Source organism: Ruegeria sp. F12 (assembly GCF_056533885.1).
Map to the genome: position 1 here is coordinate 56,756 of NZ_JBQFOV010000013.1, position 55,214 is coordinate 111,969.

The 55,214-nt window shown below is 51.9% G+C and carries 63 protein-coding genes and 1 tRNA gene (2 of these 64 running past the window's edge); 33 read left to right on the forward strand and 31 right to left on the reverse strand.

Annotated elements, in window-relative coordinates; all coding sequences use genetic code 11:
• The 4 genes from ACR0CA_RS16320 to ACR0CA_RS16335 all read left to right on the forward strand — a co-directional run.
• On the forward strand, window positions 1-318 hold the end of the coding sequence (locus ACR0CA_RS16320; protein ID WP_480900271.1) for a Gfo/Idh/MocA family protein. It extends 714 nt beyond the left edge of the window; 318 of the gene's 1,032 nt are visible here — the last part of the coding sequence; its start codon lies off the left edge, out of view; it ends in the stop codon at window positions 316-318.
• Window positions 315-992 (forward strand): GntR family transcriptional regulator, encoded by a 678-nt coding sequence (locus tag ACR0CA_RS16325; RefSeq protein ID WP_480900273.1) that lies wholly within the window; start codon window positions 315-317, stop codon window positions 990-992. Before ACR0CA_RS16320 ends, ACR0CA_RS16325 begins: the two co-directional genes overlap by 4 nt.
• Window positions 993-1,206: 214 nt before the next feature.
• Window positions 1,207-2,307 (forward strand): Acg family FMN-binding oxidoreductase, encoded by a 1,101-nt coding sequence (locus ACR0CA_RS16330; RefSeq protein ID WP_480860783.1) that lies wholly within the window; start codon window positions 1,207-1,209, stop codon window positions 2,305-2,307.
• Window positions 2,297-2,746 carry a MarR family winged helix-turn-helix transcriptional regulator gene (locus ACR0CA_RS16335; RefSeq protein WP_480900275.1) on the forward strand — a complete coding sequence of 150 codons (450 nt, stop codon included), beginning with the start codon at window positions 2,297-2,299 and terminating at the stop codon, window positions 2,744-2,746. The genes ACR0CA_RS16330 and ACR0CA_RS16335 overlap by 11 nt, the downstream gene beginning before the upstream one ends.
• A gap of 37 nt (window positions 2,747-2,783) precedes the next feature.
• Here the strand turns inward: ACR0CA_RS16335 and ACR0CA_RS16340 are convergent, their stop codons facing one another.
• From ACR0CA_RS16340 to ACR0CA_RS16375, 8 genes are all read right to left on the reverse strand, one after another.
• The gene (locus tag ACR0CA_RS16340; protein WP_480900276.1) at window positions 2,784-3,551 is read right to left on the reverse strand and encodes a hypothetical protein; all 768 of its coding nucleotides are present in this window, start codon (window positions 3,549-3,551) and stop codon (window positions 2,784-2,786) included.
• A 46-nt stretch (window positions 3,552-3,597) separates the two neighbouring features.
• Window positions 3,598-4,770 (reverse strand): adenylate/guanylate cyclase domain-containing protein, encoded by a 1,173-nt coding sequence (locus ACR0CA_RS16345; RefSeq protein ID WP_480900278.1) that lies wholly within the window; start codon window positions 4,768-4,770, stop codon window positions 3,598-3,600.
• Window positions 4,771-4,897: 127 nt separating this feature from the next.
• Window positions 4,898-5,452, reverse strand: coding sequence for a CIA30 family protein (locus ACR0CA_RS16350; RefSeq protein ID WP_480900280.1), 555 nt, complete (start codon window positions 5,450-5,452; stop codon window positions 4,898-4,900).
• 11 nt (window positions 5,453-5,463) lie between these two features.
• On the reverse strand, window positions 5,464-5,916 hold the full coding sequence (locus ACR0CA_RS16355) for a TspO/MBR family protein (RefSeq protein WP_171123463.1): 453 nt from the start codon (window positions 5,914-5,916) through the stop codon (window positions 5,464-5,466).
• A gap of 13 nt (window positions 5,917-5,929) precedes the next feature.
• Window positions 5,930-6,433 (reverse strand): aggregation factor core, encoded by a 504-nt coding sequence (locus tag ACR0CA_RS16360; protein WP_171212948.1) that lies wholly within the window; start codon window positions 6,431-6,433, stop codon window positions 5,930-5,932.
• Window positions 6,434-6,569: 136 nt separating this feature from the next.
• Window positions 6,570-6,953, reverse strand: a complete 384-nt coding sequence (locus ACR0CA_RS16365) for a nuclear transport factor 2 family protein (RefSeq protein ID WP_480900282.1) — start codon at window positions 6,951-6,953, stop codon at window positions 6,570-6,572.
• Between the two features lie 229 nt (window positions 6,954-7,182).
• The gene (locus ACR0CA_RS16370; protein WP_480900284.1) at window positions 7,183-7,449 is read right to left on the reverse strand and encodes a VOC family protein; all 267 of its coding nucleotides are present in this window, start codon (window positions 7,447-7,449) and stop codon (window positions 7,183-7,185) included.
• Entirely contained in the window at window positions 7,450-7,782 is a 333-nt protein-coding gene (locus ACR0CA_RS16375; RefSeq protein ID WP_480900348.1) for a zinc-binding dehydrogenase, read from the reverse strand.
• Window positions 7,783-7,930: 148 nt separating this feature from the next.
• Here ACR0CA_RS16375 and ACR0CA_RS16380 point away from each other — a divergent pair, with 148 nt between their 5' ends.
• Window positions 7,931-8,137, forward strand: coding sequence for a hypothetical protein (locus tag ACR0CA_RS16380; RefSeq protein ID WP_171212946.1), 207 nt, complete (start codon window positions 7,931-7,933; stop codon window positions 8,135-8,137).
• Window positions 8,138-8,188: 51 nt separating this feature from the next.
• On the opposite strand, the gene ACR0CA_RS16385 is transcribed toward ACR0CA_RS16380, so the two are convergent.
• The 4 genes from ACR0CA_RS16385 to ACR0CA_RS16400 all read right to left on the reverse strand — a co-directional run bounded on the left by ACR0CA_RS16385 (window position 8,189) and on the right by ACR0CA_RS16400 (window position 11,845).
• On the reverse strand, window positions 8,189-8,860 hold the full coding sequence (locus tag ACR0CA_RS16385; RefSeq protein WP_480900286.1) for a nucleoside/nucleotide kinase family protein: 672 nt from the start codon (window positions 8,858-8,860) through the stop codon (window positions 8,189-8,191).
• Complete coding sequence (locus ACR0CA_RS16390) at window positions 8,857-9,639, reverse strand: ATP-binding cassette domain-containing protein (protein WP_480900288.1); 783 nt, start codon at window positions 9,637-9,639, stop codon at window positions 8,857-8,859. Before ACR0CA_RS16390 ends, ACR0CA_RS16385 begins: the two co-directional genes overlap by 4 nt.
• On the reverse strand, window positions 9,639-10,709 hold the full coding sequence (locus ACR0CA_RS16395; protein ID WP_170353974.1) for an ABC transporter permease: 1,071 nt from the start codon (window positions 10,707-10,709) through the stop codon (window positions 9,639-9,641). The genes ACR0CA_RS16390 and ACR0CA_RS16395 overlap by 1 nt, the downstream gene beginning before the upstream one ends.
• Before the next feature lie 116 nt (window positions 10,710-10,825).
• Window positions 10,826-11,845: a sugar ABC transporter substrate-binding protein gene (locus tag ACR0CA_RS16400; protein ID WP_170353723.1), complete on the reverse strand. Its 1,020-nt coding sequence runs from the start codon at window positions 11,843-11,845 to the stop codon at window positions 10,826-10,828.
• 186 nt (window positions 11,846-12,031) lie between these two features.
• Between ACR0CA_RS16400 and ACR0CA_RS16405 the strand changes: the two genes are divergently transcribed.
• Entirely contained in the window at window positions 12,032-13,231 is a 1,200-nt protein-coding gene (locus ACR0CA_RS16405; protein ID WP_171212945.1) for an ROK family transcriptional regulator, read from the forward strand.
• A 325-nt stretch (window positions 13,232-13,556) separates the two neighbouring features.
• On the opposite strand, the gene ACR0CA_RS16410 is transcribed toward ACR0CA_RS16405, so the two are convergent.
• The 3 genes from ACR0CA_RS16410 to ACR0CA_RS16420 are packed head-to-tail and all read right to left on the reverse strand — an operon-like array spanning window position 13,557 to window position 18,373.
• Entirely contained in the window at window positions 13,557-14,681 is a 1,125-nt protein-coding gene (locus tag ACR0CA_RS16410; RefSeq protein WP_480900291.1) for an ABC transporter permease, read from the reverse strand.
• Entirely contained in the window at window positions 14,682-17,381 is a 2,700-nt protein-coding gene (gene rbbA, locus ACR0CA_RS16415) for a ribosome-associated ATPase/putative transporter RbbA (RefSeq protein ID WP_480900293.1), read from the reverse strand. It lies immediately after the preceding gene.
• Complete coding sequence (locus ACR0CA_RS16420; RefSeq protein WP_480900295.1) at window positions 17,378-18,373, reverse strand: HlyD family secretion protein; 996 nt, start codon at window positions 18,371-18,373, stop codon at window positions 17,378-17,380. The genes rbbA and ACR0CA_RS16420 overlap by 4 nt, the downstream gene beginning before the upstream one ends.
• 365 nt (window positions 18,374-18,738) lie before the next feature.
• On the opposite strand from ACR0CA_RS16420, the gene ACR0CA_RS16425 reads away from it, so the two are divergent.
• The 3 genes from ACR0CA_RS16425 to ACR0CA_RS16435 all read left to right on the forward strand — a co-directional run bounded on the left by ACR0CA_RS16425 (window position 18,739) and on the right by ACR0CA_RS16435 (window position 22,045).
• The gene (locus ACR0CA_RS16425; protein WP_480900297.1) at window positions 18,739-19,719 is read left to right on the forward strand and encodes a nuclear transport factor 2 family protein; all 981 of its coding nucleotides are present in this window, start codon (window positions 18,739-18,741) and stop codon (window positions 19,717-19,719) included.
• 423 nt (window positions 19,720-20,142) lie between these two features.
• Entirely contained in the window at window positions 20,143-20,814 is a 672-nt protein-coding gene (locus ACR0CA_RS16430) for a hypothetical protein (RefSeq protein WP_480900298.1), read from the forward strand.
• A gap of 181 nt (window positions 20,815-20,995) precedes the next feature.
• Window positions 20,996-22,045: a GFA family protein gene (locus ACR0CA_RS16435; protein WP_480900301.1), complete on the forward strand. Its 1,050-nt coding sequence runs from the start codon at window positions 20,996-20,998 to the stop codon at window positions 22,043-22,045.
• 172 nt (window positions 22,046-22,217) lie between these two features.
• Here ACR0CA_RS16435 and ACR0CA_RS16440 read toward each other — a convergent pair whose 3' ends face one another.
• Window positions 22,218-23,081, reverse strand: a complete 864-nt coding sequence (locus ACR0CA_RS16440; RefSeq protein WP_170568092.1) for an alpha/beta fold hydrolase — start codon at window positions 23,079-23,081, stop codon at window positions 22,218-22,220.
• Window positions 23,082-23,215: 134 nt separating this feature from the next.
• On the opposite strand from ACR0CA_RS16440, the gene ACR0CA_RS16445 reads away from it, so the two are divergent.
• Window positions 23,216-24,250, forward strand: coding sequence for an alpha/beta fold hydrolase (locus ACR0CA_RS16445; RefSeq protein WP_170568093.1), 1,035 nt, complete (start codon window positions 23,216-23,218; stop codon window positions 24,248-24,250).
• Between the two features lie 228 nt (window positions 24,251-24,478).
• Here the strand turns inward: ACR0CA_RS16445 and ACR0CA_RS16450 are convergent, their stop codons facing one another.
• Complete coding sequence (locus ACR0CA_RS16450) at window positions 24,479-26,203, reverse strand: adenylate/guanylate cyclase domain-containing protein (RefSeq protein ID WP_480900303.1); 1,725 nt, start codon at window positions 26,201-26,203, stop codon at window positions 24,479-24,481.
• A gap of 458 nt (window positions 26,204-26,661) precedes the next feature.
• On the opposite strand from ACR0CA_RS16450, the gene ACR0CA_RS16455 reads away from it, so the two are divergent.
• The 3 genes from ACR0CA_RS16455 to ACR0CA_RS16465 all read left to right on the forward strand — a co-directional run bounded on the left by ACR0CA_RS16455 (window position 26,662) and on the right by ACR0CA_RS16465 (window position 28,970).
• Entirely contained in the window at window positions 26,662-27,489 is an 828-nt protein-coding gene (locus ACR0CA_RS16455) for a sulfotransferase domain-containing protein (RefSeq protein WP_214646784.1), read from the forward strand.
• A gap of 270 nt (window positions 27,490-27,759) precedes the next feature.
• On the forward strand, window positions 27,760-28,248 hold the full coding sequence (locus tag ACR0CA_RS16460) for a RidA family protein (RefSeq protein ID WP_480456286.1): 489 nt from the start codon (window positions 27,760-27,762) through the stop codon (window positions 28,246-28,248).
• Window positions 28,249-28,361: 113 nt separating this feature from the next.
• A complete protein-coding gene (locus tag ACR0CA_RS16465) occupies window positions 28,362-28,970 on the forward strand; it encodes a Spy/CpxP family protein refolding chaperone (protein ID WP_480900305.1) in 609 nt (202 codons plus the stop codon).
• Between the two features lie 72 nt (window positions 28,971-29,042).
• Here ACR0CA_RS16465 and ACR0CA_RS16470 read toward each other — a convergent pair whose 3' ends face one another.
• The 4 genes from ACR0CA_RS16470 to ACR0CA_RS16485 all read right to left on the reverse strand — a co-directional run bounded on the left by ACR0CA_RS16470 (window position 29,043) and on the right by ACR0CA_RS16485 (window position 31,593).
• Complete coding sequence (locus ACR0CA_RS16470; protein WP_480900307.1) at window positions 29,043-29,492, reverse strand: DUF411 domain-containing protein; 450 nt, start codon at window positions 29,490-29,492, stop codon at window positions 29,043-29,045.
• Window positions 29,493-29,714: 222 nt separating this feature from the next.
• The gene (locus tag ACR0CA_RS16475) at window positions 29,715-30,251 is read right to left on the reverse strand and encodes a hypothetical protein (RefSeq protein WP_170808397.1); all 537 of its coding nucleotides are present in this window, start codon (window positions 30,249-30,251) and stop codon (window positions 29,715-29,717) included.
• Window positions 30,235-31,005, reverse strand: coding sequence for a hypothetical protein (locus ACR0CA_RS16480; protein WP_480900308.1), 771 nt, complete (start codon window positions 31,003-31,005; stop codon window positions 30,235-30,237). The genes ACR0CA_RS16475 and ACR0CA_RS16480 overlap by 17 nt, the downstream gene beginning before the upstream one ends.
• Before the next feature lie 72 nt (window positions 31,006-31,077).
• Window positions 31,078-31,593 carry a DUF805 domain-containing protein gene (locus ACR0CA_RS16485; RefSeq protein WP_480900310.1) on the reverse strand — a complete coding sequence of 172 codons (516 nt, stop codon included), beginning with the start codon at window positions 31,591-31,593 and terminating at the stop codon, window positions 31,078-31,080.
• A gap of 561 nt (window positions 31,594-32,154) precedes the next feature.
• Here ACR0CA_RS16485 and ACR0CA_RS16490 point away from each other — a divergent pair.
• The 7 genes from ACR0CA_RS16490 (at window position 32,155) to ACR0CA_RS16520 (ending at window position 37,512) form a co-directional block, all read left to right on the forward strand.
• On the forward strand, window positions 32,155-32,454 hold the full coding sequence (locus ACR0CA_RS16490) for a hypothetical protein (protein WP_170756245.1): 300 nt from the start codon (window positions 32,155-32,157) through the stop codon (window positions 32,452-32,454).
• Window positions 32,455-32,697: 243 nt separating this feature from the next.
• Complete coding sequence (locus ACR0CA_RS16495) at window positions 32,698-33,117, forward strand: hypothetical protein (RefSeq protein WP_170408625.1); 420 nt, start codon at window positions 32,698-32,700, stop codon at window positions 33,115-33,117.
• Window positions 33,118-33,172: 55 nt separating this feature from the next.
• Window positions 33,173-33,787: a hypothetical protein gene (locus tag ACR0CA_RS16500; protein ID WP_480900312.1), complete on the forward strand. Its 615-nt coding sequence runs from the start codon at window positions 33,173-33,175 to the stop codon at window positions 33,785-33,787.
• Window positions 33,788-34,147 carry a hypothetical protein gene (locus ACR0CA_RS16505; protein ID WP_480900314.1) on the forward strand — a complete coding sequence of 120 codons (360 nt, stop codon included), beginning with the start codon at window positions 33,788-33,790 and terminating at the stop codon, window positions 34,145-34,147. It abuts the gene before it with no gap.
• A 42-nt stretch (window positions 34,148-34,189) separates the two neighbouring features.
• The gene (locus ACR0CA_RS16510) at window positions 34,190-34,363 is read left to right on the forward strand and encodes a hypothetical protein (RefSeq protein WP_171722483.1); all 174 of its coding nucleotides are present in this window, start codon (window positions 34,190-34,192) and stop codon (window positions 34,361-34,363) included.
• Between the two features lie 784 nt (window positions 34,364-35,147).
• On the forward strand, window positions 35,148-36,581 hold the full coding sequence (locus tag ACR0CA_RS16515) for a hypothetical protein (protein ID WP_480900316.1): 1,434 nt from the start codon (window positions 35,148-35,150) through the stop codon (window positions 36,579-36,581).
• Window positions 36,571-37,512, forward strand: coding sequence for a metallophosphoesterase family protein (locus ACR0CA_RS16520; protein ID WP_480900318.1), 942 nt, complete (start codon window positions 36,571-36,573; stop codon window positions 37,510-37,512). The genes ACR0CA_RS16515 and ACR0CA_RS16520 overlap by 11 nt, the downstream gene beginning before the upstream one ends.
• Here the strand turns inward: ACR0CA_RS16520 and ACR0CA_RS16525 are convergent, their stop codons facing one another.
• Window positions 37,513-38,271 (reverse strand): DUF4956 domain-containing protein, encoded by a 759-nt coding sequence (locus ACR0CA_RS16525; RefSeq protein WP_480900319.1) that lies wholly within the window; start codon window positions 38,269-38,271, stop codon window positions 37,513-37,515.
• Between the two features lie 182 nt (window positions 38,272-38,453).
• On the opposite strand from ACR0CA_RS16525, the gene ACR0CA_RS16530 reads away from it, so the two are divergent.
• Window positions 38,454-39,386, forward strand: coding sequence for an SdiA-regulated domain-containing protein (locus ACR0CA_RS16530; RefSeq protein ID WP_480900320.1), 933 nt, complete (start codon window positions 38,454-38,456; stop codon window positions 39,384-39,386).
• A gap of 88 nt (window positions 39,387-39,474) precedes the next feature.
• Here the strand turns inward: ACR0CA_RS16530 and ACR0CA_RS16535 are convergent, their stop codons facing one another.
• Window positions 39,475-41,553, reverse strand: coding sequence for an autotransporter family protein (locus tag ACR0CA_RS16535; protein WP_480900322.1), 2,079 nt, complete (start codon window positions 41,551-41,553; stop codon window positions 39,475-39,477).
• A gap of 1,007 nt (window positions 41,554-42,560) precedes the next feature.
• Window positions 42,561-42,758, reverse strand: a complete 198-nt coding sequence (locus ACR0CA_RS16540; RefSeq protein ID WP_170408632.1) for a DUF3955 domain-containing protein — start codon at window positions 42,756-42,758, stop codon at window positions 42,561-42,563.
• Window positions 42,759-42,881: 123 nt separating this feature from the next.
• Here ACR0CA_RS16540 and ACR0CA_RS16545 point away from each other — a divergent pair, with 123 nt between their 5' ends.
• Genes ACR0CA_RS16545 through ACR0CA_RS16555 form a run of 3 tightly spaced genes read left to right on the forward strand, consistent with a single transcriptional unit; the run spans window position 42,882 to window position 45,238 of the window.
• The gene (locus ACR0CA_RS16545; protein WP_480900324.1) at window positions 42,882-43,658 is read left to right on the forward strand and encodes a 2-keto-4-pentenoate hydratase; all 777 of its coding nucleotides are present in this window, start codon (window positions 42,882-42,884) and stop codon (window positions 43,656-43,658) included.
• Window positions 43,659-43,673: 15 nt separating this feature from the next.
• Window positions 43,674-44,822 (forward strand): hypothetical protein, encoded by a 1,149-nt coding sequence (locus ACR0CA_RS16550; RefSeq protein ID WP_480900326.1) that lies wholly within the window; start codon window positions 43,674-43,676, stop codon window positions 44,820-44,822.
• On the forward strand, window positions 44,717-45,238 hold the full coding sequence (locus tag ACR0CA_RS16555) for a DUF2779 domain-containing protein (protein WP_480900328.1): 522 nt from the start codon (window positions 44,717-44,719) through the stop codon (window positions 45,236-45,238). The genes ACR0CA_RS16550 and ACR0CA_RS16555 overlap by 106 nt, the downstream gene beginning before the upstream one ends.
• A gap of 85 nt (window positions 45,239-45,323) precedes the next feature.
• Here ACR0CA_RS16555 and ACR0CA_RS16560 read toward each other — a convergent pair whose 3' ends face one another.
• Window positions 45,324-46,298 (reverse strand): adenylate/guanylate cyclase domain-containing protein, encoded by a 975-nt coding sequence (locus ACR0CA_RS16560; protein WP_170619611.1) that lies wholly within the window; start codon window positions 46,296-46,298, stop codon window positions 45,324-45,326.
• Between the two features lie 464 nt (window positions 46,299-46,762).
• Here ACR0CA_RS16560 and ACR0CA_RS16565 point away from each other — a divergent pair.
• From ACR0CA_RS16565 to ACR0CA_RS16595, 7 genes are all read left to right on the forward strand, one after another.
• Window positions 46,763-46,856, forward strand: a tRNA-OTHER gene (locus ACR0CA_RS16565).
• A gap of 19 nt (window positions 46,857-46,875) precedes the next feature.
• Complete coding sequence (locus ACR0CA_RS16570; protein WP_170408636.1) at window positions 46,876-47,382, forward strand: eukaryotic translation initiation factor 4 gamma; 507 nt, start codon at window positions 46,876-46,878, stop codon at window positions 47,380-47,382.
• On the forward strand, window positions 47,382-47,561 hold the full coding sequence (locus ACR0CA_RS16575; protein WP_170408637.1) for a hypothetical protein: 180 nt from the start codon (window positions 47,382-47,384) through the stop codon (window positions 47,559-47,561). The genes ACR0CA_RS16570 and ACR0CA_RS16575 overlap by 1 nt, the downstream gene beginning before the upstream one ends.
• 3 nt (window positions 47,562-47,564) lie before the next feature.
• On the forward strand, window positions 47,565-48,623 hold the full coding sequence (locus tag ACR0CA_RS16580) for a hypothetical protein (RefSeq protein ID WP_480900331.1): 1,059 nt from the start codon (window positions 47,565-47,567) through the stop codon (window positions 48,621-48,623).
• Window positions 48,616-48,780, forward strand: coding sequence for a hypothetical protein (locus ACR0CA_RS16585; protein WP_170428341.1), 165 nt, complete (start codon window positions 48,616-48,618; stop codon window positions 48,778-48,780). Before ACR0CA_RS16580 ends, ACR0CA_RS16585 begins: the two co-directional genes overlap by 8 nt.
• A gap of 144 nt (window positions 48,781-48,924) precedes the next feature.
• Window positions 48,925-49,236 (forward strand): hypothetical protein, encoded by a 312-nt coding sequence (locus tag ACR0CA_RS16590; RefSeq protein WP_170428344.1) that lies wholly within the window; start codon window positions 48,925-48,927, stop codon window positions 49,234-49,236.
• A gap of 195 nt (window positions 49,237-49,431) precedes the next feature.
• Entirely contained in the window at window positions 49,432-50,028 is a 597-nt protein-coding gene (locus ACR0CA_RS16595; RefSeq protein WP_171188030.1) for a hypothetical protein, read from the forward strand.
• A gap of 368 nt (window positions 50,029-50,396) precedes the next feature.
• On the opposite strand, the gene ACR0CA_RS16600 is transcribed toward ACR0CA_RS16595, so the two are convergent.
• From ACR0CA_RS16600 to ACR0CA_RS16625, 6 genes are all read right to left on the reverse strand, one after another.
• Window positions 50,397-50,690, reverse strand: a complete 294-nt coding sequence (locus ACR0CA_RS16600; RefSeq protein WP_171188032.1) for a PepSY domain-containing protein — start codon at window positions 50,688-50,690, stop codon at window positions 50,397-50,399.
• A gap of 14 nt (window positions 50,691-50,704) precedes the next feature.
• A complete protein-coding gene (locus tag ACR0CA_RS16605; protein ID WP_254448235.1) occupies window positions 50,705-51,247 on the reverse strand; it encodes a protein-methionine-sulfoxide reductase heme-binding subunit MsrQ in 543 nt (180 codons plus the stop codon).
• Between the two features lie 182 nt (window positions 51,248-51,429).
• Window positions 51,430-51,972: a luciferase domain-containing protein gene (locus ACR0CA_RS16610; protein WP_171188035.1), complete on the reverse strand. Its 543-nt coding sequence runs from the start codon at window positions 51,970-51,972 to the stop codon at window positions 51,430-51,432.
• 24 nt (window positions 51,973-51,996) lie between these two features.
• Entirely contained in the window at window positions 51,997-52,488 is a 492-nt protein-coding gene (locus ACR0CA_RS16615; RefSeq protein ID WP_254448236.1) for a nuclear transport factor 2 family protein, read from the reverse strand.
• Between the two features lie 64 nt (window positions 52,489-52,552).
• Entirely contained in the window at window positions 52,553-53,023 is a 471-nt protein-coding gene (locus ACR0CA_RS16620; protein ID WP_171188037.1) for an ester cyclase, read from the reverse strand.
• Window positions 53,024-53,036: 13 nt separating this feature from the next.
• The gene (locus ACR0CA_RS16625) at window positions 53,037-53,363 is read right to left on the reverse strand and encodes a DUF2218 domain-containing protein (RefSeq protein ID WP_171188039.1); all 327 of its coding nucleotides are present in this window, start codon (window positions 53,361-53,363) and stop codon (window positions 53,037-53,039) included.
• 95 nt (window positions 53,364-53,458) lie between these two features.
• On the opposite strand from ACR0CA_RS16625, the gene ACR0CA_RS16630 reads away from it, so the two are divergent.
• Both ACR0CA_RS16630 and ACR0CA_RS16635 read left to right on the forward strand, forming a co-directional pair.
• Entirely contained in the window at window positions 53,459-54,343 is an 885-nt protein-coding gene (locus ACR0CA_RS16630) for a LysR family transcriptional regulator (RefSeq protein WP_480900335.1), read from the forward strand.
• Between the two features lie 244 nt (window positions 54,344-54,587).
• Window positions 54,588-55,214, forward strand: the 5' portion of a protein-coding gene (locus ACR0CA_RS16635; protein ID WP_170334764.1) for a linear amide C-N hydrolase. Its footprint extends 495 nt past the window's final position; only the first 627 of its 1,122 coding nucleotides appear in the window; the start codon lies at window positions 54,588-54,590; its stop codon lies off the right edge, out of view.

Here is a 55,214-nt window from a genome sequence, read left to right on the forward strand (position 1 = left end):
AGCGCCAAAAACCCGCGTCAGACCATGGGCGAAGCTCTTATCGAAGGAACGGAAGGATCACTAGTTCTTTACGGCGACGGTTCCGTTGACCTCCGTGCGTTTGGAAAACAGGAGCGACAGCAGATTCTACCTCCAAGCGATCATGATGGATTTGGAGGAGACTGCGTTCACGCCTTGCAAAGTCACGTCATTTCGGGCCTTCTACTGGGCACGCCGCTGGAAAACACGGCCCGAGACTATTTGGACGTGATCCGCATTGAAGAGAATATCTACCTCTCAGCTGCGGAAGGACGAAAAATCAACCTGGAGACACCGTGAAGGATCAGGACGCAAAAACTCTTTCCAATACACAACGCGCTGTTAGGGATTTGCGGCGGATGATCCTGTCTGGCGAACTTGCGGCCGGAACTGACCATCTGGAGTCGGAACTCGCCGAGACCCTTGGCATGTCCCGCACCCCGATACGGGAAGCTGCGCTGATGTTGGAAAGTAAGGGGTTGCTGGAAATGCGACCCCGAAAAGGCGTTCGGATACTGCCTGTTTCATCAGATGATATGCGTGAAATCTACGACATCCTTACGGAACTTGAGAGTCTCGCGGCACAGCGCGCTGCCGAAGCGGGTTATTCAGAAGATGAACTGGCGGTACTCGCTGGATCAATTGCGAAGATGGACCAAGCCATCGAAGCCGAAGACCTTGAAGCGTGGGCAGAGGCAGACGAGTTGTTTCATCAAGAGCTCGTTCGGTTGGGCGGCAACAAACGAGTCGAAGCGATTGTTGCTATGATGAGCGACCAAGTCCGCCGCGCGCGTGCAACGACGTTGTTCATCAGGCCCCTGCCCGTTAAATCCAACGAAGATCACCGGGTTGTTTTTCAAGCGATTAGTGAAGGTCGTCCAGATACCGCCCGTGAACGTCATCGAGAACACAGGCTGCAAGCACAGGCTATGCTTTGCGGGATACTCGAAAAGCATCGACTCAATAGCCTCTGATGTTCTCGTATTCGGTCGTTAATCAACTAAAATAACTGCTGTTTGTGGCATCTCAGGCGCTCCGAGTACTTGTCGATAACGGCAGTCCGCGGTTGCGTCCGGCTGTTCTGATTTACTTTTTACAAATCACTCAACCAATCTCGCCATCGATTGGGGTTGAATTAGTGCGATTTCGGATTATATTAGTTCGATATCGTACTACTGGAGACTCAAGATGCCAAATCGAAGACGTTTTCTCAAGATTCTAGGCGGAGGCACAATACTGGCGGCAACGGGCGCGGTTGCGTTTCTCGCTACACGCACGCCGCATGACGCGCTGGCTCCGTGGACGCCACAACCATATGACGACCACCGCAAAGCCGCTTTGTCCTACGCGATTCTCGCCCCTAACCCGCACAACTTGCAACCTTGGCTCGTCGAGTTAGTTGGGCAAAACAAGGTTCGTATCCACCGCGATACAGATCGCGAGCTTCCGGAAACCGATCCTTACCACCGCCAGCTCTATATTGGCCTCGGCGCATTTGTTGAGACGATGGTCCTGGCGGCAGGTGCTCTCGGGTTTGATACCGAGGTCAAGTTGCTGCCAGATGGGGATGACGGGCCTATTGCAGAAGCAGTGTTTGTACCTGGAGGGGCACCCGATCCACTTTCAAATCAAATCCTCAACCGACATTCAAACAAAGAACCGTATACTGAACAGCGGCTGTCCGAGACGGAAGTGTCGGTCCTTGAAAACTACGCCACCCTGATTACCGATGAAGATTTGGTGACCCGTATTCGAGACCTTACGAAACGCGCTTTCGAAATCGAAATGCGAACGCCGCAGACCCTGAAAGAATCCGTCGACCTCATGCGGATCGGGAAAGCAGAAATCAACGCCAACCCGGACGGGATTGAGTTACGCGATCCCATGCTGGAAACGCTACGACTTACTGGCCTATTGGACAATGAGACCCTTATGAATGTTGACCACCCAGGCACTCAGTCTCACATGCGAGGCTACTTCGCTATGCTAGACGCGACGCCGCAATACGCAGTCCTCACGACAGCTACAAACACGCGAAGCGATCAACTCGAAGCCGGACGTCAATTGATGCGTTTCTACCTGAAGACAACCGAAATGGGTCTGGGCGTGCATCCGGTCAGTCAGGCCCTTCAGGAATATCCCGAGATGGCCGATGAATACGATCTTGCGCATGAGCTTCTTGCGTCACCGGACCACACGGTGCAAATGTTGCTACGTTTGGGGTATGGACCCGAGCCAATTGCCACACCCCGCTGGCCTCTGGAGACACGAATTCTGAATGAAGCCTGAAGATGAGACCAACGAAGTCTACCGGTTCTTCACCGAGGTCGGGATCATCAACCAGCTGATCTCGACCAAGCTTGAAGCGTTCTTACCCGGCAGAATGACCGCTACCCAATTTGGCATATTGGGCCACCTGGTCCGGCGCCCCGAGGGGGAAACGCCACTACAGCTGTCGAACGCTTTTCAAGTGCCCAAGACGTCGATGACGCACATGCTCGCGAGCCTCGAAAACCATGCCCTGATTACCCTTGAAACCAACCCTAATGACAAGCGTTCGAAAATAGCCCGGTCCACGCCGCAAGGTGCGGAGTTTCTGAAAGCTTCTATGGAACGGATGTCTGAAGCCCTGGCTCCAGTTTTGTCCGAACTCGGGCCCGAACCGTTCCATAGGTCTTTGCCCAATTTGACGCTCATACGTGAAACGCTAGACAACGAGCGCGACTAGCCGTAACCTGCATCGCCCCAAGCAAGCAGCCAAATTCTCAAAAGATCATACAATCCGCGCCCGGAGGCAGAGGCGGCGATCCTTCAGGCAAGGTGGGTGTGTAGTCAAATGTCACAATCTTCGCGCCACCGTCGAACGCCACGAACAGTTGGTTAGATCCCGGCCTAATGGCGATGCCTTCCGGGTCAGTTCCGAATTCCAACAGGCTTTGCTGGGCGAGCAGTTGGCCATCTGCCGTGAACTCATACAGGCTGTTTGACCCTTCCCAGTCATCAACGATCAACATGTGACCGGTTCGTGGGTCAATTGCGATGCCCTGTGCCTCGCTTAAGGGGGGAGAGAGCTTCATGGTATCCAACCTTGCCGTAAGGACGCCTTCTGAAGTGAACCAAGACAATCGTTCCGGATCATCTTCTACGGTCACGATCTGCCCCTTTGCATTGATCGCGATCCCTTCGGTATCCGCAAATCCACCTTCAAGTTCAAAGGGTGCTCCTAAAGTGACTCCTTCCTTCGTGAGACGTTGGAGGCTGCCAAGACCGTCGCCTACCAACAAGTGATCTCCTTCGATAGCAATTGCCTTGATACGGAAGAGATCGCTGGATATGCGGCGCAACTCATCACCTTGCAATGTAACGAGAATAGCCTCGGGCCCCTCGTTGGCAATCCACAAGCCACAAAACGTTGGATCGTAGTCAAGGCTTGCGGGTTGGTTGAGCTCATAGCGCCCAGTTTCGCGAAGCTCCAATGCCGTGGCCGGAGAAGCCCCAGCGCAGATCAGTAAGGCTATGGTTCTTGCAAACACTCAGAATGCTCCCGGAAAGGTATGTTGTTTAAAAAAATATACCTGATTATTGCGCCCCTTCAGTGAGAAAGAACAGCTCAATGGGCTGAGCAAGGCCACGTATTTCGTGATCCCTACAGCTAACGAACATGTTCGGTGCAGCACTTGCAACGGCTAACGTCGCCAACACTCTCTGACCAATTGATTTTGTTAAGTTTTCAATTCGGCTTGCGACGTTCACCGCACCGCCCAAAACCGTAAAATCAAGCCTGCCGGGGCTACCGATGTTACCGTAGCTGACCTGCCCAACGTTGATCCCAATTCCAATGTCCAAGGGCGGTTTTTGGAACTCGTCTCGTCTAGTGTTGAGAGCGTTCAAACCACTCAGCACACTCTGCGCTGCAAGAGCCGCCATTCTGCAACGGTCGGCATGGTTTTTTTGAGCTTCAATAGTGAAGATCGACAGGATGCCATCACCCATGAACTTGAGGACGTCTCCACCGTTGTCTTCTACGGCTTTGACCACCAGATCAAAATAGTCGCTGAGCGTGTCGAAGACTTCTTCTTCCGTTGAGGTTTCGGAAAGTGCCGTAAAGCCTCGCAGATCAGAGAACATAACCACGGCATCCAGAGTTGTTCGCTCACCCCGCTTGATGTTGCCGCTCCAGACTGCCTCAGAAGGTCCATCTCCTAAATAAGTTCGAAGTAGACCTTTAGACGATTTTCGCATCGTCACAGGTTCCAAGGCGCAAGAAAGGGCCGGTAAGACCGCTTCAATCAGCCTTAGATGTTCCGTCGAGAATCCATCCGGCGCCTGTGTAATGAACGTGCAACCATGCAGCGATCCATCACCATAATAAAGCAAAGTAGCGTAGTAGTCGGTGCCGCCTTGCTCTGCAAACTCCAAATAGGATGAATGCTCTGTTTCTGAGTCCAGTTGCTGAAGACTTTTGTGAAGCGGCTTTCTATTCGCCAGAATATACTCAAATGAGCTCCCAACATAACCATCCGTCAACGTCGTCTCATGGGTGACATCGTAGCTGTCGGTGCCGTTGGGCGTCCAAACCACGCCCCAAGCAATAAGCAATGGATTGGCAAAGCGTTGGCCAATGTTTACTCGCCACAGCGGAACTCCGGCTTCGACCACGGAGGAACAAAAGTGTGACACTACTTTTACAGGATCGCCGGAGCGACGACCTTCTGTAATCATCCATTCGGTTAGTCGGGTGACTTCTTCCATGTACCCAAGTTAGTCGCTTGCATAAGATGAGCAAAGACTATTGGAATTGCATTGTCGCTTACACTTATTGAGCCGCCTGATCTGAATTGGTTCAACAGAAGATTACAGCCCCTCGCTTGGGCGAACTTCAATAGAAACCAATCTCGCTGACATCTACGCTGGCCTCATGATCGTGCCCGAAGGCTACAACCCCAACTGAGGTTATTGCGTCCGCATCGGGAATAGCGCGCAACATGGCACCTGAAGCCTTGAAGCCTGACAGAGGCAAATAGACTTCGGTCCAGTCTTCAGAAGTTGCGAACGCGGCCTGGTAGTATTGCCACGGAAGCACCGTGCCACGTGTTCTGAGGTGAACGAAGTATTGCTCGCCGTTCCCCCGTACCAATAGCCTGACGCCTGATACAGCCTCATCTAGTCGCTCAGACAACTTGCGTCGGAACTGAATGAAGCCCCCGTTGTTTTCTGTACTCACGGTTCCGGTCAGCCGCGCGAATGCAACATCACCTTCCGAACGAAACTGCACCTGTCCTGAGGAAACTCCTCCCATGACGGTGTCGGCAACGTAGTCCCAACGCGTCTCCGGAGACTTGGAAAAGTCTTCAGTCAGTTTTTCATCAGCCTGAGCCATTGTGCATCCGATGATAACAAAACCTGAAACAAGCCCGATGAAGTTTGCACGCATATTGTTCCTTGTCAGTTCAGTATCGCAATGGAGAGGTTCAGCGCCGTGGCAAATGCGACCCATGCAAAGTACGGCAGGAAAGCCAGTGCGGAAACCCGATCTGAATTCCTGACCCGAGCAATGAACATGACGATCACAGCCAACAACGCGACAATGATCACAAGGGCAAACCACGGCAGTTGCATTACGAAAAAGGCTGGCGACCACAAAAAGTTCAAACTCATCTGCGCCCACCACAGCTTCATGGCGGTCGAGCTTCGATCTGCTTCAAACTGACGCCAACCCGCCATGGCGATCAACACATAAAGCACCGTCCAAACCGGCCCAAAAATCCAATTTGGTGGATTGAAAGCCGGTTTAGAGAGCTGCGCATACCATTCGCCAGGTGCGGTCAGTGTTCCGATCAGAATGCCGCCTCCCAACATAAGCGCGAGGAATGCTATGCGGATCAACCAATTCGACATTGTAGGATGGCTTTCAGCAGTCCCTGGTCGTCACGTTTACAAGCGCGTCCGAAGAGAAGGTCGCAGTACTGGTCTCTTCCGCAACGGTATAAGACACCGTGGCGCCTTCGATCTCCGAGCCTGTAACAGTGATTTCGCGTTGCCCGATAGTATCATCGACATCGATGGTAAAGGCGAGTGTGTCCCCGGCTGCGAGGGAGGCGATTTCAAGTTCTATTGTATCTTGCCCGTCCACGACCGCTGGAATTTGCCGCAGAGCATCCGCACCCTCAACGAATTCGAGAGGCTGGAAGACCTCGACGCCCGCACCCTTTTCAGTAACGTCGAAAATCAGACGTCCCGCAGATTTCGACAAGTCAATTTTGAGGATCGAGGCTTCTACTTCGCAAGCTCCAACGTTTGTCAGAACAAAACGGTCCTTGGGTGCTCCTTCTATAAAGCGAATTTGTACACCGGCTTGAAGCGAAGTAGCTGCAAATAATCCAAGGGTCGCCGCGAGAATACTCTTCGGGAGCATATTTATCTCCTTGCTAAAGGGTTCTTGATAGATACGCTTCGGCGGGTTTCTTGGATCAGACTTATGCCCTCTGACTATCGTGGTTTAGCCGACAGGAGCTTTCAAAGCTCCATGCACCGCTGTCAGAACGGTTAAGTCAAAACATGCCATTGTCATTCTCGCTGTTTGCCGGAACCTCCTGAAGAACGTCCCAGTGTTCGACAACCTTACCTTCAGCATCCAGGCGAAAAATATCGATACCTGCGTACTCGAGACCATCAGGCCAGATTTGGTGGCAATGCAGAACAACGTGGTCGTCTTCAGCAAACGCACGTTTGATGTCCACACGCTTTCCCGGATATTCGGCGGCCATGCGCTCGAAATATTCGATAAACGCTTGCTTGCCGTCGCCAACATGCGGGTTGTGCTGCGTATAGGTATCACCAACAAAGATATCTAAGGCTTCCGCAGGCCGACACTCATTGAACATCATTTCGTAGAAAGCAATGACATTCTTCTTGTTGGTTTCGAGGTCCAGCATGCTGATCTCCAATTCGACGCTTGTACCGCCCAAAAATGTTGGTCCGGGTAATTCTTGGAAGCAACCCAGTAATGATCTCGATCACTAATCGGCAAGAATTTACGAGTTTAGTTTTGCGTTCCGACTATTTCGAGTGTTTGTCCCTTACTCGATTTCTTCAAAGTCTATGTGAATGTGATTTCCATCAGGATCGGCCACATGGATTTGGACCATTCGGGCGCCCGGGACGTCAGTTTTGCGGTACTTGATCTGACACGCGCTCAGTTTTTCTTCGAATGCGCTCGAGCTTGAGCTTCACTTCGGAGCCGACATTTGGCGTTCCCTCGTGACCCACAAGATGAACCACTGCGTGATCACCCGCATACAACCAAGCTCCGGGGAACGGAAAATCAGGGCGGGTCCCGAGTTTCAAACCCAGGACCTCTTCATACCAAGCAACCATGTCAGGCAACCTAGTCGTCACGATGTTCACATGATCCAGCCGTTCAATTCTCATCTAAAAACCCTCAAGCACGAGCTTTCCTTTGGCCCTGCCGCTTTCAAGGATAGCATGCGTTTTCTTTAAGTTTGTAGCATTGATCCTACCAAGTGTATCGGTCGCTGAGGATCTGATCTTTCCGTCATCTATCAACCCGGCGACCTGATTCAGGATTTCGCTTTGACGTTTCATATCTCTAGTCGCAAAAAGCGACCGAGTGTACATGAACTCCCAATGCAATGAGATCGATTTGGGTTTGAAAGGCGCGATGTCGAAGGTTTCAGGATCATCAATCAACCCAAAGCGACCTTGAGGTGTCATCACCTCTCCAGCTTGGGAAGCATAAAGCAGGGAATGGTTTACCGGACGAACACTTCTCTGCTCTCAAATTGACGGTGGCGGCAGAGGCAGAAAAAAGGCCTGCATCGTCTCATTGCCGCGCTAGAGGAAATCGCTTCAGTGCAAGAATCCGACCCCCCTAGAACCGGGGATCCGGCAGATGACTAACACCTTCGGTTATGATGACATCCGCGGCTCCGTTGAGAAGCACCTCGGAAAAGACAATCTGGGCTGGGTTCGGATTGTCACCGAGTGCTTTGAAGCGATCAAGAAGCACTGCGACCGGCGTGAGGAAAGCTATCCATCGGTCGGCCAGATCAAGCAGAAATTCGGCTCGATTCGGATCTACATTGATGGGACGCAGTAAAACCCGCCTAGAGGTGCTGCTTTAACGGACGGGTGAATCCAATGCGCAAACTCAGAATGCATAGCGCATCCCGAATTCGGTGTAATTCTGGTTCAGTGTAAGATCGGCTTTCCGACTATCACGGATGACACGTTCAGCGTTGGGCAGATCGTTCGTTTTCGCGCGTTGCAACGCGGTTTTCGGATCAAATCCATGCTTGATCCAGCGGTGATGCAACCGCTTTACGAGTTCTTCCAAAGTTGGGCTGACAAAAACCGTTGCGGCATAGACATCCGCCAATGTTCTCCACGGGTCGCTATCCATCAGAAGGTAGTTCCCTTCAACAACAACAGTCCGAGTGTCGGGGTGAACCGCAATCGCGTTGGCAATGGCGAGATCCATTTGACGGTCAAATCTGGGGTGAAATGATTCAAGCTGTGCGGATTGTAACTTTTTAATTGCATTGCAAAACCCAATTGCATCGAAGGTTTCTGGCGCGCCTTTTCTCGCCAGAAATCCTCGCGCTTCAAGTACACGATTGTCTAAATGGTAGCCATCCATAGGCACTAACGTGGCTAAAGGAACCGCCGAGTTCTGTTTTGCGTTCAGCGATTGCACAACGAATTCTGCCAGGGTCGACTTTCCGGATGCAGGAGGTCCTGCGATTGCGACAATCGTCCGAACCCCAACCTGCCTCCGAGAGGAGATCAGGTCGCACACGCGCGCTGCATCTTGCTCGATCACGCAGCGTCTTCTCTTGGTGGTTCTTTGGCGCCGGTCATAAAGGCCACGGCGTCGGACATCGTGTAGTCCTTGGGATCAATCGTGCAGAGCCTTTTACCGAGCCGGTGCACATGAATTCGGTCAGCGACTTCGAAGACATGCGGCATGTTGTGGCTGATCAGAATGATCGGAATACCACGCGCCCGTACGTCCTGAATCAGCTCAAGCACCTTGCGGCTTTCCTTCACGCCCAAAGCAGCCGTCGGTTCATCCATAATGATGAACTTGGTCGCAAAGGCGGCTGCGCGCGCAACGGCAACGCCTTGACGCTGGCCGCCAGACAGCGTCTCAATTGCCTGATTGATCGACTGCACTGTCATAAGGCCAAGCTCGGTCAGTTTTTCACGAGCGAACTTCTCCATAGCTGGCCGGTCGAGCTGACGCATGTATTTGCCCATGAACCCCTTTTTGCGGATCTCGCGCCCCATGAACATGTTGTCCGCAATCGAAAGGGCAGGAGACATGGCAAGCTGTTGATAGACAATTTCGATACCCATATTGCGGGCGTCGATTGGAGAGGTAAAGTTTACCTTCTTCCCTTCGATCAGAATCTCGCCCTCATCCGGGATGGTGGCCCCGCAAATCGCCTTGACGATGGAAGATTTACCCGCACCGTTGTCCCCAATAACTGCAAGGATTTCTCCTTTCCGCAGTTCAAAGTCGGAATGGTCGATGGCGGTGACGTGGCCATAGCGCTTCACGATCCCGCGCCCTTGGACGACTGGAGTTGTGTCTGACATTAGCCCGATACCTTTCTGATCCACTGGTCGACTGCGACCGCTGCGATGATGAGAAGACCGATCAACAGGAAGGTCCACTGCGCGTCTGCGCCGAGCAGCCTTAGCCCAAGAGTAAACACGCCGACGATCAGTGCGCCGAATAGTGACCCCAGAATGGACCCCCGTCCACCGAACAAAGAGATACCTCCGATCACAACAGCAGTGATGCTTTCAATGTTGGCCAATTGGCCGGACGTCGGCGAGACTGATCCGATGCGCCCAATCAGAGCCCAGCCCGCGAAGGCACAAATCAAGCCAGACAACATATAGACGGACATGAGTGTTCGATGGACGTTGACACCTGATAGTTCGGCCGCCTCAGGATCGTCACCCACGGCATAGACGTGCCTTCCCCAAGCCGTGTGTTTAAGTGCATAGGCCAACACAAAAATCAGGGCGAGCATGAAAATGACGCCGACAGTAAAGGTCGCGCCACCAATGCTGAACTTGGTTCCAAAGAATTGAAGGAAGGGAGCGTTGGCTTCGATATCCTGACTGCGAATAGTCTCGTTCGCGGAATACAGAAAGTTAGTCGCCAGTACGATCTGCCACATCCCTAGTGTGACAATGAAGGGGGGAAGTTTAACGCGGCTGACAAGCCAGCCGTTCAGTGCTCCGATCAAGGTTCCAACCGCAAGCCCGCACATTACAGCGATTGGCACTGGAATGCCGTATCGGAAAGAGAACTGCCCCATGATAACAGAAGAAAATACCATAATTGCGCCGACGCTCAGATCGATGCCGGCGGTCAGAATAACCAGGCTTTGAGCTGCGGCCACGATTCCGACGATCTGAACCTGCTGGAGGATCAAGGTCATGGCAAAAGGCGAGAAGAACTTCGATCCCAATAGCAGTCCGAAAATCAAAATCGCACCGACCAGAACGATAAGCGGCACAAAAGATGGGTTGACGTGGAGAAGATGCTGCAACCTCCCCAAAACGCCACGCCGATGGTCCTCAAAAGCTGCAACAGTTTCTGTCCTGCTGGCAGCGGATTCAAATTCCTTGGCGCTCTGGTTTGCTTCGGACATATCTCCCCCTTTTCGCGGGCGATGTAATGCCCACGAGATGAGTGTACAGGAAGTTTCGGTTTGCTGGTGAAAGGAGTGATGAGGCGCTCTCATGCGCCTCATACATTAGGTCTGATTTAGCCCCAGCAGAGCTCCAAGCCTTCGGCGACCGAAATCGATTCCACGCCATCAACAGGTTGGTCCGTGATGAGAGCGACTCCGGTATCGTAGAAGTCTTTTCCGGGCGTGTTTTCTGGCTTTACGCCTTCCTCAGCCCACTTTTTAACAGCCTCGACCCCAAGCGAAGCCATCAAAAGCGGATACTGCTGACTTGTAGCTCCAATAACTCCGGCCTGCACATTTTGTACACCGGGGCAGCCACCATCGACCGAAACGATCAGTACATCGTTTTCACGCCCAATGGATTTCAGAGCCTCATAAGCACCTGCCGCTGCCGGTTCATTGATCGTGTGAACAACGTTGATCGTCGAGTCCTTGGCCAAAAGGTTTTCCATGGCGCGGCGCCCACCTTCTTCGTTGCCGTCGGTCACGTCACTGCCGACCAATCGTGCATCAGATTCATCGCCGATGACATTGGGGTCTGCCAGGTCCACACCGAAGCCGTCGAGGAAGCCCTGATTGCGGAGAACGTCCACGGTTGGCTGACTGACGTTAAGATCAAGCGTCGCAATTTTTGCGTCAGCCGCTGCGTCGCCCATCTTTGCCTTCGCCCATTGCCCGATCAATAGGCCAGCTTTGTAGTTGTCTGTCGCAAAGGTTGCGTCAGCGGAATCAATCGGGCTTAGTGGCGTGTCCAGAGCGATAACCAGCAAGCCAGCATCACGCGCCTGCTGAACAGCGGGCACAATCGAACTTGTGTCCGAAGCCGTCAGGAGAATTCCCTTAGCGCCGTCGAGAATACAAGTTTCAATGGCCTGAACTTGAGTTTCATGGTCGCCGTCGATTTTACCGGCAAAGGCCTTCAAGGTCATGCCAAGCTCTTCAGCCTTGGCCGTTGCGCCTTCCTTCATCTTTACAAAGAATGGATTGGTATCTGTCTTCGTGATCAGACAAACGGTTTCTCCGGCCGCGTGGGCAGATGCGGCAGCCACCGTAAGCGCGGTAGCAGATGCGGCTATCTTGAATAGATTTTTCATGTAGTCCTCCCAGAAAATTGTTGATGCCCCGCATGGCAGGCCAACGAGACTCGCCCTCATCCTCCAATGAAGGTCTAATTCAAGAAACTGTGATTCTAGCCTTTCTGTCAATAAATAAATAAAGTTTATTTATTAATTTACCTAAGCACCTTTTCATAAGAAAATAAGGTGTTTATGTTCAGGCTTATGGAAAGAGAGGCGCTCAACACACTGACCGGTGGGGTAAGTCAAAGCGGGGTTCGCGATCACAACGAACGTCTGATTTTGACAGTTTTACAACGCCATGGGCCCGCCGCAGGCGCCGACGTTGCGCGATTAACAGGCCTGTCTCCTCAGACCGTATCAATCATTTTGCGCAAGCTTGAAAAAGACACAATTCTCAAGCGTGGAACCCCACTGCGCGGGAAGGTTGGAAAGCCCTCAATCCCTATGGAATTAAATCCGGAAGGCATCTTGTCGGTTGGGATGAAGATCGGGCGGCGTAGCGCCGATCTGCTCTTGATCGACTTTACTGGCACGCCGCGCCGCCAACTTTCCACGACTTATGACTATCCGTTACCAGAGGTCATTTTCGGTTTTTTGGAGTCTGGTTTGGAAACGCTTCTGTCCCACGAGCCCCAGAGGCTTCGTGATCGTGTTTGTGGGATCGGTATCGGGACCCCATTTGAACTTTGGAAATGGCACGATCTGTCTGGGCTTGCTGCAAAAAAATTTCGGTCTTGGAGAAACGTGAACTTCTTTTCCGAGGTCGCCAAGTTCAGCGATTTGCCGGTTTTTGTGGTCAACGACGCAACAGCCGCATGTCACGCAGAGCATCTCTATGGGCGTGGGGCAGAATACCGTGACTACTTCTACTTTTTTATTGGCTCAATGATCGGCGGCGGTGTTGCATTGAACGGCACCGTGTTCGAAGGCAACCAAGGCAATGCCGGTGCATTGGGCGCCATGCGCACGACCGGTCCTTTGGGTGAGAGCCAGCAACTGATCGACACGGCGTCGCTGTTTTTGCTTGAGGACCGATTGATAGAAGCGGGTGTCGACCCGGGGATTCTATGGAAGAAGCCGCAGAATTGGAGCAGCATTTCTCGCTATGTAGAACCATGGATTGGCACCACGGCGCAAGAATTAGCTAAGGCCGCTCTTTCAATCTGTGCTGTCATCGACTTCGAGGCCATTTTTATCGATGGCGCGTTCCCGCCTGAAATTCGGGAAGAACTGGTGTCAAGGGTTCGCCGTTACTTAATCAACCAAGACAAACGCGGTTTGATTCCTCCGGTCGTGGAGGCCGCAGCGGTTGGGGAAAACGCTCGTGGCATTGGGGCGGCTAGCAGCCCAATTTTCCGCCAGTTTCTATTGAATACCAACGCTGGGCTTTCTGGAATGTAGCCAGAACTCATCGAAGTCAAAGTTTCAAAGTAAGAAGAATCCGCTAGTCATGCTTTAAGAGACCGCTTTTGAACGCTGCTTTGGCACATGCGAGCTCAGCTTGAATTGGACCAAATACCGGCCGCGAACGACCGCTTTGAAAGACTGCGTCGCAAGCTTATCACTTAGCACCTGACATCAGTTATAGTACGAACATGACTAGAGATATCTAGGTTAACGCTTAGACAATCGCTTATGCCCTGACCTCTGCCGAGCAGATATCCAAAATGTCTTCAGAGGCAGATAAGCTAGCGCTCCAATCTGTCACAGCCAACAGATTGGAGCGCTAGCTGATCTGCGCAAGAGAACGCCGAAAAAGCCGTAAACTCATTAACAACAAAGCCGTTCCCAACAACGTCATCCAAACGAATTCCGGCCAGACAGTCTCAATACCAGCGCCTTTGAAAACAATAGCCTGACTTGCTGACATGTAGTGGCGTGACGGCAGAACCAAAGTACCTGCCTGCAACCATGCCGGCTGCCCTTCAATTGGGGTCTCTCCACCTGACAGCATTAGCATTGGCAGCACAATCAACATGACCAGAAGCGCGAACTGCGCCATAGAGCGCGCAATGGTTGCCAGAAACACCCCAAGCGCCGTCGCAGTAAAAAGAAACAACGCCGTGCCAACCAAAAACAACATCTTGGGTCCAGCGATACTAATGCCCAGAGAACCCTGCATCACAAAGGTTAGTGAAAGACCAGTCGCGACCAAAACCACTGCTGCATTCGCCCAAATCTTGGCAATGGCAATGTCAAATGGAGCAAGAGGCATGGCAAGGAGATGTTCAATGGTCCCGTGCTCTCGCTCTCTAATCATTGCCGCGCCGGTCAAAATAGTTGTGAGCCACATGATCTGGCCAATCAGAGCAACGATACCAGCAAAACGTACAGTATCTCTATTTGGGTTGAAGGCGCTTCTTAGAATGACACTGATTGAGGGAGCATCTACTAGATCGATACCAATTGCATAACGATGTATTTCAGCGCTCAAGATACTGGTGATGTAGTTTGCTCCAATTCCGGCCTGTTCCATAGCGGTTGCGTCAATAAGAACTTGAATCTCCGGACTGCGCCCTGCGCGCAGGTCCTTTTCGAATCCGGGGGGCACAGCCACAACGAAAATAAAGCGCCCAGCGTCCATGTAGGCAGGTCCTTTTCCGGGTTCGATTTGGACGACCGGTTGGAACTCTGGTGGAAAAAACGCTGTGGCAAGTGCTCGAGAAAGTGGCGAGTCGTCTTCATCCGCAAACGCTATCGAGGCGTTGTTTACAGAACTTGCCACTCCCGTTGCTTCCATGATCGGGGCCAGCGTGAAAGACCAAACCAACAATGCCATCATCACCCAATCACGGCGCAGGCTCATCACTTCCTTCAAGCCTAGCCAGAATATGCAGTAGAAGCGCTGCATTCACTTCTCCTGCGCCCGAAGACATACGGCTGCGATCAGTGTCAGAACTGGTCCGAAGCAGGCGAGGGCCAGAATGTCCGGCGCAAGGGCCTCCCAACCCAAACCTTTAGTGAAGGCACCAACGTTTAGGTGTAGGAAATATGAGGAAGGCCAAAGTGAGCCCACCACTTGTGCGCCTCCTTCAAGCGTTGAAACAGGTTGCAACAGACCTGAGAACTGGATTGTTGGGACAACTGAGGCGATGGCAGTTGCAAATGTCGCGGCCACCTGACTGGATGTCATTGTAGCGATCAACAGCCCGTAGGATGTCGTTGCCCAAACGTAAAGAAGGGCACCAACAGCCAAAGGGAAAGGATTTCCTTTTAGCGGCACCCCGAAAAGAAAAACGGTCATTCCGGCCAAAAGCAGAAAATTTGCGTAGGCGATCAAAATGTACGGAATTTGTTTGCCGACTAGGAATTCAAGCCGCGTGGTTGGTGTCACGTAGAAATTGACAACTGACCCCAGCTCTCGTTCCCTTGCTACGCTTACGGCAGTCAAAACAGCTGGCAACATAATCAGTAGGATAGCAGGCATTGCTGGAGCCATCGCGGCGATGCTCTCAAAGCTCTGATTGTAGCGAAACCGAGGTTCAATCCTGGCGATATCTATCTGGCTTTTGCCATTGTTAAGGGCATATTCCGCGAAAAATGATTGGTGCAATCCGGAAACATAGCCTTCAACCGTCTCACCCTTAAATGGGATAGCACCGTCTACAGTTGCAAGTATCTGGGTTGGTTCACCCGTTCTCATCTTTCGGTCAAAGTCAGGTGGTAACTCAACAACCAGAGAGACCTCACCTGACACTAAACGGTCGCGCCCTTCGCTGGCGCTTTGCAGCGGCGATGTGGCTTTAAAGTAGGACGATCCGGCGAATTCAGCCGCATAAGCACGACTCTCCGGCCCCTGAGAAAGGTCAAGTACCGCGAATTCAAGCTCATCGATATCCAGCGTAATTCCAAAGCAAAAAACCAACATTAGAATAGCAGAACCCAGAAACGCGAAAGCCAGACGCACCGGGTCACGAGCTACTTCAACGGTCTCGCGCCGCGCATAAGCCAATACACGAGAAAACGCTCCTCCCCCGGCGTGGGATCTGGCCCTGAAACCGACCTCTGGCGCGACAACAGAGACTGGTTTTTCTGCTGCTTCCAATATCGAAATGAAGGCGTCTTCAAGGTTTTCCGCCCCTTCAACGGCGATCAGTTCAGCCGGAGTACCTTCCGCTAGAACTCTACCAGCATGCATAAACGAAACGCGATCACAGCGTTCCGCCTCACCCATGAAATGAGTGGACACAAAGATCGTTACCGACTCATTTCGCGACAGCTCAATCAACAAGTCCCAGAAGGAATCGCGCGCCTCTGGATCCACACCGGATGTTGGTTCGTCGAGTATTAGCACCCGCGGACGGTGGATCACTGCTACGGCTAGCGACAGTCGCTGTTTGATCCCTAGAGGCAGTGCCGTCGCCAACGTATGCCGGTGCTCTTCGAGCCCAAAGCGCTCAGTGAGTTCCGAAACACGTTGTTCTCGGTCGGCAATTGCAAATATCCGCGCATGCAATTGTAGGTTCTGGTGGACCGACAACTCGCCATACAAGGAAAAGGCCTGACTCATGTAGCCTATTTCACGCCTCATTTTTCGGTCATATGCATCGACAGGGTTGCCAAACAGCAGTGCTTCACCTGAGCTGGATGGTAACAAGCCAGTCAACATCTTCATTGTCGTGGACTTGCCGCAACCGTTTGATCCTAGAAACCCGAATATCTCTCCGCGATTGATTGTGAAGTCGACGTTGTCTACGGCCGTGAAATCACCAAAGCGTCGTGTCAGTCCACGCGCAACTATCACTGGGCTTGCTTCGATCTTCCCATTCGTTTTGTTTTTCCCCGCCGGTTCGACAGGCAACTCCCGTGCTCTCAGACGCCGATATGCAATTTCGAGGTCGTCATCACTCCCTTTCAATTCGGCGGGCTTCCCATGAAAGATGACTTGACCCGCGTCCATCGCGACAATCCGGTCAAAACCGTCGGCTTCTTCCATGTACGCCGTTGAAACCAATACCGACAGTTCGGGGCTTTTTGCTCGGATTGCATCAATCAAAGCCCAGAACTGCCGACGCGACAACGGGTCGACCCCGGTCGTTGGCTCATCCAAAACCAAAAGTTTGGGGTCATGGATTAACGCACAGCAAAGACCTAGTTTTTGCTTCATCCCACCCGAGAGCTTGCCCATCAGACGGCCTTCAAACTGCGCAAGCCCTGTCGCAGCCAATAGCGCTGCGATACGGTCATCCCGCTCTGAATGCCCTTGAGCAAAGAGACCTGAGAAGAACTCAAGGTTCTCGCGTACAGACAGCTCCGGATACAGGTTTCGACCCAGCCCTTGCGGCATGAACGCGATGGCTGGGCAAATGCTGTGTCGATGACCAGAATCGCCAATCGGGCCGCCTAAAACGTCGATATTGCCGGATTGCAGTTTCTTTGCGCCGGTGATCAAACCAAGCAGTGTAGACTTTCCCACCCCATCCGGCCCGATAAAGCCAACAAGCTGGCCGCCTGGCAGTTCTAACGAAACAGAATCCAATGCGACATGCTTGCGATAACGGTGCGTAACACCTGAAATGTGAATATCGCAAGCGTCATCCTCTACTCTCATTCGAACAGCTCTTCTGGGATGCGTTGTTCAAGCGCCTCAGGCCAAGCAGCGGCTGGGTTCAGCCGGATCACCGCGATACCGCGCAGACCGGTTTTGACGTGCTCAATCCGACTTTCAACCAAGTCTATTGGGATACGGACGCGAACGCGAAAAACCAGTTGCTCTCGCTCATCCAGGGTCTCGACCTGTTTGGGGGTGAATTGTGCCTCGGGAGAAACAAAGCTCACGTATGCAGGTATCGCATATTCCGGCAATGCGTCGAGCACGATGCGAGCCTCAGCTCCAATGGGCAAAAGTCCGGCTTCACGCGCCGGAAGAAAAACTTCCATGTAAACATTCTCAAGGCCAAGAATAGTCAGGATTGGTTCGCCTGCGCCAACGACCTCTCCGGGTTCTGCAAGCCGGTAAAGCACGCGGCCGGGCAAAGGTGCCACTAAAGCGCTGTCTCCAATCTGTGCTTCGATCCTGCGTACTTCCGCCTCAGCGGCAGCAATACGGCTTTCTGCGGTTGCAACTCGGGCTTTGGCGGCGCCCAATACTGCTGTAGCAACCTTATGAGTGGTATCGCGATCTTCAAAAATTGTTTTAGAGATATTTTGACCTGCCAGCAACGCCGTGGCACGATCAAGCTCTTGCTCGGCCCTGCGCTGTTCGCTTTCGCGTTGCACAACGAGCGCTTCTGCTTCGGCCCTTGTCTGATTTGCCAAGGCTACTTCGGCTTTAGCCCGGTCCAGGGCCGCAGATAGCTCGTCTATGTCCATTTCAGCCAGGATTTGACCGGCTGCAACCATACTGCCCTCTGTTGCCGTTACCGTCGCAACCCGACCTGCATTAGTTGGTGCTATTTCGACTTGTTCCGCTTCAACCCGCCCGTTCCCTTTCACAAATCCGACCGGTAATTCATTGCCATCCTCGGCAACAACGACATACAGCAACGCACCAGCAATTACTAAACCAGCCAAAATAAGAAAAACCGATAGGTTTTTGGTCATAGCGTTTCACCTGAAACAGGGTTTCTGGCGCAGAGTTTAGTGTCTCAAAAGACTCAAAGCCTTGTTTTGGATCAAAACCGATCCGGGCACCTCAGTTCCAAGCAATTGTTTGTATGAACACTGGTTTGGGTGTTGCAGGCTCTTTCGCGGTGGGTTGGAAGAAGTAGACGTGAAGCGCTTTTGTTATCAGTTTGCTATTGAAACGGGTTGTCTTTATGGCCGCCCCGGCTTGGCCTACACTGACAGGACCTCAGAAATCGAGATTTCGAGAAAGGTTCTGCCATGATACGCTTCTATAGAAACTGGACGTGCGAAGGTCATGTTTTTCGAGGCAGCTTTCTGGCTATCGACGCGACGGTTTTGGCATGAGAGATACGATCAGCCCCTCACCAGAACTGGCCGCTATAGTGGCACGATGGATCAACGCCTACGGTCGGGGCGATGGGGAGACGGTGGCAAATCTTTTTTCTGATGACGCTGCCCTGTCATACTTTGGCTCAGCACACGGCGAAGCCTGGAAGGGCGATGCGCTGCGTCGCGGTATGGAGCAATACATCGGTGAGGTTCCACGGTTCAAGTGGCACCCAAAAGACCTGAGAGGATTTGAATGCGGATCACTCGGTTGGGTCGAATGGGAAGCAAGCATTGAGGGTATTGAAACAGGACAGATCGCGCACCTACGTTCTACGGTCATTCTGAAACTCGACAAAGGATCCTGGAAGATTGTGCACGTTCACAATTCCCTACCGGTCAACAACGTAGAGGGATTTGGGTATGAGGCCAGAGGCTTTGAGGAACTGCTTGATGCCGCCCTCTCTACACCCCACGAACTCGGCCAAAGTGGTATAGCGACCATCATGTTCACCGATATCGCGGACAGCACAAAAATCGCTGAGGCTATAGGCGATACGCTTTGGAGCGACGCCCTCGGAAGACATCTGCGACTTGTCGAAACGCAGATCGTCGGGAGTGGTGGACGTACGGTGAAATCACTGGGAGACGGGGTGATGTCGTCTTTTGCTTCCGCAAGGGCAGCATTGCTGGCAGCTCAAAATATTCAACAGGCGAACGCGGCGGAAACAAACGAGCCAAAGTTGCGGGTTCGCATCGGCTTGCATACCGGCGAAGTGATAACTTCTGATGCTGATCACTTCGGGACCGTTGTCAACAAAGCAGCACGTATAGCCGCCCTGGCAGCACCAAGTGACATCCGCGTCTCGGATGCCACACGGATCATGGTGGGCGGATCACAGGAGTTTCAGTTTGCCGAGCAAATGACTGTTCCGCTTAAAGGTCTCGAAGGAGAGCATACAATTTTCAAACTCAACTGGCTTGAGACAACTTGAGACCGTAAGCATGAAAACAGAAATCCCAATGCAACGAATAATGTACTCGAGTGAGGTCCCAATCTAGACACCCAAAGCTTATGTTAACATGCAATTTGATAGCCTAATCGGGAAGCCGGGTTGCAAAGCGGAGCGGCGCCAACATGACTTCTGAAAGCAAAATAACTTATCTTTCTGACGAAGACTTGGAAGGTTTAGGGATCCAACCTTCGGAAGTTGCCGACGCGATTGAATCTGCGCTGATAGCCAAGGCAAGTAAGCAGCTTCATACGTCCCCTAAGACAGCCATTTTGCCCGGGGATGGACGGTACGCAATGTCGACCTTGGCAGTAGGAGATGATGGGTTCATCGTGACCAAACAGGTAACGGTGTGTCCGAACAATCCGGCAAAAGGGCTCCCTGCGATTAACGGCGCTATCATTAATGGACGGGCAAACCGGGGTTCTCCGGGCAGTCTTAGGGGCAAATTGGGTAACGGCTGTTAGAACAGCGGCGCTGTCAGTCGTCGCCGCGCGTCGACTTGCTGATCCAAATGCTGAGACAGTGGCTTTTGTTGGGGCCGGCGTGCAAGCTCACTCCCATTTAGTTGCGTTTTCCGAGGTTTTCCCATTGAAAAGCATTCGTGTGTTCGGACGTGGCAAAGCGAATGTCGACAAGCTTTGTCGCCGGGCTCGGGATATGGGCCTTGAGGCCCAAACAGCCACCAGTGCCAAGGACGCCTTGCGGGATGCCGATCTGGTAGTGACATCAATAACTTTGGACTATTCCATCGAACCTTTTCTGGATGCCCGATGGCTAAAGCCGACTGCCTTCGCCGCCATTACAGATGCCTGCATTCCGTGGCTTCCAAAGGGTATGACCGCTTTCAAAACCGTTATTGTTGACGACCGAAAACAGGAATCTGAAAGCGACAAACCAATGCTGCCATATCAGCGGGTAACAGGGGACTTGACGGAAATTGTCTCGGGAGCAGTCGATACCACTTTAAGCGAGAAACCGGCTGCATTCGCTTTCAGAGGGATTTCTTTGGGAGATTACGCCACAGCGGTACTCGCAGTTCGTCGTGCCGCCAAGGTACGAGCTCGGCAAAAGTAGGAATCTTTCGGCTTTGGGCTCAGCGCTGCCATTTTCTGCGATGAGCATGATTGACCGCTCGCAGCCCTGAACGGTCTTTCAAAACTGGAAATAACACCTCAGCTACCGTGGCTCGCTGCGACCGATTTTATGTTAAAGTAAGCAGGCATCAATTGGAGATTGTTGGCTCGGAGCAACGGAGATGGAACGCAAATTAGCGGCCATTCTGGCCACCGATATAGTCGGTTTCGCGGGATTGGTATCACGCGATGAAAGCGGAACATTAGCTAAGTTGGTTCGACTAGAACGTGAAATCATCGGCATGCAGGTGGAAGCAAACCGGGGTCGTGTTTTTAAGTCTACTGGCGATGGGTTTTTGGCTGAGTTCTCGAGTGTCTTTGAGGCGGTCAATTGCGCAATTAACATTCAAAGAGCCTGCGCACGCGAAGCACGCCGGTCGAACAGTGACGACCCTCTCATCTTACGCGTCGGCGTTTCTCTCGGTGATGTCGTTGTACACGGCGACGATATTCTCGGAGACGGCGTAAATACTGCGGCACGGCTTGAAGCAATAGCGGAACCAGGTGGAATCGCGGTTTCAGGAGAAGTAATGGCGCAAATAGCGGGCAAGATAGATCTTCCGCTGGCGGATTGCGGTCACAAAAGACTCAAGAGAACTGATAGTCCAATACATGTCTACATGACCGTTTCAGAACCCGGAGAAGAGGGAGGTTTTCTGGATTTTGATGAAGATGAATTGGCCAAAACCTTAATAACTGGTGGCTGCATCTGTGGGTTGGTACGGTATGAAATAAACGCGCCTGCCATAAGCACCGGGTATTGCCATTGTAGTTGTTGCAGAAAATTTTCTGGTTCAGCAGTTAATGCATGGGCGGCTTTTCCCGCTTCTGCTGTTCGATTTCTCACCGAGGAACCTCGATACTTCGCAACTACGCCGATAGCAAATCGTGGCTTTTGTGCCAGATGCGGGGCAAGCCTAACTTATAAGCTCGTGAAGCCACGAGAAACGGCCTATCTGGTCCTGCATACTTCGAGCCTCGACCAACCGGAAAACTTTGCTCCTTCAGTCCACTCTGGAATAGAAAGCAAAATGCCTTGGTTTGATATTTTGGATGATTTGCCGCGGACAAGATCTTCAGACTCCAGAGTTTTGCAAGAAGCATGGTCAAGTGTCGGTCTACCAGACCCTGAAACTTGGGGACCTTTGGCTAAGCCGCCTGAGGTTTTTTAGTGATCGAGCGATTTCTGCTTTATCCGCAAAGAGAACATTCCTAGCGTTTGAGAAATTGACAACATCGAGCCCAATGCGGGCGCCCATAAGACGTTAGCGCTGCTGTACAGCGACCGACCGCTCGGAGCCCAGATCGGTCGGTCGTTTTTTCTAGATTTCCAGTGTCCCCGGCTCACGATCTACTGATCGGCTTGATTTCCATTGAGGCCATGTCGCGGCGGTCAACAGTTCTAATATGCGACAGCACCTCCATCTCGAAACTTTCCTTGAAGGTAAAGGGACCCAAATGGCCAGCACCTTTCAGAACCTTTAGTTCAACAAGCTTGCCTTGGGATGCCAGAAGTTCCGCGATGCGCTTTGTGTGCACATGCGTCTGCGATCCGCGAATGATCGTAGAGGGAACTCCCTCAGAAAGAATGTATTCTGGGTCAGGTTCTTTCAGAAGCGCATCGAAATCGCTTGGGGCTTTGTGAACCCAATCAATCATAGCGCACCTGCGTTCGCGACTCAGGGCTTGCCAAGAGCCAAGTCCTCCCCAAAAATCAGTGAAAACCTGTGCGCTAAACTCTTCGCATCCCTCTTCTATGCCAGTTCGTATTGCGTTTGTGAGGCTAACAATCTCGGAATACAATAAACCGTCAGTCACCTCTCCGGCTTTCAGTAGGCTGAACAAAGTTGGTTCATAGAGACAAAGTGATCGAACAAGGTCGGGTCGAGCTCTGGCGATATGCAAAGCCAGTGCTCCTCCATAGGAGTGTCCAATCAAGTGAGCGGGCCTGCCAAGCTTCTCTATCTCGGTGATAATCGAAGCAGCTTCGTTTTCCAATGTGAACGGCCCGTCCGGGATTTTATGACCCCTAGACAGGGTTCCTATTAGGTCGGGTGCTATTGTTTTGGTTTCTTCGCTCATCCGGGCAAACAGATTGCGCCACTGGCTTCCGTCAGCGCCAGAACAATGTAGCCCCACGCAGGGAGCAGGCGATATTTGGGACCAGCACGGCCAAGCGTGTAGTGATGCGTCAAATTGCTTATTCATGTGATGACCTCCATTCTGAGTTTCACAACGGTGTCACTCATCTGGCCTTCAACCTATCGGACACATGTCCCGGCTAGACTCAAACCGACGGGAAATTGATGGGACATTTGCCCCAAATTGACTAAAAAAAAGACATGCGAACCGTTAGATACACTTCTTCAAGCGATGGTACGTCGCTGGCGTGGAGCAAATCCGGAACCGGCCTACCAATGGTAAAGGCGGCTAACTGGCTCACGCATCTCAGTTATGATCTAGACAGTCCAATTTGGTCTCACTGGATCGAATTGCTAGAAAGTCAATTCACCCTTGTTCGATATGATGAGCGAGGCTGCGGATTATCTGACAAACGAGTTGAGAATCTGGGTATTGATTACTGGGTTGATGATCTCGAAGCTGTAATCGACGCCGCTGAAATAGACGAACCAATTTATCTTCTGGGTATTTCTCAGGGCGCTGCGACTTCTATCGCGTATTCGCTGAGGTATCCCGGCAGAGTCGCCGGGATGGTACTCGTTGGAGGCTATGCAAGGGGCAGCAACCACCGCGGATCGGTTGCCGCCAAAAACTACAAGACTGTTATCGATGTATTTCGCCTGGGTTGGGAGAATGACAACCCAGCGTTTCAAGATGTATTTACATCAAGATTTCTTCCTGGTGCGCCGTCCGAACAACGCTCTTGGTTTACAGAACTTTGCCAAAAGACCGTTTTGCCTGAGACAGGGGCCGACCTGCTTATGGCGCGCGCTGACGTTAATGTTGAAAGTCTATTGCCAAAGGTTTCAGTTCCAACACTGGTGATCCATTCAAGGAACGATCAGGTTATTCCGTTTGAAGAAGGACAACGTCTCGCTCAGAATATTCCCGGAGCGACAATGTCTGCTTTAGAGGGAAAAAATCACATTATCCAACGCGATGAACCTGCCTGGCGCGCTTTTTCCAAGAGCTTGCTTGAATTTACATTTTCCGGTCAAACGACGGACTTTAACGATTTGACAAAGCGCGAGCAGGACGTGCTGAGACTCATCTGCCAAGCAATGAGTGGTAAAGAAATTGCTAGAAGTCTTCAAATGAGTGAAAAAACCGTTCGAAACCACACAAGTAAAATCTACGCCAAACTTGAACTGCAAAACAGACAGCATGCAATTCGCACGTATGGGCATCTGTTCTGATTAGAGCATGAAACTGCAAACCTATTAATCTGATCTAACGTGGCAATGTTAGCTTTGTCCGCAGAGCAATCGTTCACGCCGAGCGCCGCGAAGGTTCGATTGCCGTTCGCCGCTATTCACTTCAACGACTGTTCGCAGACCAAATTGGGCATTCTTCCAGCGGCAAAAAATATGTTTCCACATGTTGCATGCTTGCTATGACTTGCCGCTGGTCTACAACTGGTGTCGTCAATCAGGAATGCCTGCGGCTGCCAGCATTTTATAGTAGGCGTCATAGATTTCTGGTTTTGCGATAGAGATACGAGCGCGCATATGCCGGAACATTGAAACGCTAAAATCGGGTTCCCGTGACATGTGAATACGTGCGAGTTCTCTAGCTCGGCTCCCATTGCCGAGAGCCATTTCCGCCACAAGTTCGTTCAGGCGAAAGACAGTCACAGTATTATGAAATGCACGCATTTTTTGGGCAGTTTCTCTTAGATCGCGCCAGTTCCCTTCCGCGATTTGCGACAGGCTGATACCCATGTGGACCCGGTAGTTTAGTGGGTCATTCGGGTTAAGTCGGAGCGCCTCCCTGGCATGTGCCTGTGCCGTTTGTGCTTGGCCCATCAGGCCATGCAGTACGCAACTGGATCCCCAGGCTGAAACGCAATTTGGGCTTCTCTCGACGACTTGATCCACAAGTGACAAACCGTACTCTGTATCCTCCGACAGAAACGCGAGTACGTAACCGGCATATGCTTGCGCCTCTAGGTCAAGATGTAATGTCGCCAGAGCCTCATGTGCCAGCTGAATTGCGTAATCAAATCGGGCCTCGTTTGGACGCGTATCCGGGTTCCATAGCAAAGTGCGGATCCAGCCTCGAAGAGCGCTTGCCAATGGGTACTCACTTGAGAGTGAAAGAGCTTTTGACAAATGGTCGTCTGCTTCAGTGAAATTGAACCTGTAGATCAAGGACTGCGCACGTAGGAAGTGATCATAGGCTCCAAGGGTGTCAGGGCGCTTGTGAGCGGCACGGTCTATTTCAGCTTGTCGGATACCTGGCGCAATCGAAGCAACGACAGCCTCGGTAATCTGGTCCTGAAGCTCAAAAACATCATCGAGCTTGCCATCGTATCGATCCGCCCAAACATGAGACCCGGTTTCCGCATCAATCAGCTGACCCGTGACACGCAACCGGTCACCAGCGCCGCGAACGGACCCTTCCAATATATAGCGGACACCAAGCTCTCGGCCGATACGACGCACATCAACCGAAAGCCCTTTGTAAGAAAAAGAGGAGTTTCGGGCGACCACGAATATCCAGGGCACTCTGGACAAGCTGGTGATTATATCTTCGGCTATACCTTCTGCAAAGTAATCCTGTTCAGCGTCAGGCGACAGATTGTCAAACGCCAATACGGCCACCGAAGGCTTGTCTGGGCGAGATTGAATTATCGGGGATTCAGTAGCAAATGCTGTTTGTACCGAGTAAGCAGTTACAGGGCGTGTGATATTCTTCAGATATTGCGGCCCCAATTCGGTGAACGATACATCCACCTTACCCACAAGGTCTTCGTAAACCCGACCTGAAACGATGATCCCTCCGGGAGGAGCAAGACCTTCCAGCCGGGCCGCGATGTTGACGCCGTCACCAAGAACATCACCGTCGTCATCAAAAACATCGCCCGCGTGAATTCCCATACGGAATTGCATTTCCGGACTTTGCCCGCGCGCCCCGTTCCGCTCAGCCATCTGACGTTGCATCGTTTCCGCACATGCCAGCGCATCTACAACCGAGGAAAACTCTGCAAGAAAACCGTCACCGGTTCTTTTGAATAGGCGTCCGCCATTCAGGCCGACATGCGGCTCCAGCGCCCTAAAGTGGCCCCTATATGTGTGCAATGCGGCTTCCTCGTTAGCACTGACAAGCGCGCTATAGCCAACAACATCAGCCACGAGTATGGCAGCCAAGTACCGCTCCAAACAAAATCCTCCCGCGTATCCATTGTGAAGGAGTGTCAAAGGGATATTAGGGGTTTCGCGCATAAATCGCGATCAATATTCAATGAACATCAGTGACCGAATAACGACACGCAAGCTTTTTGCTTTTGGGTAAATTAGGCAGAAGCGGACCTCGAAAAACCGAACTTTGTAATTTCGACTTTACACCGCAGCACAGGCACTGGAGCAAGGTGCCGCGTATGACTGCCTTGAGGGCAAAACGAGCTTCTAGCCGCGAATGCAAGGTTTTCGCTTGGCACTTTGAAAGGCCTTCCTACTCGGGTGCCATCAAAATTCTAGGTTCAGCGCCGCATGCTTGCTATCGTTTCATTAAGGGTCCATTGGCGGAAATCAGAATGACGATACGGGCGTCTTCAAGGAAGGCATTCGAGTACAGAACACGTCTCACCGACAATCGGATTTGGGACATGTTCGCGCTGCGCCAAGGAGATGTGATTGTTGCAACACCGCCAAAGTGCGGAACAACATGGACACAGGCCCTTGTGCTGTCGCTCTTGTTTGAAAAGCCTGGTATGGACAAGGTCATGGATGATCTGTCGGTTTGGCTCGACCCTGCGTTTCGAGATCAACTCCCTATAGTTCGAATGTTCGAAGCTCAAAACCACAGAAGATGCATCAAGACCCATACGCCTTTTGACGGCATTCCTTTCGATCCAGATTGCACCTACATCGCGGTGTACAGACACCCAATCGACGCACATTTTTCGATGCGCCGACATGTGGCAAACCTGAAGGAAGACCTGATCCAAGACAGGTTCCCGGATAAGCCGACAGCTTCATTCGCACTTTTTGTTGGTGAGACCGTTCGAGAGGAGATGGCCGATGGGATCACCCTTGAGGCCATCGTTCATCACTTCAAGTCCTTCAAGTCAAACATCCAACATCCCAACATACACATTTTCCACTACGCCGATATGCGGCGCGATTTACTCTCTCATACCAGAAAGCTAGCTTCCGTACTCGGCCTCAAAATTGACGATGAAATGTTGGCCGCAATTGCGGAAAGTATGCAATTCGAGAACATGCAAGCTAATGCGCGCGCGAGTGCCAAAGAAAAAACACAACGGTCCACAACCTTCAAAGACCCGTCAGCCTTCTTCGATAGCGCAAGCAGTCGCAAGTGGGAGGGCAAGCTTTCAGACGAAGACCTTCGTGCCTTTCACAAACGTCTTGCAGAGTTGCTTCCGGAAGACGATGCGCGATGGCTTCAGTCTGGCGGAGAGCTTACTGCTTAGGACGTTGCTCGCTGAATAAATTAAGATAGCCGCTCTGGGGTCGTCTCGGCCATCTGGGATTTTTTCCGGATGACCCGTAACCTCGATGAGCGGTCATTCATGGCCAGCGACCGCGGCCAGGGTTTGCGCTTACCAACAACGGCCGTTCGCCGCGGTTTCGCCAGATGACTCAAATGTGGACGAAGCGGACCTTGCAAAGTTTGGTGGTCGAGACCGACTTTGGGCATGGTTTATGGTAAGATCCATGCAAGTGCTGCGAGGGAGAGTACCATGATCGACGCTGAACAGCGATTGTTAGACCACAACATCATTTTACCTGCGCCGCTAAAATTGCCTGTTGGTATGGTGTTGCCATTTCCGTGGATTAACGTTCGGGGCGACCGGGCGTTCGTATCTGGTCATGGACCACAAGAAATAGACGGTACTCCGGCCGCGCCATTTGGAGCAGTCGGAGAAAATGTGTCTGTGGAAGAGGGCTACGCCTCAGCACGCAAAGTCGGGCTTTCTATTCTCGGCAGTCTAAAGCGCGAACTTGGCAGTCTAAACCGAATAACGGGGTGGTGCCGAGTTCATGGGATGATAAATTGCAAATCTGGCTTCAGCGATACGCCTGCGGTTCTCAACGGTTTCACGGATTTGATCATTGACGTCTTTGGAGAAGAGATTGGCCGCCATTCACGTACGGCGGTCGGGGTGGCAGGCCTACCAATCAACTTCCCAATTGAAATCGAAGCAGAGGTTATTGTCTCAACGGCCTAGAATACACGTAAATCCGGAACGACCTACTGGTCAAAAAGGAGCAGGAATGTCGCTGCGCCGGGCAGAAGTACTGTATGGAAGAAGGCATTTGGGTGAGCCAGAAAGGAGACTTCATGATTAAGTTTATGCCTAAGTTTCTGATTGTAACGGCGCTTTGTACGATCCAATATTCTCAATTAGCACTCGCGCAAAGTCACACTCACGACGCTGAAATCACGCCATACGCCGGTCTGCAATCCAGGACCATCAAAAGCTTATCTGAGACCGATCTAGAAGAGCTGCGGCGCGGCGGAGGTTGGGGTTTTGCTTTACCAGCGGAGCTGAATGGCAAACCAGGCCCAGCACACTTGCTCGAATTGCAAGATGAACTTGGACTTTCGAAGGATCAGGTGGAAAGAATTGGCACGATCCAATCTGAAATGCGCAAACAGGCAATCGTCGCAGGCGAGCGGTTTATTGAGGCCGAAGCGGCGTTAAGTGAAGCGTTTGCCGGTGACCAGCTTGACTTAGCCGAGTTAAACAAACTTGTTAAAGCGGCAGAAACGGCCAGGGCCGAATTACGACTGGTTCATCTGTCCCGGCACCTGCAAACAACACCGCTGTTGAGCGCAGATCAAATCCAGCAATACAGCATTCTAAGAGGGTATGCGAACGACCCGTGCTCCAATGTGCCCGAAGGCCACGACCCAACCATGTGGAAAAAACACAACGGTTGCAGCTGAATCCTTTTGAAATCAGCGGAAACTAATGTTGGACATGGAGCTGGGAAATCTGATTGCCCTTCATCCAATCTCTCAGCTATGTCGAGCAAACACACTCGTTGTTCCATCCAGACCAACGAGCAAGGTTTCATAAGGTTCTCGTTCGTCTGAAGAGTCCATGCCGGGTGAACCCATCGGCATGCCTGGAACTGTTAGGCCGAGGCCTTCAGGATGTTCGGACAAAAGTCGATTTATGTCTTCTGCCGGGACATGACCTTCGACAAAATAGCCCCCAACAAATGCAGTGTGGCAACTGGAAAGCTCATCTGAGATTTTCATTTGTTCTTTAAGCGACCACAGCTGCTCCTGCCCTACGTCTAGCGTATCGGCACGAAATCCTGCGGAAATCAGGTGATCTACCCACGCGGCACAACAGCCGCAGGTTGGAGTCTTGTAGACTTTGATGAGTGGGGCTTCTTGTCCGACGGAAGGAGTAGCCAACACTGCTGCTGTACCCGCAAGTAAAAATTCGCGTCGTTTCATTGGTCTCTTCTCCGCTTCCTCATGGGACTACACATCTGTAGGTGCGCTCATAACGCTGCATTCCCAACATTGATTTCATTGAAGAAAATCTTGGAAGCTTGCCCATAACTCTGCGCGGTATTTGCGCATAACTTTGCACGATTTGCCCATAAGTTTGCGTGCCACAGAGAACCCATCGAACAAACCAGCTCCTATGGCTTATCTGCAATTCTCAAATGCAGTTTACTCCCAATCGCCAGCAGACGAGCGCCACGTTTTAGCGTCCGCATCCCAAACACTGGCCGTGACGCAAGGCGTTGGGTTTATTCCGTCGCAATTGGATCCATGAATATCTGCCACAACAACGCGTTGACGCCCAAAATCAACGACTGTCCAGCCTTGGTTTAGCAAGGAGTGCACCTCTTCGCTTACCCAAAAGTGCGACATGCATCCGCCAGTTCCGCAGTAAAGAGATGCGGCGCTCGAACACGCAAAACCAGCCTCATTCAAAACCCAGTCGCGTTGTAGATCTCCGTCGAGATCGACCCTTTCAACCGCACCCCAATCTAAGTCAAATTGACCGTCGTTGAACTCCGCACAGGCTCGTGCCGCCAGACCAACCTTCGCCTGCAAACCGGGCGGAAGTTGCGATACATCAGCCGCGACAGCTGGTGAGGTCCAGACAAGGCCCGAAGCAAGCATAACCCCGGCGAGCAAACATTTCATCAGACGCGCTATTTGGGAAGCTGGTTGGAAGGAGGTATCAATTGCACTGATCATACCTGTAGTCCCCATATTCCAGCCAGTTTGCCGAGCCTTCGCTAAAAATCAGAAACTCGGACCTGTCTTCCCCAAGTAGGGCTACGACAAATCCGGCCGGCGGCTCAGAGTTTCCGAAGTAACTGTAGGCCGTCATTGCTCTGATTGAATCACCGTTGACTGTTACTCGCGCGTCCCAGTCTCCCTCAGGGTTGTCCAAAATCACGGGTTCGATCACGCGTTTTATCGCTCCGCCACCACAATAGACGATGCCTTCGGGGGGTTCGTAGGAGGCCCCCTGGCTAGGACCTGAATCGCAGGCGGAACGAAGGGACCGAATTGCCGCGCTGGAGCCTTTTAAGTCAAAGATTCCGTAGCTGACATCTTGATCAATCATCGACAGGTTAACCGATGCATTGGCCGCAAGCTGGTCCAGTACAAAACCATAGTCCTCTTGACTATTGAAACTGACCTCGACGGGAAAATTGTCGACGATCTGCAAAGCCGCGTTTTCTGCGCCAACTTGAAATGCCCCAACTTCGGTGGTGCCGTTCTTCAAAAATCGAATGGAAAGCCCCTGCTTCTCCACAATGTCCTGGCTGTCCTCATATCCAGCCGGTGCAAAGCGGATACGGTTACACTGAAGTTCCAGCGTCATGTTTCCAGATTGAATAAATGCATTGGGATTGGGCCCGGAACTAAACGACCACTCCGCTGATGCTGTAGTCGCCATAACCACCATCAGCGTCCCAGTGGAAATCGTTTTGAAACTCATTTTCTCTCTCCATGGTGTTGCGGTTCGGACTTTCATTCAGCAGGAATCCGGCCCGTTACCTGGGCAACCAGGTCAGGAAACAGGTGCGCCGTATTCGTTTGCGCCTTCTTGGGAAGGTCGCGTCAGCCACCAGATCATCAGGATGGACAGAACCAATTGAAGAATTGAGACAACAACAATACCGGTTACGCCCAGGACGGCCGCAGGTCCTCGCAAGGCATCGGGGTTTTCGGTCCCTTGCTCCAATACCGAGAAGAACGCCACCCCACCCAGCATAACAAAAAGCGTTGTAATGCTGAGCGCCATCGGCAGCAGCAAGTACCAGCCAGGTCGTCCTGTATCATGCAGCCGTCTCCAACCGGCAGCCAGCATAGGTATGAGAACAGCCAGTTGGAAAACAGAGGACAGAACCCGAGATCCTTGCCCAGTTTCTGGGTTGGTCCCGAATATGATCGTATCCAGCACAGCTAAACCAGCACTCACGAGCACCACAAACAAGAAGAACCACCAGTATTCTGAGCGTATAGCCCGACCGGAGAACTGGAAGTATTTCGAGAAACACGTCTTAACGGCTTCACCAAATCCCATCTTTCAATCCCTTCATTGTTTTTGTGCGGCCTCAAATCGCTTCGCCGCTCAGGGGAACACACTCTTAGCTCCCACTTACTTTTTTGTTTGAACGCAGAGGCCTATCGTACGAGAGCGTAGAGAAATTTACGCGCGGAAAAAATATTGATTTATTAGAAATTAGATTCAAACATGCGAATTCGACGCAACTTTCATTTTACCTCCGTTGTTGTCGTTGCTGCTCGCTTTGCCGAGCCCTTCCGACTGCTGGAGTGAGTGCTGGCGGTCGGAAGGCACTTTACAATGATTGAGCGCTGGGAGGACGCGATGCTCAGACTAAACGTACTCGCCCTCTGTCCAGAGTTTGCTCTAGCATTTGCTAGTGACGTCATTCGGCCTTCACACGTTATTGTCGGCCCCGATAGTCAACGAAATATCTTCCCGCCGACCAAGCCCCCCGCGGCAAGTTTTGGGAATGGTAGTCACAGGATCAAGGTATGTTCAATTGGCTGCACAGACGCGGGAGCTTCAAACAAGCGCATCCAATTTCACTAATTTCAAGGGAACCAGAGGGAGAAGAAAATGTCTAACAAGATGGTGATGATTGCAGGCGCGACATGTTTCGCACTGCTTGCGGCCTGCGACGATACGAGTACATCAAGCGCGTCCGCCGAGCTCACGCCGGCTCAGCAGGCGTGTTTGCGAGATGTAGCAAGCACAACAAACAATTCACAAGTCGTGGTGCTCTCATCCGCATTTAGCGAAGCTGGAACACAAGTCACTGTCGGTGTTGGTGAGGATCGTGCTCCTTGGAATTGCATTGCTTACAGTGATGGCGCGACAGCTGGTATCGAGTTCCTGGGCGACGAAGGCGCATTGTGACCTGTCTGCTGCGTAGCTGAAAACGGCTGCGCAGCACTGGCTTGATCAGCTGAGGCTCGACTTGGTTTGTAGAACCACCATCATCGTATTCGCGGTCATGTACCTATTGGCGTTGGTTGCATTCTTGACGGGCACATTTGGCTGGTTGGGACAGGAACGAGACCCTTTGTCCGGAGTGTTCCTGCTGCCGTTGGGACTACCTTGGATACTTGTGGCGGACTTATTTTCGGATTCCGCCAAGCCGTGGTTCGCGGCGATTGCTCCGGCGCTCAACCTGTTAGCGCTGGTTTTGATTTGCAGATGGGCACGCAGATTGCGCCAGTAGTGGTGGCTGAACTCTTTCTCACCAAAAGGGAGGAAAACATGGGAAAAGTAATCTTGGGAATTGTGATCGGGCTCGTCCTCGGCGTGGTTGGGGCGATGACCTTGGGTGGCGGGGCCGCGGTGGGTGTCGGCGTTGCGACAGGCTTGTCCGCCGGTGTCTGCACCACATTGAAAGGAGCACAAGCTGAGAACCTTATCACCGCCGAGCAAGCGGATCAGATCCTCAACCGCGTAAATTCCGAAATGGCGTCACTGCAAGGAATTGAAACGACGGACGAGATCGTCGGCAGCGCGCAGGCATGCGATGAATTTCTGTCAAAGTTACGAGACGCGAAGTGAGGTTCCGCTTTGTACGGAACAAAACTCTAAGGATCAGCCAGCAAGGGACCATCTGATGAAATTCGCTGTACTCAAATTCCTCGCACCGATGTTCGCAATCGCAGGCACGGCTTCTTTTGCAATGTCTGAAGCAGACGACGCGTGTATCGATCATTTGCGACAGGTTGGAGGACCAGACGGTCAATCAGGTACGATTGAAAGCTCAGAGTTCTCAGAAGCGGGCACGCTCGTCATGCTACGAGACGCAGGCGGAACACTTTGGCGCTGCATCGCGTACAAGGATGGTAGCATCGGCGAGATGTCGGTTGTCGAAGCGATGGATGATGGCGGTGGAGCCATGGCAGGCGCCGCCGGGTCTACTGGTAGCCAACGTGTCAAATTCGATGCTGGTTCCACCGGCGCCGAACTCGTTGGCCAACTCGCCCCCGGAGCTTCCCAGCAATATGTTCTCGGCGCAAAAAACGAACAGTTCCTCTACGTCCGCGTCGCTCCGCGAAATGGCTCCTTGGACTACGTCATTCGTAACCCCGATGGTTCTGAACTGTTGGGACTAATGTCGGCGGACAAGGAGTATCGAGGGCAGCTTTGGCAATCTGGTGATCATTTTGTGGAGGTTATCAATCGCAGCAACTCTTCCGTCGGCTACAACGTAATTTTCGGAATTGAATAGGTGATCGACCAGAAGACCTTGAACACGTTCTTAAAACAGCCAGGAAAAAAACACATGAGAACCAATGTCCTAATGGTGATCGGCGCGGTATGTATTTGTGCACTGGCAGCATGCGACGAGAGTGACGGATCGGTGGATGCAAGTGCACCAACTGTAGGCAGCGCTAGCGATCTTTCGTCATTTGAAGGGGCAAGAGCGGGCCAAGCTGAAATGGGCATCCAAAGTCTCGGATTTGAACTCATCCGAAGCGAAGGTCTGACCTCGTACTGGTTTAACAAGGATACTGGTGCATGTGCTCGGATCACGACGTCTGAGGGAAGGTACTCAGATGTAGCTATGCTGCCATCAAGTGACTGCTAACAAAATTCCATCAATCCCAAATCTGAAAGAAGGAGCTCTAACTTGCAATTCGACCTGGCACATGCAGTGGTCATCATTGCCGCTCTAGTAATCACAAACCTGGCATTAAAATCGGCTGGCGTGATAAACGAAGACAACAAGCACCAATGGAACTGGAAAGTTGTTCTAGCCTACTTCGTAGTCGTCGTTATCATCAATCTGGTGTGGCCCATCTAAAGTTTCACAGCGGAAAGCTAACTGCCCACTTGATATGGTTGTCGTGAACTAGCCTTTCCGAGAGATTATCAGGTCGCAAGAGTTTGAGCATCAAAGGTTCAAGTATAGAAAGGAGTTCGCATGCGGTTTTTGGCGTCCCTCATATTCATTGGTGTTCTCGCAACCGCTGCGAATTCTGACGTGACCAGTCGAAATGGCGGTCCAAGCAACAGTCAAATGCTTTCAAAGGGTGGTGACGGAGGCGTTGACGGTGTCGCTTTCTTTCGACCAGTCTTAAGCGGAGTCTTGTATCGATCCGGTTTCAAAGGCGGTGACAAGGACCGAACGGGCCTAAGTAACGGTCAACGCAAAACTCTGTGCGGTGAAGGGTTTTCAACCGGGTTTTATGCCGACTTCGGCAAAAACACTGAATACGGTCGCACCAGTTGCGGAAACGGATCCTTTGACTATCAGAGCGCCAGATCCTCCCGACCCGATGCTGTCATGGCGTCCATACACGAGGTGATTAAAAACCCAGGAAAGGGCCCTGTCCTGGTTCACTGCATGTGGGGCGTTCATTCCTCGGGTGCATTGTCGGCAATGGCGCTCGTTCAGTTTTGCGGTTGGACGGAGGAAAGGGCCAAGGAATATTGGAATGATGCCCGAAACGGGGCCCCATGTTCAGGCGGGTGCGACCAGTGGATAGACTCAAAATTCTCCAACTTCAGTGTCGACCCCAAGTTAAAAATCTCCACCGAACAACAGGCAGCGATTTGCCCTAAATGATACCGGGAGGACTATCCAAATGAAGTTCAATCTTCTGGGGTCATTTGCTTTAATTGCACCCACTGTCTTGTGGGCGAACGACGATGTTCTCGGTGAAGCCACGACATTTGATAGTCCCAACGGCCTTACTGAACGCTGTATTCGGATCGAAAAAGTTCCAACCGGCGAGTACAAGAACAGCGATCTTGAGGAAGAAACTGCCTATTGCGAGATCGATTTCTATGCCTCAAAAATTGCAATTTGCCCGAAAACCTGGAGCACCAGCCCAGGAATGGCCGTGTACGATATTTCGGAAGGACCCTACACAGGGAACCGTACTGAGTTCGAGAGAAACGCTTGCAAAGAGGGGAAGGCGGCGAAAGATCTGGCCAAGGACAGGGTGGCCAAATTCAAATCCACCATGAACCAAAAGGGCACCAGTGGAACCTTTTCCACCTCGTCGCTGCTTTACTATCATTTCTCCAGATATTTCGACACGACTGTAAAAGTTCCAGTCGCCGTTTGGCGTAGCATGGACGCCCAGGCGCACTTTTCCGAGGTCGCAGAGCCCGGCCTTGCGATTTCTGGCGGCTCTCATGGTGGGCGCATGAACCACGAAGGCTGGCGGGTCTTCGCGGCTGCGGATGCCGACCCGAACTCGTACCAGCCAACCGACGATCTGTTCACCGCAGATCGAACGCAAATATACGGTGCGCTGCTTGATAGCCCTGGGCATCGATACGGCTCGGAAATCAACGGCACCCGTAAATCTGGTTGGGGGAAAGGTCAGAACCGCGATTTTCAGGAAACGCCTGCTTTCTTGGCTTTGCGTTCTTCAAAACCCTTGCCAGAGGCCATTGTAGAGGGCGTTGGAGAAGGTCGAAGAGACCGGATGATCAACAAGGATCTCGGTCCCGATGTCAGCGACCAACAGATGGCATTTTGGATGCAAGAACTTACCGAGATTGTACTCCTCGATTTCATCTTTAGCCAGCAGGACCGCGTAGGAAACATAGACTTCACACCCTATTGGTATTGGGTCGAAGACGGAAAGCTGAAGCATAAGAAAGCCAAGCACCATGAGCCAAACGATGGAGACGTTCCCGACGACGCATTATTGATCCGTCGCAGCAATCTAAACGACAACGATGCTGGTGGGCGTGTCGAATACGCCAACTTCGCGAAATCTACTCAAATGCTGGAGAAAATTCGCCACTTCTCTCCAAGCACGTATCGGCGCTTGGTTGCATTGAATAGTGACCTTCAATCCCAAGGCCCAGTCTATGACTGGCTATCGCAAAGCTTTGGTTTGTCAGACAGTCAGATTGCACAAGTTGTCAAAAATACTGCGCTGGCAACGTCCATTCTCCAGAGCAATTGTTCTAGTGGTGATTTGATGTTCGACTTGGATCCTGTCGCATTCTTTTTGAGAAACGACACCGAAGTGGAGGCCGTGAACTGTAGTGACCCGTAAGCTTTCTACGCTCTTTTCGGCTATCATTTGGACCGCTATGGTCGCCTGCAAAGCGGCGGCATTGGATGTCATCGTCATATCGGATCTGAATGGAAGCTATGGTTCGGTAAGATACGATGCCCGCGTCGACAAGGCGATTGAGCGCATAATCGAGTTTGATCCAGATCTGGTTATTTCGACCGGAGATATGGTTGCGGGACAGCGCATTCCCAACTTGTCCGACAAACAGGTCAGGGATATGTGGAATGCGTTTCACGAGGTCGTATCAGATCCATTAGAGGCTGCCGGCATTCCATTTGCGGTCACACCTGGAAACCATGATGCCTCCGCCTACCGAGGGTTCGAGCGTGAAAGGAAAATATACGCAGAGGAATGGACGCCGAGAAAACCAGGCGTCGACTTCCTGGTTTCAGATGACTACCCGTTCTTCTACGCATTTGAGATGCAGGGCATTACGTTTGCGTCTTTGGATGCAACGACCCTAGGACCCCTATCCGGTGACCAGCAGGACCGGTTACAGGAATTGGGTGCAGACGGAGACCCGATTGTCACTTTCAGTCACCTCCCACTTTGGCCGTTCGCGATCCAGCGCGAACGCGAAATCATCGGTGACCCAACACTTGAAAAAATCTATCTGGAAAGCGGTGTTGTTCTGCATCTTTCAGGCCACCATCATGCCTTCTACCCCGGTTGGAAAGACGGTGTAGCTTACGTCTCTCAAGCTTGTTTGGGAGGTGGTCCGCGGCGGCTTATTGGCGATAGCGCCAGATCACCTCACAGCTTCACTCATGTTACGTTCCAGCCGAACGGAGAGTTTGAGATAGCCGTATATCGAGGCCCTGACTTCGAAAGGTCGGTAAACTTCAAGTCGCTCCCGAAAGAGATCAGATCCCCGAATGCGGTGTTGAAACGCTTAGACCTTGTGAAATGACTAGAGGTTGAGTTTCAGTTCGACTTTTTCAGGGACCAGATCATTTATCATCTCTTCGATCCGGGCTTCCGTCAGTCCACCCGAGGTGATGAAAAGCAATGAGACGCGAGACTTTCCGGGGACGTGGTGTTTTCTGACCAGCTTCCAGCCAGCGTCTGTGGCCATGGCTTCAATGGCTCCGGTGACTTTCAATGAGTGCTCTTCGTCCGAAGCTTTGAGCGAAATTTCCACACCCTTGTTTCGCCCTCCGAGCCAAATGAAACACCAACAAACAACCGCCACTAGTGTGGCCATCAGCGGCAAGCCCAAACCGACCGCAAGACCAAGAACAGTCACGATTATCATTTCGACAGTGTCCACCGGATCATCGAGATTGGAGCGGAACCTGAGCAACGCTCCGATACCAAAGATAACGAAACCGATCATTGACCCGTGCTGAACCACCAGGAAACCAACCGCCATGCCGATAAGCGCATACAGGAAGAAAAGCCTTGGCATAACTATATCGCGGACGCTTCTACGGGCTTTACGTCTCACCGGATGATATACGATCAAGCCAGCCAGAATGATCGTGACGATCACATCGAGAGTAAAGAAATACAGTTCCTGTTTGCCACGAAACTGCGTCCACCGGCGTTCGATAACGATTTCCGACCCCGAAGCCCCGGCCAGCATCGTCGCAGGGTCGACTTGTGACACCGCAGCACCTGGCAACAGCAGCATCAACAACACGGTCACAAATGTGAGGGTCGTATTCAACTTGTCTTCCTCCCTGCTCACGCCAAAGGCTTACGCTTAACCAAAGGCACATCGTGCCCTATTCAATTCAATCGCAACAGGCGGGATCAGGTAAAGAGATTACAGTGCATTCTTCGGACATCGTATCCGGACTGTGATACGAACGCTGATACAGGGATGTGGTCCAAGCGCGAGAGAATCCAATGACAGAAAACAGAGTGTTTTCGTCAAAAGCTGAAATTTCACGGTGTTTCTGCAAACTTAGACGACTCGCTTTTACGGCCAGCTCGGTTGCGGCAGCCTTCTTGCCTTGGACCAATTTTGCCTACGCCGAAAGTGCTGGTTTGGTTCTGGTCGATAAATTCAAGGTGGCAGACAAATCAGAGGGATTTTCAGAGCCTTCCGGTTTGGCAATGTCTAACGCTGAAGGCTTCTTGTGGTCTGTAAGTGATGCCGAACCTAAACTGCACCTACTCAGAGTCGACGGGGTATTAGGAAACTCTTTCAAGTTGCCAGCATTGGCAGGATCAGATTTGGAGGGTGTTGCACCTCGAAAGGATGGGTCTGTTTTGGTGCTTCAGGAAACTGACCGATCAATTCTAGTCGTTCACCCAACCGAACCCATTCAATTGACAACAATACCTCTCACATCTCTTAAAGGTTACTCGGCCGCCGCTGAATTACTCGTTGGCAACCCATTAAACAAGGGACCCGAAGGTATCGCTGTTGACCCGGAATCGGGGCGGGTCTTCATTGGCATTGAAGGACAACCAAGGTTGTTAATGGTCGTATCACCAGCGCTAGACGAAATTGTTGAGATCATTCCTTTAGTCCGCGATGCAGGTTTTATCTCCGAGCGTGTAGATGATGATGAACTGGATTTGAGCGGCCTAGCATGGTCCCCGTCCTCACGTTCTCTTTGGATTGTAAGTGACAAAGGCCGTCAAATCTTCGTCTACAATCCAGAGTCCAAGTCCGTAAAGTCTATCAGTTTGACGTTCACAGAAGATGGCGAACAAAAGGAAGTTAAACATCCCGAAGGAATCGCTCTCGATGAGACCAAAGGGCTTCTCTACATCCTGACAGACGACGCCAAGAAATCACGGCTTTATGTTTTTAATATCCCCAAATTTTGATCGCTAGAGAATGAAGCTCACATCGCCACAATAGCTGACGCAAGTTGTTGCAGCTAGCTTACCACTCCTCTTCGTTGGTCCACCCTAATCAGAACCGAACACTTAAGTTGGCACCCAGGCCATGTTCTTGGCCATTGGAGCGAACTGAATAGCCATATCCTGCCGTTAGTCTCGCCAGATCAGAAATCTGATAGCCCAGTCCAAGCCCAAGAACGAAACCATTGGCGCCTCGGTTTTGTCCGACTTGCGTGAATGTCCCAAATATCGGGCTCGTGACAGTGATTTCGTGTTCACTGTCCTTGTTGGCAAAAAAATCATACTCGTAACGAGCAAAGGCGATTGGGGTTAGCACACCATTCTCTGTCAAGAAATCCCGCTGGTAGTCAATTCCAATAGAAGCGACCAGCGATTCTGCGTTCGCTTTTTCAATCGAGTAATTAAAATCACCACCGCCCGTCTCTGTGCCTGAACCTTGTTGGATACGCCCGTAGTTCAATCCGAAAACCGTAGAAACCCTTGCATCGCTGTCCAGGTTAAACAGCTTTCGTGCCTGGATACCGGCATGGATGCCCTCTTGGTCCAAATCAGACTTTGCCTCGCCTCCCGTAAAGCCATCAACAGAAGGGTTATTTCGCTTGGCGTCGGTTTCACCGAACATGTAACCGACCAGCCCGGAGAACTCCCAAGTTCCGGTTGTTGTGCGCCCATAGACGCCCACATGATAGCTGTCGGTCGAAAAGTCCTGATCGACTTGATCGTGTTCATCCATGGAGGATGTCCCAAAACCTGCGTACACGCCGACCACACCTCTATCGGTGCTTGCGACATCCGCTCCGACCAAAATCGTGCCCAGCGAATAGTCGAATGTCCCAAGGCCATTGCTTCCATCAACGTCCCCGCTCACATAGGCCGTGTCGATCCACCAGCGCCGATCAGAGCAGTCTATTGCGCCGCTCGGGCTCTGGGCCGAGTCGATGTCGCCTTCTGCAACGGGTTGATCCGCATTGCTGAAGCCAACCGCTTGATACTTGCGGCAGTCAGCATGGCTCAGCACAGTGTTGGTTATCAGGTCAAGTTGCTCAAGCCCAACGGTCAAATTGGAGGAATAGGGTTCTGCGTGCACACGATTAAACCCAGCCAAACCTGAATTGGTAAGCGTGTTAACGGTATTACCCAAGGTTGAGCCATTGGTCAGATTAGTTCCAGGTGACGTGTTTGTGGTGTTGGCCACCGCACCAGCAAGGTTGCTTGCATTGGGAGATCCAACAACTGATGGGTGTTGTGGTAAACTCGAGACGGGGAGGGTCGAAAACGCTATGTCGATTCTACCGTCCGCGGTTGGCGTGTTTGAGATACTCAGACTGGATAGGGCGGGCAGAGATCCTCCGGCAACAAGAGTTGGGGAGTTTCCATCGAAACGCGAGGCTTGAAAAACCGTGTAGTCGTTGCCAGCAGCATAGTCCTGCGCAGTCAGGCCGAAACGAGCGGCTTCGACTTGTATAGTGGCGCGGTTAATCCCTGTAACGCGCCCGCTGGATGACACCAAATCGGCTTTCTGACCGGCCGTCGGATCGACTTCACTTAAGATCCTTGACCCAGTTTCAAATGCGATACCGCCACTATTGTTAAGCGTACCAATTGAAAAGCCCGGCGAAAGCACCCCTCCGTTCTTAACTGTGAAGTTGAATGCGTTCACGTTTCCCGTTCCGGCCAGCGTGCCAAAATTCTCAAAGTTTACGGTGTTCAAACTGCTTGCCGCATCAAGCCGAACAGTCGTGCCTGCCGCAATCGCCATGTCACTGGTTGAAGAAATCGAACTATTCGTCAGTGTGAAATCAGAAGCCTCGGCAACCCGGGTCTGGATATAGTACGCCCCGAAAACCACTTCGGTAGCCCCCATAACGGTCAGGTTGTCGTAGGTTAACGGTCGGTCTGACTGGAAGTAAACTTCAGTGGGGTCGATATTCGCGCCGTTGAACGGAACGAACGTCATTGATCTGCCGGAACCAATCGAAGTTCCAATGAGGTTCACTCTGAGCTTCCCGTTGATGTTTGTTGCCAATGCTTCCCGGGATACAAAGTCTCCGCTGCCTGCGGCGACATCAACATTCAGAAGAGTTAAAACTGAAGCATTGCTTGGAACGGTATTTTGGCCAGGAACATACAACTCAATTTCACCTGAGGACGTGATAGAGGAGTTACCAATTGTAAGTCCTGTTATGGGTCCGTTTGGGATCGGCAGACACGTGCGTTCCGTCGTTGAGATTGTTTGATTAACGCGAGTGCTTTCAGATCCAGAAGCATACTCTATTCGAGGAGACCCCAATTCTACGCAGGCCTGTGAGCTTTGGGCTTGTGCTTTGGTTGGCGACATCAAATAAGCCAAAATTACGAATGCGATATTCGCCAGAGTGATGAGCTGAGCAATTCGACTTAGTGGGAACGGCCTATTGTTTGTCACCAACTTTCTCCTCTCGCAGTACAAGCGAATCTACCTTAACTTAGGACTTGAAAAACAAAGTTTATCTTTTTGGATTTTTTGTTGTGGCATATGAGCAAACTCACAACACGGGAAGGTCTGCCCAATGCAGACCTGCTCGTGCAATTACTGCGAGGCAAGACAAGCCGGGTTTTGCATTCCGACCATACGCACCTTTGCGTAGAAGCCGTCGCAAAAGGTCAAGCCTTGAAACGATTTTCCCGAGCTTGACGGGCGCTGAACAGCGCCATTGAGTATAGGCATGGATCATTGGATTTCGGAGTCGATAGCTAAGATCAATGCAGATGCTCACCGCTCCGCCGATACGCACCTTTTCAAGCTAGTAGGCCAAAACTTCTGGACCGAGATTGATCTTATCGAGGGCGCGTCCCTTATTCAGAAACTCGACGAAACCAATTTGAATTTTGAGTTTCAGAGTTTGCCAATTTTCGACAAGATCTGAAAGCTGGTTGACTGAAACCAAGAGAATGAAACAATAAACTGAGCAATGACACGGAGTACGAAGATACTGTTGGCGCTCACCGTATTGACGGTCGGGTTATGCATGTTCCTAGCGGGACGTGCGGTCGAACGTTACCAATATGAGGAGGCCTGCCTAGACTTGGGCGGAGGTCGCCATCCTGGAGATTACCCGATTTGCGTTTTGGAACAGCGTTCTAACTGACGGACGCGTCTCAGTCACGCGGTGATTGGAACAACGAAACTACGAGCACAACGACGCCAATTGCTGCGAGAATGAAAGTCAGCGGCAAAAAGAAGCTTTCTTGCAGAACGCCGTTTGGGTCGACACCGCCATAAAACAGGTGCTCTGAAAGCCCACTTAGTGCTGCAAGGAAAAGGATGACGATACCAAAAAGGCGAAGTTTGGTCATGTCAGGTCTCCAACGGAATGGGCCAATAGTTAGCATCGTTTTTCATACCTGTGAATTGAGGAGCCTAGTTCTTCAATACCTTGATTGCATCGCAATCCAGCCGTAGGCGCGTATAATGCGAATATGACAAGAGATATTGAAGCTAACGCTAAGACAATCGCTGATGCCCTGACCTCTGCCCGGCAGATACCTAAACTGTCTTCAGAGGCAGGACAGCTATCGCTGGATGACGCATATTCGATTGCTAGTCGTGTCCGCGAGATTTTGGGCAAAGAAAGAGTTGGCAGAAAAGTCGGCTTCACGAACCGCACGATTTGGCCTGTTTATGGTGTGGATCAACCCATTTGGGGAGAGGTTCACTCAGATGGGCTGTTTTCGACTGATCAGCCGGTAAACTTGGCAAGGTATTCAGAACCGAGAATCGAGCCAGAAATCGTACTTGGCCTCGGCGATGCGCCGACGGCTGAAATGAACAATGAACAGTTGGCAGGTTGCGTGGAGTGGGTCGCTCCAGGGTTTGAAATCGTGCAATCGATTTATCCCAACTGGAAATTCTCAGTCGAAGATTCAATCGCAGCACAAGGATTGCACGGCTGCCTTGTTCTTGGCGACAAAATCGCGGCGACGCATGATGTTTTGATCGGCTTGGCCGAAGTGCCACTAGCATTGTTCAAGGGCACCGAGGCCATCGAGTCCGGCAAAGGTGAAAACGCGCTTGGAGGCCCAATTGAAGTCCTGGCTCATCTTGTATCTCTGCTCTCCGAAGCCGACCAGCTTCAGGGAGGCGAGCTGGTTACAACCGGTACTTTGACAGACGCATGGCCAGTGTCTCCGGGTGAAGAATGGTCAGCTGGTTTTAGTGGCGTGATGGACACCGAGCTATCGGTACGATTTACATGAGGCTTTGATAGATTGGTGACGCCGACTGCACCAAAGAAAAGTTGCTCTCAACGGCTGACCATGATGGTCTTCCACTGGTTCCATCAATTCTGGGAAGCAAATTACACGATGCTATCCAAATCAGATTACATGATGTTTCTCAGGCACCCTGCCTGGCTATGGATCAAAAAACACGCCAGGCATCTGTTGCCGCCAATTGACCCCTCATTGCAAGCACGCTTTGACGAGGGGCACGCGTTTGAGCCTTATGCAGAGGAGCTTTTTGGTGATCTCGTTCGCCTCGGTTTTTCAGATTTTTCTGAATACCAAGCTCTGCCTGCACGCACTCTGGATGCTTGGAGAGATGGTGCGAACGCCGTGGCTCAGGGACGCTATGAAGATGGAACCATAACTTGCATCTCCGACATCGTGAGCCGCAGCGGCGATGGGTACGTTCTGACAGAGATCAAGAGCGGGACTTCTGCAAAGCCCGAACACACTTTTGATCTCGCATTCCAGCGTGTCGTGCTTGAGGCAGCGGGGTTCCCCATTGCGCGCTGCGAAGTGGCACATGTGAACCGTGATTACGTCAGAAACGGCGAAATCAATCCGCAAGAGCTTGTCAGCATCACTGACATCACGGATGCGGTGACTGAGCAGCTCGAAAAAACACGCACGCGTATCGATCAGGCATTGAGCGTCGTTGCCAGCGGTACGATGCCTGACCCGTCCCCCGAACGTGCGCGCCTTAAATCCTACGGTGAATGGCTGGAAATTCGCGAAAAACTCGACCCACCTCTCGCGCAGGACAGTATCCACCGCCTTCCGTTCATGAATTCGGAAAAAGCCTCCGAACTCATCGCAAATGGGATCACAAAGATTGACGAGATCAGCGATCCATTTGTGTTGGGCAAGTCGACGCAACGCTACTTGAGAGCCACGGCGAATGGTGGGCGCACAATCGATCATCAGGAGTTGAGCAGGTTTCTGAGCGAGATTGTCTATCCGGTTTATTATTTTGACTACGAGACGTCTCAGGTTTTCTGCCACCCTGGGACGGAACGCGTCCCTATCAGCAAGTGGCTTTTCAGTATTCCTTGCATGTCCAGCATGAGCCTGGCGGAGAAATTGAGCACAGGGAGTATCTCCACCGAGACGCCAGTAACCCGATGCCAGCCTTGCTGAAAAGGCTTCGTGAGGACATAGGAGACGTTGGCTCTTTAGTGGTTTGGTATGCGCCGTTCGAGAAATCGCGCAATACGGAAATGGCGGAAACTTATCCAGAGCATGCAGAGTTCCTGGAAGGCCTAAATGCACGCGTTGTAGATCTGATGAAGCCGTTTGCGGATGAAGTGATCAACGATCCTGCGTTCAAAGGAAGCGCCTCTATCAAGGCCGTTCTTCCAGCGTTTTTGCCAGAACTTTCATACGATGATCTGGACATCAAAGAGGGGGCGAGCGCGTCTCGCCTTTGGAAGGACGTAACACTGACCGAACCGGATGATCCAGCGCGCGAGAAGGTCTATTCTGATCTTGTGGCGTATTGCACGCGCGACACTTGGGCAATGGTCGCAATTCATAAGGAATTGCTGGCGATGTGAGCTGTGGCGCGAACCTCAAAACAACTGGCGGTGCTGCTCCCCTACGAGACTAGGCGATTTGCCGGAGTTACGGCGCCCCCAAGACTTAGTCTTGCCAATCCAGCCGATACAAAACGTGGTGACCGCGTAGACCTTTCAGGAGTCTGGGTTCTATTTCAGAAAAAGAGAAATCGGTTCGTCCTCCGACCATAGCGCGAGTCGCATCTGAAACGAGTATCTCGCCTGCCGCACCAACGGTCGTTATGCGTGATGCTTTGTTGACCACCGTACCGAAAAAATCTCCACGAGATTGCACGACATCACCAGTGTGAATTCCAATCCGAACATCGAAAGATGGCTCCGCGGATACCGATGCAATGGCCTTCTGAATCTTGATAGCGGCCGTCAGTGCTTCTTTCGCGGACGGAAAGACGGACAACGTTCCGTCTCCGAGGGATTTCACGAACTGGCCATGATGCTTTTCAATGATCGCCGCCAAGACTTGGAAGTGGTTTTCGATCAGCACCGACCAACGCTGATCGCCCAACGCCTCCGCCAACGTTGTACTGCCTTCTACATCAGTGAAAAGTACCGAAGCCAAACCTTCGGTTTGGACCAGCTCGGGTCCATCTTCACGCGCAGCATCAACCAATTTTTGGATGGCTAGCTGTTCCTTACCCACGAGTTCAATATTTGGAGTGGGCACTGAAGCGTGGCGATTGATGATCTTCCAGGCCGCTCCCTCCAGGACAAAAATCAGGACGGTGCGGTAAAATACGGCTTCATCAAAGCCGACAAACTGAATCTTATGGACGAAGGATGACCATCCCGTGTCTCCGTTTTCGAAGGCCTCAGCTTCAACTTCTTCGAAAACGACGGGAGCAGGGATCTCCGCGAAAAAGCCGCTAACCCCATCGCGAACTGCTTGCCCACTCCAAAACTCTCCTTCGCCTGTCCCAACAAACCGTAGTTCATCTACCTTCGACAGAAAATCCTGCAACTCGTCAGTATTCTTTTTGGTTCTGAGTATTTCATACCAACGCCTCGAAACTGCCAGCAGTTCAGGTGAGGAACGTATCATCACAAATGACTCGAGACGCTAAATGGAATGAGACTTACAAGGTCTTGCAACCGGGATCTCCATTTTCGAAAGATGCAGGTCAATGCCGCCGCTGAGGTTTGGTCAGATCAAGACTTTTGTATTTCTCCAGAACGGAGCGCATTAGACGCAGATAAAAAGACGCGCGTCGGTTCAGAGCGAACTATCGACGGAGTTTCTGAGTTCGATTCCGGATCACAGGGTATCGAATCGCTTCGCTGTCTGAGAGCTACTCGATGCTGTACTGACCCGCAAAATAACATGCATCAGTGTATCGGGCACACGCTAAGCTAGAAGGTTCCCAGAACTACGCGGTGAATTTCTAAGTACAGCACGCTCCGTCTTGACATGGTTATACGAACTGGTTCAGCTTGCGGACATGACGTTCACACGCATCCACTGCCATCGAATATCGGCCTGAGGTCGATAACCCACGCAAAATCCGTGGGAGGCAGCATTGGTATGCGGGCGAGGCTTATATCCTTGTAATTGCTCCAGATTAGAGTGCACGAGTCGGTTCGATTCCGACGCCTCCTACCATTCTCAGGAGGTGTCCAACATGGCGGACGACGTCACGAACGCAATTGATTTCAACGACATCAAGCAATCGGTCGAGGAGAACCTCGGAAGCACACCCGAAGGCTGGTCCGGCTTGGTCACGGTGCTCTTCACAGAGGTTAAGGAATACTGCGATCTGAAGGGTGCCACCTACCCCTTTGTCCTTCAGATCAAAGAGAAAATCGGCGAGCTCCGCATCTACCACCGGTGTGATGATCGACAAATTCAGTCGATGATCGCTGCGACGATTGCGCGTGCAAATCACAGCTGTGAACGATGCGGGAATAGTGCCGAGACCCAACTTCTGGACGGCTGGTACAAGACACTTTGTTGCTGGTGCGCGCATGATGTCGCGAGCAAGCGCCACCCTAAAAGGAAGAGGCTTTTTGGCGTTCGAAAAAAGCCTGCTCGAGATCGAATGACCTGCTCAGTTTGTGGCTATTTCGGTCAGATCGACCGAACGGATGACCGTAATCGGTGCCCTGCGTGCGTGAAGAAGGAATGGTGATGACCGCCGAACAACAAGTGACCTTCAATAAGATTATGGAAGACTACGATGATGAGAACTACGCCCGGAAGCTCATGAATACGGGCTCACTGGCCACCGGTCATGTCCCGCTGATTGCCCTTTGCCAGATCTCGAGAGGGGTCTTCCATCTCAACAAGACCAAGTTCTGGAGAATGTGACTGATGGATGATGTCGAAAAGAGTTGGAAGGAATTCCGGGAAAAGGTTCGAGGTGTGATCGAGGAGCATGGAGCTCCAGATGATCTCCGCTCATTTGACGCCTGGTACGCCGAAGAGATGCGTTTGGTGATGGCGCACAACTACCCAGCTCCGCACGTCTCTGAGGTCACATGGTCGGCGGAGTGTCTGCATGTCGAGTGTGAAGACCGCGAAGTGGTCGACCGTATGATGAATGCTATGGCGGAGGTTTCACACGATCTCAAAGAGGCGCGGGCCCGGAGGTCAGTGATGGGCAGTGTTGTCGACTGGAATGATATTCATCGAAGCGTCTTCAAGCAGCTTGGTGAGTATCGTGCCGGGTGGGTGGAGCAGCTTACGCTTGCACTTGAGAAAGTGAAGAGGTTGATCGACGAGCAGCCCGACCTGTTTGGTGATGAACACCCGTCCATCGTTCAGATCAAACAGAAATTGGGAGGCATGCGCGTCTATGAGGGCCCAGGCTGCAACCAGGCTACGAGTGAAGAGATTCAATGGCGTGTCGCTCAGATTGAGCAAACCTGTGAAGGTTGTTCTAATTCTGCCCAACGCCAGACCATCCTTGGGTTTGTGACGACGCTTTGCAGCTGGTGCTACAATGATGCTCTGCGGCGGCGATTTGAGGGCGCCGAAGAATCCTGGCCCGACAGCCTGAGGCTGGACATTGTGAAAAACTATCCAGACCTCGTTTCTCCGGATTGCGCATCTCTTGTTCCTGCTGTCGGAAAGGGCTGGCTCGTGATGATTTCGCAAGCACTCCACAAGCTTTCCTTCAGTCAGGATTTCAGGGCACTGGACCCTGGAACTATTCAGATCTCGGATATTAAGAAAGGCCAGGATGGCAAGATTTCCATCGGTTTCAGTCGATACCACGATCTCATTCAGGAGTACGCTGACTGGATGAAGTTTCGATGCGGTGTGACGTGTGAAGAGTGTGGCCACGTTGGTGACATCGTTCGGACAGCCGACAGGTCTCAAGTGCTCTGTTCTCACTGTTATTGTACTCGGGAGAAGTCTGATGGGTGATGACGACGACGTTGAGCTGGATGAACAAACCTTGCGTTTGCTTAGGCTTCGGGAGGCTGAAATTGCGGCTGGTCGAGCAAAACTAACCAAGCCGATTACCTCGGATGAGATCCGGTCTCGAAAGGTGCCTGATCCGCAGGGTAAGCCAGATGAGTGACGAGACTACAGAAGAGGAAATCCCAATTTTCGTAATCTGCGAGACTTTGGTGAACGGCAAACTTCGAGAGATTGAATGAAAAGAGATCACTGTAAAACCAAACAAGATCTTAGTCTTGACGATCAGTGTCGAGGATGTTGAGCGATGACAGATGATTTTTCAGAAGAAGAGATCTTCGGGCGCCCGTTACAGGATGTTCCTCTGAATGACTTGATCGCAGAGTTGCAAGCTCGTCGCAAAGAGGGTCCGGAGGTCTGGCTTGCATTGCGCAAAATGATTTTCGAGCAAATCGCCGATTTTGCACAGCGTCCGGCCGACGCGCCCAAATGGCGGGATGAATGGGTCAAAGAGAACACCTGGGATCTAGTGACTGACGACGATGATGTCGAGATCACTGATGGTAGCGGCAACGTGTTCGACGACCTCGGGATTGAAGACCCGAGGAAGAAGACTTAGTGATGGGGCCCGAGCATTTCAGCTTGATCTTATCCGCCGTGATCATTGTCGCATTGGCGATCTACGTCAGACACATCGTCTACACCGCTGGAAAAGATCGCGAAGTCGATCCAGAGCGAGTGCAAAGGATCATGCGAGATCTGGACTACAGCCACCTGGACCGAGTGATGAACCGGCGAAGGAAGGGGTAGCGGGATGTTGAAGGTGGTTGTCTATGTTGGTGATCAAGAGGTCGCCCGAGCTGTGGCTGAGAACGATTCAGAACTCGCGGACGTGTCCGATTACAATATCCGGATGAACGAACGTGCTGCCGAGCGGTTTGGCATTCAAGAAAAAGGTCTAGGCGGCCGGATTAAGGGCCACCCTCGAAATCAGACGGTCTGGAGGCTCGTCCGCAAGATCGCAGACCTTTGGCTTGCGGGGACCGGCGCGGGCGAAGAAAGCGTTGAGGCAGAGCTGCTGCCGATGATCCGCAAGTCTATCCGCGAACTAGATGAGAGGGTCGAAAAGGAATCGAACCAGAGCGAAGACTGGAATGCTGTGATCAAGCAGATTTCTGATGACGAGCCGTATTCCCTGGGCTTCTACGCTGACAAATTTGAGTCGTGGACAGCGGACGAGATTGAAGCTCTTCGATGTGATGTGGTTGAGACAGCCACACAGGAAGAACTAATGGCCGAGGTCGAACGCCGGCGAAGAGCTGGTCTACTGCACAAGGAGGCCTCGAATGATGGCTTCTCAGATCTGGTTGATGATCTCTGGGGCAAACTCGATACATACCCAGACCGCTAGTACAGCTTACCTGCCGCCATTACCCAAAATTTAACATAAGAAGTCTATGGCGACTGTCGTTGTAGTAGTGCGCGCTTCTTCTTAGCGCCTCTCCTGCTAGGAACCAAAGCGCCCCGGATAAGCATTTCCCCAACACTGCTCTGCGGAACCATGTACTACCAGTCTCTACGATAAGCATGGTTGACCGCAACCAGCCCAAAGCCGACATTAGGAAGGTTTGTGAAGTGTGCCGAGGACAAACTCACCGATACCAAATATTTTATTGCAAACGCATCCAAATCGAGGCGTACGAGATTAACGATTATGCCAACCCGTAGCAAAAAAGGTGGTATCTGAGCGCTCGGGTCACCAAGGTGTGCCCAATGACTTCAGTTTTCTGCCCGGTAGAGAATTGTGCCTCTCTGGTTGATCAGGCGCACTTCTCCAGTGGAAGGGTGGAAATAAGCTTCAACACGTTTGCCATCTGGCATACTTCCATAAACTTCCCAACAACCGCCATCTTGTTTCATGCGGCTCACGGTCCACCCGTCCGCAGTGATCCTCTCGGTCAGTTGCTCTTCAGTCAGCCAGTTCTCAGCGTCCACCGGCTCACACTGATACATACCTGTAGCCTGCGCCGTGGCTGGAAGTGCAATCGATATGGCTAGAATCCACGTCTTCATTTGTTGTCCTTTCGTTAAGCAGCGCGCGTGCGTCCGCGATTGAGGGTTTTCCAGACTCTGAACACTTCGAGACCAGCCAAAGGCACGAAGTGCACAAGTGCAGGTCCAAGGTTGTTGTGGACGAAAATCCAGTGCAGCAGCGTTGCAACTGCCGCCACATAGACCCAGCGTTGGAGCGATTTCCAAGCCGGGCCTAACCTTCGGACGGACCAGTCATTGGAGGTCACTGCAAGTGGTATAAATACGAAGAAAGCGAGCCAGCCGGTCCAAATCCCCAGAGCCAATGCCTCTCCAAGAACGGCCCGAACACTACCCATATCAAACAGATAGAGAACGGTATGGAACGCCGCAAAGGCAAACGCACCCACGCCAAAATACCGGCGTCGTTTCATCATCCATTTCCAGAATCTAGAAGCCGGAAACAGCATGCGCATCGGCGTGAGTATCATTGCGACGATCAGAAAACGGGCTGAGAATTCACCAGTCGGATGCAGGAGCATCTCGGTAACAGGTTCACCTTCTCTTCCAGGTTGACCGGATATCAGGGCAAGAACCATCGGAACCGATGGCAGCGCAATGAGACCCCACACGAAGTAGCGAGAGTTTAATACCTGCCTAAGCACTGAGAACCTCATTGTTGGAGCGTCCACGTTCTATTTTGAACGTGTCAGTAACAGTGTTCCGTCGAATGTTTCGTGGTTAAATTCTTCACATCAGAAATTTGTGAGTCTGGGCCCATTCAGTTTGATGATGAGCCCAAGCCCGTCACAAACTCGTATGATGCCTCGACCAGATCGAAGACTACTTCCAATTCGTCCGTGTTCACCGGTGTGAAGATCATGACAAAACCGCCCCAACCTGGTCTTTGATCTGCCCAGGGATGGCTGACGGCCCATCCTTTTTCTGCTGCCACCTTCGCGAGCGCCGGTGACAGGGACGCATGAAGGCTGCCGTCGGGATGTATGTGGGCAAACTCGCGACCGCCGACGATGACTTCCGGTCGGGCCAGCTTTGTATCTTCCGCGATCCAAAAGCCCAACGCTCCTGGCAAGGACACGACCGTTTGCCTGATCTCAACACCGGGCAGTTCCGACACCTTTCCTAGGAGGGCTTCGGATAACTCGGGGACTGGCTCTACGCCAATCTGAACATGCGGGACGCCGTCCGTTGTCCGCGGAATTGGTGTCTCTCGCAGTGGCAGGTTTGTGACATCGGCCAGTGCGTGGGAAGCCCCGAAGGCGCAAACAATGGAAGCTTTGCAAAGCAGGCCGTTTACGTCCATTTCATAATCTCCATTTAACAAGCTCTATCCATGATAGGCTTGGCTGACCGCGAAACTGTCTTCGAACCAATGCCACAAGACGACTTGCCCGTCGCGAACCTTGGCGCGAAGCGCGAAGGAAAATTCGCCGATGTCCTTGCCGGACTTTGTCGTCTTCCCGTTCATCTTACCAAAGACTGCAACAGTATCGCCGGACGCAAAAGCATCGGTGTTTTCCCACATCGTAGTTTCAAAGTTGGACGAGAACACGCTGAGAAACTCAAAAATCGCCTCTTTTCCCTCGGCGCCGCCTACCCAAGGCAATTTAGTGTCACCTTCATTGTGCCATACCATGTCATCGGCCATAAGGTTGGCCATGCTCTCCATGTCGCCGCTACCCATAGCGCCCATGATTGCCATCACGGTATCAAAACTTGACTGCGTGTCCGTATCACCATCAGCGGCAGTCACCTGATTGCCCAGGGTGGTTGCCAAAGCAGAGAGCCCCAGAACCTTCAAAGCAATTCTACGTTCCATGTCCATTTTCCCTTCAAGACGTCCTGTCCAATTGCTCAGAACCGGAGCTCAATTGATTGTCAGACTATCGACCCGCGAGTTGTTGCAGCGCACCCGCCCAGTCTTCCACGTGGTAAGAGCGAATGATCTTGCCGTCGTTCAATTCGTGGATATCGATTGTCATGATGTCGAAGCTCCGGCCCTCACCGTCGACACCAAACATTGGTCCAACAGGCGTACCGGTGGCGCGGCTGCGGACGGTCACGAAATCCCCGGCCTGATGCATGGCTTGCACAGACCATTCAAGATCCGGAATCAGTTTCCCGAAACCTCCGATTTGGCCTAGAAAGGCTTCGCTGGACTTGCTGGACCCCGAATAGTCGCCGATGCTTTCCCAATTTTCAGAGACTGACGCCTCAAAGGCTGCCACGTGATCTTGTGACGTTGGATTGCTCAGCAAATCATAGAATTTTTGCACGGTCGCGGTGTCGTCCGCCATTGCTCCACCTGCAACTGATACGAATGCGGCCGAAAGCGCTAGGTTTTTGATCGTCATGTGATGCTCCAATTTAAGGATGAGGGGTGAATTCACTCGTGGTGTCGGGCTGCGTTCCCGCGGTGTGGATCCATTCCAATTCCGGGTTTTCACGGAATGCGAAACGTTCGAGATGATTGGTGACTACTTGAACCACCCGATCTAGGTTCGCCTGAGATGTTGCACTGACCACCACGTGCAGACCCGAAGCATCTTGGTTGAGGTCACATCGACCAAATGGGAATTTCACCCAGCCGGTATCCTCGTCGCAACATGCTTCAACTTTACGACCGAAATGGTGACACAAGGCCGCCATATACCGTCCGCCCCGTTGAGTAAAAAATGTCGCGTGCAGTTGCATCGGTTTGCTCCGTCTGACTTGCACACAAAATATTTTCGCCGCACTGTTATGAAAATTGTCTAAATTCCGATAGGATAGTTCTGTTTGGCCGAACAATGATTGAGCATCTTAGACATATGGCTATTTTCGCCCGCGTCGTGGATGAGGGCTCGTTTCGCGCGGCAGCAAAAAGTATTGGCCTGGCGCCGTCACGCATCAGCGAAACGGTAACGGAACTTGAGAACTTTCTGGGCGCTACGTTACTCTATCGCACAACACGCAAGATCGCGCTGACCAATGAAGGCCGAGTGTTCTATGCCCGTGTGGTCGACATGATCCGAAGCGCTGAAACCGGTTTGAATGAGTTGAACGCGCTGTCGCTTGAACCTGTTGGTGCGCTTCGGGTCTCTGTACCGGCCTTCATGTCGTCGTCAGAACTTTTGACCACAATGGGTGAGTTTGCAAGACAGCACCCGCATGTGGCATTGTCTCTTTCATTTACCGATCATCCTGTAGATTTGATCGATGACGGGTTTGACTTGAATATTCGAGTGGGCTGGCTCGAAGACAGCTCGATGATGTCTCGAAAACTGGGTGAAATTGACCGTTGTCTAGTCTCTGGCGCTGATTACGCGGCTTCTCGACCAGAACCAAAGCACCCCGGTGATTTAGAGAACTGGGATTGGATCAGTTATGCTCAGCGGTCTGACACCATTGAGTTCATCGCTCAAAACGGAAGGATCGCGAAAGTAGCAGGTAACGCTCAGGTTCAAGTCGACAATGTCGATGCGTTGCACCATCTGACGCAACAGAACCTTGGTGTTACTGTGTTGCCTCAATATCTGGCCGAACGCGGCCTGAGATCAGGGAACTTTGTAAGACTTCTGCCCGACTGGCAACTCCGCCCGCTTGGGATTTATGCAGTATGGCCAGATCAGTCGCGGCGCGAGAACCTGACTGTGCACTTTGTACGTTTTCTGGCGGAGAACCATCAGAATTGAGTTTTGTATTTGGCCGGTAAATCCACGATAGAAGTGCAGCCAGTACTTCTGGTAGACTGTGTCAATTGGAACTGACAGCCCAAACCAGACATTCAGAGTCGGACTTTGCAAAGTCCGGCGGACGGAATAGGCGGACTTTCTTGCCTATTTGAAGATCATGCAAACTTCATTCAACTTGAGAACCGGTGTGGTAGCTTGGTCGAGTGAGTTCATGAGATCAGATCAGTCCAATTGGAGAACGACCATGCGTCATATCGAGTTATTTCGGATATTACCAAAAGCGACCATAGCCTTTGTGGCTTCAGTATCGATGGCCTGGGGATGCACTGGCATCATGTTGACAGGGCAGGATGGAAGCATCGTTCGCGCAAGGACCGCCGAATGGGGGCCGTTCGATCTTGAGACAAAGATCAACATTATTCCGCGAGGTTTCACTTATACCGCAGGCGAAATGCCAGATGGGCAAGACGGAGCAAACTGGACCGGCCGATTTGGAATGGTCGGTATCAGCATGTTGGATCATGGGGCTCCCGCAGATGGGATCAACGAAGCTGGGTTGACCGCCGGGTTGTTTTATCTGCCCGGCTTCACCGAGTATCAGGAGTACGACCCTGACCTTTCCGGCAACACGATTCCCGGCGATTTGCTCGCCAGCTATGTCCTTTCCCAATTTGAGACAGTTGAAGAGGCTGCCACAGGGTTGGCGAATGTCCGTGTCGTCGGGGTCGTGGATGAGACCTTAGGATTTCCATTCCCGTTTCATATGTTGGTTGCTGACCGGTTCGGCGGAAGGATCGTCGTCGAGTACATTGATGGTGACCTGACGGTTTTCGATGCCCCGCTTGGCGTGATCACCAATTCGCCAAACTAC

Bases quoted from the DNA above. Each gene is read 5' to 3' on its own strand.
- ACR0CA_RS16400 (WP_170353723.1), bottom strand. From the start codon at position 11,845: ATGAAAAATCTATTCAAGATAGCCGCATCTGCTACCGCGCTTACGGTG.
- ACR0CA_RS16480 (WP_480900308.1), bottom strand. From the start codon at position 31,005: ATGAGTTTCAAAACGATTTCCACTGGGACGCTGATGGTGGTTATGGCG.
- ACR0CA_RS16330 (WP_480860783.1), top strand. From the start codon at position 1,207: ATGCCAAATCGAAGACGTTTTCTCAAGATTCTAGGCGGAGGCACAATA.
- ACR0CA_RS16475 (WP_170808397.1), bottom strand. From the start codon at position 30,251: ATGATCAGTGCAATTGATACCTCCTTCCAACCAGCTTCCCAAATAGCG.
- ACR0CA_RS16625 (WP_171188039.1), bottom strand. From the start codon at position 53,363: ATGCAACTGCACGCGACATTTTTTACTCAACGGGGCGGACGGTATATG.
- ACR0CA_RS16575 (WP_170408637.1), top strand. From the start codon at position 47,382: ATGACCGCCGAACAACAAGTGACCTTCAATAAGATTATGGAAGACTAC.
- ACR0CA_RS16395 (WP_170353974.1), bottom strand. From the start codon at position 10,709: ATGTCCGAAGCAAACCAGAGCGCCAAGGAATTTGAATCCGCTGCCAGC.
- ACR0CA_RS16445 (WP_170568093.1), top strand. From the start codon at position 23,216: ATGCGAACCGTTAGATACACTTCTTCAAGCGATGGTACGTCGCTGGCG.
- rbbA (WP_480900293.1), bottom strand. From the start codon at position 17,381: ATGAGAGTAGAGGATGACGCTTGCGATATTCACATTTCAGGTGTTACG.
- ACR0CA_RS16405 (WP_171212945.1), top strand. From the start codon at position 12,032: ATGGAAAGAGAGGCGCTCAACACACTGACCGGTGGGGTAAGTCAAAGC.
- ACR0CA_RS16490 (WP_170756245.1), top strand. From the start codon at position 32,155: ATGTCTAACAAGATGGTGATGATTGCAGGCGCGACATGTTTCGCACTG.
- ACR0CA_RS16620 (WP_171188037.1), bottom strand. From the start codon at position 53,023: ATGACGATCAAAAACCTAGCGCTTTCGGCCGCATTCGTATCAGTTGCA.
- ACR0CA_RS16430 (WP_480900298.1), top strand. From the start codon at position 20,143: ATGGACGGGCAAACCGGGGTTCTCCGGGCAGTCTTAGGGGCAAATTGG.
- ACR0CA_RS16425 (WP_480900297.1), top strand. From the start codon at position 18,739: ATGAGAGATACGATCAGCCCCTCACCAGAACTGGCCGCTATAGTGGCA.
- ACR0CA_RS16610 (WP_171188035.1), bottom strand. From the start codon at position 51,972: ATGGACGTAAACGGCCTGCTTTGCAAAGCTTCCATTGTTTGCGCCTTC.
- ACR0CA_RS16460 (WP_480456286.1), top strand. From the start codon at position 27,760: ATGATCGACGCTGAACAGCGATTGTTAGACCACAACATCATTTTACCT.
- ACR0CA_RS16370 (WP_480900284.1), bottom strand. From the start codon at position 7,449: ATGAGAATTGAACGGCTGGATCATGTGAACATCGTGACGACTAGGTTG.
- ACR0CA_RS16570 (WP_170408636.1), top strand. From the start codon at position 46,876: ATGGCGGACGACGTCACGAACGCAATTGATTTCAACGACATCAAGCAA.
- ACR0CA_RS16600 (WP_171188032.1), bottom strand. From the start codon at position 50,690: ATGAAGACGTGGATTCTAGCCATATCGATTGCACTTCCAGCCACGGCG.
- ACR0CA_RS16540 (WP_170408632.1), bottom strand. From the start codon at position 42,758: ATGACCAAACTTCGCCTTTTTGGTATCGTCATCCTTTTCCTTGCAGCA.
- ACR0CA_RS16630 (WP_480900335.1), top strand. From the start codon at position 53,459: ATGATTGAGCATCTTAGACATATGGCTATTTTCGCCCGCGTCGTGGAT.
- ACR0CA_RS16345 (WP_480900278.1), bottom strand. From the start codon at position 4,770: ATGGAAGAAGTCACCCGACTAACCGAATGGATGATTACAGAAGGTCGT.
- ACR0CA_RS16585 (WP_170428341.1), top strand. From the start codon at position 48,616: ATGGGTGATGACGACGACGTTGAGCTGGATGAACAAACCTTGCGTTTG.
- ACR0CA_RS16335 (WP_480900275.1), top strand. From the start codon at position 2,297: ATGAAGCCTGAAGATGAGACCAACGAAGTCTACCGGTTCTTCACCGAG.
- ACR0CA_RS16465 (WP_480900305.1), top strand. From the start codon at position 28,362: ATGATTAAGTTTATGCCTAAGTTTCTGATTGTAACGGCGCTTTGTACG.
- ACR0CA_RS16360 (WP_171212948.1), bottom strand. From the start codon at position 6,433: ATGCTCCCGAAGAGTATTCTCGCGGCGACCCTTGGATTATTTGCAGCT.
- ACR0CA_RS16350 (WP_480900280.1), bottom strand. From the start codon at position 5,452: ATGCGTGCAAACTTCATCGGGCTTGTTTCAGGTTTTGTTATCATCGGA.
- ACR0CA_RS16355 (WP_171123463.1), bottom strand. From the start codon at position 5,916: ATGTCGAATTGGTTGATCCGCATAGCATTCCTCGCGCTTATGTTGGGA.
- ACR0CA_RS16410 (WP_480900291.1), bottom strand. From the start codon at position 14,681: ATGCAGCGCTTCTACTGCATATTCTGGCTAGGCTTGAAGGAAGTGATG.
- ACR0CA_RS16365 (WP_480900282.1), bottom strand. From the start codon at position 6,953: ATGCTGGACCTCGAAACCAACAAGAAGAATGTCATTGCTTTCTACGAA.
- ACR0CA_RS16470 (WP_480900307.1), bottom strand. From the start codon at position 29,492: ATGAAACGACGCGAATTTTTACTTGCGGGTACAGCAGCAGTGTTGGCT.
- ACR0CA_RS16530 (WP_480900320.1), top strand. From the start codon at position 38,454: ATGACAGAAAACAGAGTGTTTTCGTCAAAAGCTGAAATTTCACGGTGT.
- ACR0CA_RS16435 (WP_480900301.1), top strand. From the start codon at position 20,996: ATGGAACGCAAATTAGCGGCCATTCTGGCCACCGATATAGTCGGTTTC.
- ACR0CA_RS16380 (WP_171212946.1), top strand. From the start codon at position 7,931: ATGACTAACACCTTCGGTTATGATGACATCCGCGGCTCCGTTGAGAAG.
- ACR0CA_RS16560 (WP_170619611.1), bottom strand. From the start codon at position 46,298: ATGATACGTTCCTCACCTGAACTGCTGGCAGTTTCGAGGCGTTGGTAT.
- ACR0CA_RS16615 (WP_254448236.1), bottom strand. From the start codon at position 52,488: ATGGAACGTAGAATTGCTTTGAAGGTTCTGGGGCTCTCTGCTTTGGCA.
- ACR0CA_RS16545 (WP_480900324.1), top strand. From the start codon at position 42,882: ATGACAAGAGATATTGAAGCTAACGCTAAGACAATCGCTGATGCCCTG.
- ACR0CA_RS16455 (WP_214646784.1), top strand. From the start codon at position 26,662: ATGTTCGCGCTGCGCCAAGGAGATGTGATTGTTGCAACACCGCCAAAG.
- ACR0CA_RS16500 (WP_480900312.1), top strand. From the start codon at position 33,173: ATGAAATTCGCTGTACTCAAATTCCTCGCACCGATGTTCGCAATCGCA.
- ACR0CA_RS16485 (WP_480900310.1), bottom strand. From the start codon at position 31,593: ATGGGATTTGGTGAAGCCGTTAAGACGTGTTTCTCGAAATACTTCCAG.
- ACR0CA_RS16390 (WP_480900288.1), bottom strand. From the start codon at position 9,639: ATGTCAGACACAACTCCAGTCGTCCAAGGGCGCGGGATCGTGAAGCGC.
- ACR0CA_RS16605 (WP_254448235.1), bottom strand. From the start codon at position 51,247: ATGGTTCTTGCCCTGATATCCGGTCAACCTGGAAGAGAAGGTGAACCT.
- ACR0CA_RS16440 (WP_170568092.1), bottom strand. From the start codon at position 23,081: ATGAATAAGCAATTTGACGCATCACTACACGCTTGGCCGTGCTGGTCC.
- ACR0CA_RS16515 (WP_480900316.1), top strand. From the start codon at position 35,148: ATGAAGTTCAATCTTCTGGGGTCATTTGCTTTAATTGCACCCACTGTC.
- ACR0CA_RS16420 (WP_480900295.1), bottom strand. From the start codon at position 18,373: ATGACCAAAAACCTATCGGTTTTTCTTATTTTGGCTGGTTTAGTAATT.
- ACR0CA_RS16590 (WP_170428344.1), top strand. From the start codon at position 48,925: ATGACAGATGATTTTTCAGAAGAAGAGATCTTCGGGCGCCCGTTACAG.
- ACR0CA_RS16595 (WP_171188030.1), top strand. From the start codon at position 49,432: ATGTTGAAGGTGGTTGTCTATGTTGGTGATCAAGAGGTCGCCCGAGCT.
- ACR0CA_RS16580 (WP_480900331.1), top strand. From the start codon at position 47,565: ATGGATGATGTCGAAAAGAGTTGGAAGGAATTCCGGGAAAAGGTTCGA.